Raw genomic sequence first — 57671 nt, forward strand, 5'->3', positions numbered from 1 at the left:
CGCCGACAACCGCCGCACCGGCTCGTTCCTCCTGATAGACCCGGCCGACGGCACCACCCTCACCGCCGGCATGGCGGGCGAGGCCTTCGGGACCGCAGGCAACGACGCACCCGACGAGGAGGACTGGGTCTGATGCCCAGCGAGGCGTTCTCGGGCATGGACAAGGAAGGCGGCCGCATCGGCAGCGGCACCCGTGGCAGCGGCCAGGGTGGTCTGAACCGATGTGCAGGCGGACAGGGGCGCTGAACCCCTGTCACCGGGCCGTTCCTCCCCGACCGCCCGGCTTGCCCGGCATCCGAGATGCCGTCAGCACCACGTTCCGACCTTCCCTCCATGAACAGGACGACTCCCATGGCACCGAACTCGGCGATCCCGCATACCCGCAAACGCCTCGGCTCCGGCCGGATCAGACGGTCCGCCGCAGCCGCCGCGGCGGGCCTGACCGCCGTCGGCCTGCTCTCCGCCTGCGGCTACGGTTCCAAGAGCGCCGACAAGACGGACGCCGCCCCGGCCGCTGCCGCCGCCTCGGGTGCGAAGCTCTCCGCCGACACCGTGAAGATCGGCTACTTCCCGAACCTGACCCACGGCACCGCACTGGTCGGTCTCAAGGACGGCATCTTCCAGAAGGAACTGGGCGCCACCCGGATCAAGACCCAGACCTTCAACGCGGGTCCGGCCGAGATCGAGGCACTCAACGCCGGTTCGATCGACATCGGCTGGATCGGCCCCTCCCCCGCGATCAACGGCTACACCAAGTCCGACGGACACTCCCTGAAGATCATCGGCGGCTCCGCCTCCGGCGGCGTCAAGCTGGTGGTCAACCCCGACAGGATCAAGAGCCCGGACGACCTCAGGGGCAAGAAGATCGCCACCCCGCAGCTCGGCAACACCCAGGACGTCGCACTCCTCAACTACCTCGCGGGCAAGGGCTACAAGATCGACCCGCAGACCGGCGCCGGCGACGTCTCCGTGGTCCGCACCGACAACAAGGTCACCCCCGACGCCTACAAGTCCGGCTCCATCGACGCCGCCTGGGTGCCCGAGCCGACCGCCTCCAAGCTGGTCACCCTCGGCGCCAGGGAACTCCTCGACGAGAAGTCCCTGTGGCCCGACGGCAAGTTCGTGATCACCAACATCATCGTCTCGCAGAAGTTCCTCAACCAGCACCCCGACGTGGTCGAGGCCGTCCTGCGCGGCTCGGTGAACACCAACGCCTTCATCAAGACCGACCCCGAGCGGGCCAAGGCCGACGCCAACGCACAGCTCAAGGCCGACACCGGCAGCGCACTCGACCCGGCGATCCTCGACCCTGCGTGGAAGGACATCGACTTCCTCGACGACCCGCTGGCCGGAACCCTCCAGGCCGAAGCCGACCACGCCGTCACCGCCGGACTGCTCAAGAAGCCCAGCCTGGCCGGGATCTACGACCTGACCCTGCTCGACAAGGTACTCGAGGAGAAGGGCCTGCCCGCCGTGGCGGACGCCGGGCTCAGCGCCAAGTAACCCTCCCCGCAAGGTCCTTCAGCTCCGTGGTCCGCGCCCCCGCTCCGTTCCCGTCGATGCCCAGTCACAGGACGGAGCGGGGCCGGACCCCGGCTCCAGCTCCCCGCCACCCCGCCAGACCACTCACGCAGGAGGTGCCCGGATGTCCCCGGCACTGACCACCTCACAGGCCGCCACCGGCGTCGAGGTCCCCGGCGACCGACCCGCCGTCCGGCTCTCGAACGTGCACAAGTCCTTCGGCCGACCCGGCGCCGTCACCCCGGTGCTGGACGACATCTCGCTCGATGTCGCGCCCGGCGAGTTCGTCACCCTGCTCGGCGCCTCGGGCTGCGGCAAGTCCACCCTGCTCAACCTCGTCGCCGGACTCGACAAGCCCACCGCGGGAACCATCGAGGTGCCCGGCCCACGCCCCGCGCTGATGTTCCAGGAACACGCGCTCTTCCCCTGGCTGACGGCGGGCCGCAACATCGAACTCGCCCTCCGCCTGGCCGGCGTCCCACGCGCCGAACGCCGCCCCGAGGCCGAGCGCCTGCTCGAACTGGTCCGTCTCGGCGGCTCCTACGACAAGCGCGTGCACGAGCTCTCCGGCGGCATGCGCCAACGCGTCGCGATGGCCCGCGCCCTCGCCCAGGGCAGCCAGGTCCTGCTGATGGACGAGCCGTTCGCCGCCCTCGACGCCATCACCCGCGACGTCCTGCACGACGAGATCACCCGGATCTGGGCCGAACGGCAACTGGCCGTCCTATTCGTCACCCACAACGTCCGCGAGGCCGTCCGACTCGCCCAGCGCGTCGTCCTGCTCTCCTCCCGCCCCGGCCGGATCGCCCGCGAGTGGCGCATCGACCTGCCCCAGCCGCGCCGCATCGAATCCTCCGGCGTCGCCGACCTGTCCATCGAGATCACCGAAGAACTGCGTGGGGAGATCCGCCGCCATGGCAAGCACTGACACCGCCCCCGGGTCGGTCCAGGACGCACCCGTCGAGGCCACACCCGTCGAGGAAGCCTCCGACCAGCACGTGCAGGCCGGGGCCGACCTGTCCAAGGGCGCTCCGGTCACCACCGAGGACGTCGGTGCGGGTCTCGACGCGCTGGACAGCGTCGTCGTCCAGCACACCCCGTTCACCCAGACCCTGCGGGAGAAGGTCCTCCCCCCGACGATCGCCGTCCTGCTGGTGCTCGGCGCCTGGCAGCTGGCCTTCGAGCTCAAGCTCGCCGACACCTACAAGCTGCCCAGCCCCGGCATGGTCTGGCAGAGCCTGACCGACCTGTGGACCCAGGGCACGCTGTTCTCCATCATCTGGACCAGCGTCTGGCGCGGCGTCTCCGGCTTCGTCGCCGCCGTGGTGATCGGCACGCCGATCGGACTGCTGGTCGCCCGGATCAAGTCCGTCCGGGCCGCGATCGGGCCGATCCTCTCCGGCCTCCAGTCGCTGCCCTCGGTCGCCTGGGTGCCCGCCGCCGTCATCTGGCTCGGCATCAACAGCTCGGCGATGTACGCCGTCATCCTGCTCGGCGCCGTCCCGTCCATCGCCAACGGCCTGATCGGCGGCATCGACCAGATCCCGCCGCTCTTCCTGCGCGCAGGCCGCACCATGGGCGCCACCGGACTCGCCGGCGCCCGCCACGTCCTGCTGCCGGCCGCCCTCCCCGGCTACCTGGCCGGCCTCAAGCAGGGCTGGGCCTTCTCCTGGCGCTCCCTGATGGCCGCCGAACTCATCGCCTCCTCCCCCGACCTGGGCCTCGGCCTCGGCCGCTACCTGGAGAACCAGCGGGAGTTCAACGACATGTCCGGCGTCCTGCTCGGCATCATCCTGATCCTCTTCGTCGGCATCGCGATCGACCTGCTGATCTTCTCCCCGCTGGAGCGCCGCGTGCTGCGCAGCCGCGGCCTGCTGGTCACCAACCGCTGACCCCGGCCGCCACCGCACCACCGCACCACCGCACCACCGCTCCACCGCTCCACCGACCTCACCGAAGGGCCGCACATGTTCATGAGCAGGCCGTCCGCCCCGCCCGCCTCCCGCCTCGCCCCAGGCCGAGGCACGGGCGCGGACTGCCGCGCTCTGCCCGAGCAGCCCGCCCTGCTGCTGATCGCCCACGGAAGCCGCGACCCCCGCCACGCCGCCACCGTGGACGCCCTGGTCCACCGGCTCCGCGCGATGCGCCCCGGGTCGGACGTGGCCACCGCCTACCTGGACCACTGCGCCCCGCGGATCCCCCAGGTCGTCGGCCGTCTCGACGGCGCCCCTGCAGTGGCCGTCCCGCTGCTGCTCAACCGGGCCTTCCACGCCAAGAGCGACATCCCCGCCGCCCTGCGCGAGGCCGGCGGGGAGCTGCCGCTCGCGGACGTCCTCGGACCCTCGCCGCTGCTGCTGGACGCTCTCGACCGCCGCCTCGCCGAGGCCGGTCCCGACGTGCACTCCGCCGCCGTCCGCGCCCGAACCGGGGTGGTGCTGGCGGCGGCCGGCTCCTCCGACCCCGCCGCCGACGCCGCCACCCGGGCGCTCGCCGCCGACTGGCAGCGAACCCGTGGCTGGGCCGCCGTCGAGGTCGCCTACGCCTCGGCGGCCGGGCCCCGCGTGCCCGACGCGATCGCGGCGCTGCGTGCCCGTGGCGCCCGCCAAGTGGCCGTCGCCCCCTACATGTTGGCGCCCGGCCTGCTCCCCGACCGGATCGCCGACGCCGCCACCGGGGCCGATCTCCTCGCCCCCGTTCTCGGTGCCGCCCCTGAGATCGCCCGTCTCCTCCTCCAGCGCTACGACCGAGCCCGTACCCTCACCGCGGCAGTCGCCCTGAGCGCCTGAGCGGTCGGAGGCTCCGAGCGCCTACCTGGTGTCAGCAGCCGTCAACTGCTCCCGAGCCCACGGATCCTGGCATTTCGTCAGAGCATCACGGCGGGCAGCCGCGAAGCGCTCCCCGCTCGCATCGTCGAGCGGGGACTGCACCCACCGCCAGGCACCCACCGCGCAGACCTGCTGGTACGGGTCGCCCTCCTCGACCGCCCGCAGCAGGCTCTCCTGCACGCGCCGCCGTCCCACCGCCGCGACCAGCACGGCGGCGAGCCACCGCGGCGAGCTCGGATCGTCATCGGCCACCAGTGCCCGTACCACCAGCCGGTAGTGCTGCTCGACCGGTGCCCGCTTTCCGGTCAGCTCCCGTACGGCCAACTGCCGCTTGTGGCCGATGCGGTGGTACTGCGGGTAGTGCGGCTGCCGCTCACCGAGCGCCGCGACCCGGGGGTCGTCCGGGTCCGTCCACTCCAGTCCGAGCGCCCGCACCAGTTCGTCGAGGCGGGCCTCCTGTCTGGCCAGCCGAGTGCCGAGTTCCATCCGTTCCCCTCCACCGAAGTTCCGGACCACGTCTTGTGCGGGGCGCCACCGAGGAGCGTTCACCCACTTCGGGCCTCGGACCGACCGGTCTCAGCCCCTGGAAAGCCCGATCCCCCCGCACGGCCGGCGCGCGGGGGGATCATGGCGTGTGGCGTGCCGTCAGTCGCTCTTGCGGCGCTGGCGGCCGGTGCCGTAGTTGGAGCCGCTCTTGGCGCCGGAGCCCGGCTTGGCGCGGCCGGAGGACTTGCCGATGAAGCCGGCAGCCGTCCGGCGGCCGGCGCCGCCGCCCTCGCCGGAGCCCGAACCGGGGGCGCCGAAACGCTGCTTGGGGCGGGGACGCTTGGCATTGCCGTTGGCGTCCACATCGGCGGGCAGGCCCGAGCGCTTGGGCGCCCGACGGCGGGCGGGGGCCGCGGTGCCGTCCGCCGGGGCGGCGGGGGCGGACTGCCCGGGGACCGCGATCGGGAGAACGGCGACGCCGCTGGGCGTACGGGCACCGGTGATCCGGCTCAGCTCGGAGTCGGCGGGGCGGACCTTGGTGACGGTCGGCTGGATACCCGCCGTGGACATCAGCCGGTTGACCTCACGACGCTGCTCGGGCAGCACCAGGGTGACCACGGTGCCGGACTCGCCGGCGCGCGCGGTGCGGCCGCCGCGGTGCAGGTAGTCCTTGTGATCGATCGGCGGATCGACGTTGACGACCAGGTCGAGGCCGTCGATGTGGATACCTCGGGCGGCGACGTTGGTGGCGATCAGCGCGGTGACCTGACCGTCGCGGAACTGGTCCAGGGTGCGGTTGCGCTGCGGCTGGGACTTACCGCCGTGCAGGGCGGCAGCCTGGACGCCGTGGGCGCGCAGCTGCTTGGCCAGGCGATCGGCGCCGTGCTTGGTGTGCACGAACATGATCACGCGGCCCTCACGGGCGGCGATCCGCGCGGTGGCCTCGGCCTTGTCGGCCGGGTCCAGCTGGATCAGGTGGTGGTCCATGGTGGTGACCGCACCGGCCGAGGGGTCCACCGAATGGGTGACCGGGTCGGTCAGGAAGCGGCGCACCAGGCGGTCGATGTTGCGGTCCAGGGTGGCGGAGAACATCATCCGCTGCCCGCCCTCGGCGACCTGTTCGAGCAGCTTGGTGACCTGCGGCAGGAAGCCCATGTCGGCCATCTGGTCGGCCTCGTCGAGGACGGTGATCCGGACCTCGTCGAGCTGGACGTCCTGACGGTTGATCAGGTCGTCGAGCCGGCCGGGGGTGGCGACCAGGACCTCGGTGCCGCGGCGCACCGCGTTGGACTGCCGGTTGATCGACATACCGCCGACGACGGTGGTGATCCGCAGGTTGACGGCGCTCGCGTACGGGGTGAGCGCGTCGGTGACCTGCTGGGCCAGCTCGCGGGTGGGCACCAGGACGAGCGCCAGCGGGCGGCGGGCCGAGGCGCGCTGTCCGGCCGTACGGGCCAGCAGCGGCAGGCCGAAGGCGAGGGTCTTGCCGGAGCCGGTACGGCCCCGGCCGAGCACGTCGCGCCCGGCGATGGAGTCGGGGAGGGTGGCGGCCTGGATCGGGAAGGGCTCGGTGACGCCTTCCCGGGCGAGCGCGGAGAGCAGCGCCTTGGGCATCTCCAGCTCGGCGAAGCTCTCGGCGGCCGGGCGGGCCGGGGTGCCCTCGACCACGGTGAAGTCCTCGGCTGCCTGCGGCGCGGCGGCCGTACGGGCGCGCGGGGCGCGGCGCGGTCCCGACGAGCTGCGGGCGCGGTCCTTGCCGCCGGAGCGGTCGGCCGGGGTGCGGTCACCGCTGCGGGTGCGGTCCGCCGTGCGGGAGCGGTCGGTGGCGCGCGGGCGGTCCGTGGAACGGTTGCGCGGCGGGCGGGCAGGGGTGGTCATGGATTCTCCATCCTGGTCGGCCGACGGCCGCGGGTACCCGCGTGATGATCGCAGAGGATCACGGGTGCCGTGGCGACGGTCCAAAGGGGCACCCCCAGCCGGAGGCTGGGGGAAGGTCGGCCGTCAGGGTGGAGTAGTCGCCGCCCCGGCCGTTCGGCGGCATGGGCGAGGGCCCGCGCCGTGTGGCGCGGGCCCTCGCTTCGCGACAAGCTGTCGGCGTGAGCCGAAAGTCAGCCGTTGATGACGCGGATGTTCTCGGCCTGCGGGCCCTTCTGGCCCTGCGTGACGTCGAACTCGACGTGCTGACCCTCGAGCAGCTCACGGAAGCCCTGGGCGGCGATGTTCGAGTAGTGGGCGAAGACGTCCGGGCCGCCACCCTCCTGCTCGATGAAGCCGAAGCCCTTTTCGCTGTTGAACCACTTCACGGTGCCGGTAGCCATAACCGTCTCCATCTTTCTGGGGCATCGGGACCTACACCTCGTAGGCCCCATGTAGCCGCGATCCCCATCCGGAGACAAAACACCGGACAAAACAAATGCGCCTGTTGGGTTGGTAACCAGCAGGCGCACACATACGTTCATGGGAACCAAAACTGCAACTGCCTCGACTGTAGCACGGGAGGGCAGTCAAATGATCGGAAAAGTTTCCCTCGCCACAGTGCGGCCCCACCGGGTTTACCTGCACGGATAAGGGGGCAAGCGGTGCGATCACCGCCTGCCCCCTCCCCTGCACTACGGGCTACCGCTCACCGTCAACGACGGCCTGCGGGCTCCCGGTCGTCCTCGTACGGGACCGCGGCCTGCGGGGCCGGGGCGCCGTGCCCGGACATCGCACCGTGGCCCGGCCACCATGCGGCGCGGCCGAGCAGCGCGGTGAGCGCCGGGGTGAAGAAGAGCGCCATCACGAAGGCCGCCACGGCGATGCCGAAGGCGATCGAGAAGCCGATCTCACTGAACAGGACGTTGCCCGCCAGCATGAAGGTGGCGAAGGACGCCGCCAGGATGAAGCCGGCCGCACCGACGGTCGGCCCGCCGTGGCGGATCGCCTCGGCCGCCGCCTCACGCGGCGAGCGCCCCTCGGCGGCCTCCTCGCGAAGTCGGGCGACCATCAGGATGTTGTAGTCGGTACCGATCGCCACCACGAAGAGGTAGATGAAGATCGGCAGCATGAACATCAGGCCCGGCTGGCTCTCGAAGTGCTGGAAGACCAGGCTGGTGGCACCGAGCGTGGCGCCGAAGCCGAGACCCACCGAGGCCATCAGGTACCAGGGGGCGACGATGCTGCGCAGCAGCAGGCCGAGGATCAGCATGATCAGCAGCCCGGCGATCGGGAAGACCAGCTTGTAGTCGTGCGCCATCGCCGTGTTGATGTCCTTGTACACGGAGGTGATGCCGCCGACGTACGCCTTGGTGTCGGCCGGGGCGTCAGCGTGGGCGGTGGTCCGGAGCTTGCCCATGGTGTCGATGGCCGCGTTGCTGGCGGGGTCGTCCTTGAGGAGGACGGTGAAGTCCGCCGTGGTGCCGTCCTTGCTCAGCTGCGGCTTCGGCTGGACCTGGGCGACACCCGGGACCTCGGCGAGCTTGCCCGCGTAGGTCGTCAGTGCGCCCGCGTCGAGCTTGGCACCGTCGGTGGTGCTGGTGAGGTAGATGTGGCTCGGGTCCGCCGCGCCCGCCGAGAAGGCGTCCATCAGCTTGGTCTGGACGACCATGGACTCCTTGTCCTTCGGCATCGAGCTGCCGGCCAGGTCGAAGGTGCCCTTGTAGCCGAGGGCGGCCAGGGTGAGGGCGAGCAGGATGCCACCGGAGACGGCGGCCACCATGGCCGGGCGGCGCTGGACCATCTTGCCGAGGGCCTTGAAGCGGGCGCCCGCGGGCTCCTGCATCCACTTCTTGCCGGGCCAGAACAGCCCCTTGGCGGGAATCACCGAGAGCACGGCGGGCACCAGGGTGACGGAGGCTATCGCGGTGGTGACGACCGCGATGGCCAGCGCCGGGCCGAGTGCCTTGAACATGCCGAGGCTGGAGAGCACCAGCACCGCGAAGGCGGCGGTCACGGCACCGGCGGCGGAGGTGATCGCCTCGCCGACCCGGCCGACCGCGTTGGCCACGGCCGTCTTCCGGTCCTCACCGGCCCGCAGCCGCTCGCGGTAGCGGAACATCAGGAAGAGGAAGTAGTCGGTGCCGACACCGAGCAGCACCACGATCAGGATCGCCGACATGGTGTTGTCGGCCTTCAGCCCGAAGAGCTTGGTGGCGTAGTTGATGAGGCCGTTGGCCGTCGGCGAGACCACCACCATGATCAGCAGCAGCGGCGCCAGCGCGATCAGGATGCTGCGGAAGATGATCGCGAGGATCAGCAGGATCAGGACGAAGCTGCCCATCCCGATCAGGAGGTTGGCAAGACCCGAGGAGTCCTTCGCGTCGAGGTTCGCCGCCGCCGGGCCACCGACCCGGTACTTCAGTGCCGAACCGTCGGTGAGCTTGGCGCCCTCCTCGCGCAGCGCCTTGGCGGCATCGGCGGCCTCGGGCTTCTGCATCACGGTCTTGTCGATCGCGACCATGGACAGCGCGTACTTGCCGTCCTTGGAGATGCTCTGCGGGCCGACCGGGATGACCTTCTCGACATCCTTGATGTGCTTGTCGGCGAGGCCCTGGACCACCTTGTTCATAGTGGTCTGGTCGGCCGCGTCCAGCTTGCCGCCGTCGGAGCGCTCGAAGAGCAGCATGGCGCCGGGGGTGAAGTTGGCCGGGAAGGCCTTCTCCTGCAACTGGGAGGCCTGGATGGACTCGTAGTGCTTGGGCAGGAAGGCGCTCTCGTCGTTCTGCGCGGTGACGGTCGGCGCGGTCATGGCGATCGCGATCATGCCGACCACCCAGGCGGCGATCACCCACCACGCCCGCCTGACGACGAATTGTCCAATTCGGTGGAACATGCTCGTAGTGCCTCCTGGGCATGGTTCACCGCAGCCCTTGGGGGACGGGACACCGGGCGACGGTAGGACCGGGGCAGAGCATGGCTCTAGCCGGTCGGCAGGTAAGTATCTGTGAACATCCTACGAGACCTTACTTGCCGCCCGGCAAGTGGGTTCCGCTGGATCGTGCCCCCTGGGGGCCTCGAACCGGCCCCGCTCCATCCTCGCCCGAGGACCCCCTCCGGCACCTCGTGCTCCGGGTGGAGATGCCTCCCCCTCAGGGTGGACCCGCCCCCTCCCTGAAGAAGGAGAACCACTCCTTAAGGAGTAGGGATATCCCCTCAGCGCCCTCGGACCCACCAACTCGCGGCTCGCCACCTGCGGCTTTCCCGGGGCCCTGCAGTGCGGTCCTGAGCGGGCGACGACATTGCCCCGAAGGCGTCTGGGTCATGATTCACTCCGTGACCACCTTCGACGAAGCACGCGCCCGGGCCCTGCTCACCGCCGCCTGCGCGGCGGCCCGGCTGCCCGCACCGCTGGACGCCCGACTGCTGGCCCTCGGCGAGAACGCCGTCTTCGACCTCCAGGACCCGGCCGTGGTGGCCAAGGTCGGGCGCGGCCCCGAACTCGCCGAGCGCAGCCACCGCGAACTGGCCGTCGCCGAATGGCTCGCCGGGCAGGGCGTGCAGGTGGTCCGGCCGTACCTGCCCGAGCCCACCCTCGCGAACGGACACCCCGTCACCTTCTGGCACCGGCTCGCCCCCGCGGTCCGTCCGGCCAGGCCCGCCGATCTGGCACCACTGCTGCACGCCCTGCACCGGCTGCCCGCACCGCCCTTCGCACTCGGCCGCCGCGATCTGCTCGCCCCGGTCGAGCGCTGGCTGGCGAGTGCCGAAGGTCACATCGACCCGGCCGACGTCGCCTTCCTGCGCGACCGCAAGGCCGAGTTCGCCGCCGCGATCGAGCAGCTCGACCCGCAGCTGCCGCCCGGCGTGATCCACGGCGACGCCCTGCCGCGCAACGTCCACCTCACGGCCGAGGGCCCCGTCCTGCTCGATCTGGAGAACGTCTCCATTGACCTGCGCGAACACGATCTGGTGGTGCTCGCCCTCAGCCACGACCGCTACGGCGTGCCCGCCGAGGAGTACCTCGCCTTCACCACCGCCTACGGCTGGGACGTCCGCGACTGGTCCGGCTTCCCCGTGCTCCGCGGTGCCCGGGAAACCGCCAGCGCCGCCTGGGTCGCCCAGCAGGTTCCCGGCAATCCGGCAGCCCTCGCCGAGTTCCGCCGCCGCGTACACTCGCTTTGGGGCGGGCAGTACGCAGTGCGCTGGTTTCCCTTCTGACTCAAGGGTCGTCCTCGTACGCACCTACGGAACCGCACCCCCGCTTCGGGCGTCGTACCGACTGCCGCCCGCAAACTTCCGGGCCGCCAGTACGACGTCAGGAGCCGTTGCCCATGCGGATACCCAACCCCCGGTCACGTCTCACGCACACCCTCGGTTACGGCTTGGCGGCGCTGCTCGCGCCCGCGCTGGTCGCCGGCTGCGGGCCCACCGAGACCCACGCCACAGCCCCGGCCGCCACTTCGGCCGCGCCCCACACCTCTGCGGCGCCCTCGTCCGGTACAGCGGCTGCCACACCCGCCGCCGCCCCGGGCACACCCTCGACCGGCGCGACCTCCTCGACGCCGAGCCCCACCGCGAGCAACACGTCGAGCACCGACCCGGGTCCGACCCCGAGCTCGACGCCGAGCCCGAGCCCGAGTTCCGCACCGGCCGCGAGCTCGACGCCCGCGCCGCCGCCGGCGTCGGGCACCCCGACCTCGATCGTCCGCGGCACCGCCTCCGGCGGCCGCACGGTCGCGCTCACCTTCGACGACGGCCCCGGGCCCGCGACCGACCAGATACTCGACCTGCTCGCCAAGTACGACGCGCACGCCACGTTCTGCCAGATCGGCCCGCAGGCCACCGCCAGGCCCGCCACCGTCAAGCGCATCCTGGCCGAGGGGCACCGGCTCTGCGACCACACCGTCGACCACCCGCAGCCGATGCGCACCCTGCCGCACGACCGGCAGGTGTTCGAGATCACCGCCGCGAAGGACATGATCACCAAGGCGGGCGGCACGGGCACCAAGGTCTCCTGGTTCCGCGCACCCGGCGGGGACTTCAGCTCCGAGAACGAGCTGATCGCCGCCCAGAACGGTATGCGCCCGCTGGGCTGGTCCGTCGACCCCCGCGACTGGGCCCGCCCCGGAGCCGCCGCGATCGTCGCCAACGTGGAGCACAACCTCAAGCCCGGCGGCGTGGTCCTGATGCACGACGGCGGCGGCGACCGCAGCCAGACCGTCGCAGCCCTGCGCCAACTGCTCCCCTGGCTGACCGCCCAGGGCTACACCTTCGACTTCCCCGCCTGCTGACAACATCCCGGGGCCGAGAAACGGCACCCACCTCGCACCATGCAACTCCCAGGGGCCCGAGGAACCGCGCCCACATCGGCCATGCAACTCCCAGGGGCCCGAGGAACTGCACCCACAGCGACCATGCGCTGTCCAGGGGCACGGGGAACTGCGCGAGAAACCCCGCACGCTCGTAGGGGGTTGTTCGCGCAGTTCCCCGCGCCGCCTCTGGGAAGTTGCATGGCTGATGGCCGAGTGAGCCTGCGGCTCCGGAAGGGTTGAGCGCGCAGTTCCCCGCGCCCGCTGGGGAGTTGCATGGCTGGCGGCCGACGGGGCGCCTAGCGCAGCGGCCAGCGCGGGTCGATCACCGCCTCCGCGTCCTTGCCCCTGCGGAGCCAGTCCTGGAGGCCCTCGGCCCAGTCGCGGTGCCAGTCGATCTGGCGTTCGTGCAGCTGCTCAGGCGTCAGGTCGCCGACCTGGGCGGGGTAGCGCTCGCCGAGGGCGACCGCGACGCGGATCGCGGCCAGGGCGTCGCTGCCCGCCTCGTGGGCGTCGGCCAGCTCGACCCCGTACACCTCGCAGACGTGCTGGAGGGTGCGCGAGCCCCGGCGGTAGCGGTCCACCGAACGGTCGATCACCAGGGCGTCCACCACCGGGCCGACGCTGCCGCCCAGCCGCTCGGCCAGGCCCGGACGGCCGTGGCGGCGCAGCTCGGCGTCGAGCAGCGAGAGGTCGAAGGGCGCGTTGAAGGCGACCACCGGACGCCCGAGCGCCAGGCGCTCGCAGAGCGCGGTGGCTATCTCCTCGATCGCCTCCGCCGCCGGGCGGCCGTGGGCGCGGACCTGCTCGTCGGTGATGCCGTGGATCGCGGCGGCCTCGGCCGGGATCGGCACGCCGGGGTCGACCAGCCAGCCGAAGGACCGCTCGGCCCGGCCGCCGAGGGTGTCCACCAGGGCGGCGGTGACGATCCGTGAGTGTGCCGGATCGGTGCCCGTGGTCTCCAGGTCGAAGCCGACCAGTGGCTCCTTCCACCAGCTCATCTGGGGTGTCCTTCCGTCCGTTCGCCGTGATGTGCACCCCATCATCGCGGGTGCCTGTGACAGCCAGGACACGACGCAGCCCCGGTACTGTCGTACCGGGGCCGGGTCAGGTGTCGCACACGCGATCAGCGGTGCCCCTGAGGGAGTCGTTCCACAGAAACGATTCTTCGTGCCTGGCCTGGTCAGACAGAAGTGAAGAGTCCGCGTCCGAGCCAGTCCGAGCTGTCCTGCACTCCGGGCAGCGCGAAGAAGTAGCCGCCGCCGGTGGGCGAGATGTAGTCGACCAGCGGCTCGTCGATCAGACGGGTCTGGGTGGCCTCGAACTGGCGGACCACGTCCTGCTGGTAGCAGCAGAAGGCCAGGCCCATGTCGAGGTTGCCGACGCTGTCGATGCCCCGGTCGTAGTTGAAGCCGCGGCGCAGGATCCGCGATTCCTCGCTCTGGTCGGTGCGCGGGTTGGCGAGCCGGATGTGGGCGGTCATCGGGATGACCGTGCCCTTGGGGTCCTTGGCGTAGTCCGGCGTGTCGGTCTCCTTGGCACCGTCCAGCGGAGCGCCGGTGTCCTTGCGGCGGCCGAACATCTTCTCCTGCTCGGCGAGCGAGACCCGGTCCCAGAACTCGACCAGCATCCGGATGATCCTGATGACCTGGTAGCTGCCGCCGACCGCCCAGGCGGGTTCGCCCATGCCGTCGGTGACCCAGACCAGCTTGTCCATCGCCCGGGAGGAGGTGGTGTCCGGGTTGGCGATGCCGTCCTTGAAACCGAGCAGGTTGCGCTGGGCACCGTCGGGTCGGCCGGGGCTCTGGAACCCGTCGATCCGCCACTTGATCTGCATCGCACCCCGGGTGTGCCGGGCGATGTCGCGCAGTGCGTGCAGCACGGTGTCCTGGCTGTCCGCGCAGATCTGCAGCGAGAGGTCCCCGTGCAGCTCGGCGGCCTGAAGGTTGTCGTTGGGGAAGGTCTTCATCGGGTTCAGCTTGACGGGCTTGGCCTTGGCCAGACCGAAGCGGCCGTCGAAGAGCGAGGCGCCGACGCCGACGGTGACGGTCAGGTTGTCGGTCGGCAGCACCGGGCCGAGGATCCCGCTGTCCGAGGGCGGCGCGCCGACGCCGAGGTTCGACGGGGTGCCGCCTGCGGTGAGGAGGCGGATCCGGTCGGTCAGGGTGTGGAACAGGTCCTCCAGCGCCTTGCGGTCCTGGGCGACGACGTCGCAGGAGACGAAGATCGCGTAACCGGGGGCGGGGGTGGTGATGCCGGCCTGGTGGGACCCGTGGAAGGAGACGGTCCCGGTCTTGCCCCGGTTCTGGCTGTCGGCGGTGGCCGGGGCGGCGCCGAGGGCGAGCGCACCCCCGGCGACCGCGGCTGCCCCGGCGCCCGCGCCGAGCGCGGCCTTGACGAAGCTGCGGCGGTCCGAGCCGCCCCCGAAGCCGAAGGGGCAGGAGCCGGTGGCGGAGGTCTGGTCGGGCATCAGGCGGCCTTCCGGATTTCGAGCAGGGTGGGGACGTTGGCGAGATCTTCGAGCAGCTGCCCTGCGGCACCGTTGAGCTGACGCCGGGCGGTGGAGTCGAGCTGTTCCACCGGGGTCCAGCTGCCGTCCGGGCGGTGTGCGGCGGTGAGCAGCCCGTTGATTCGGATCATGCCGGCGTTGACCTTGGCCAGCTGCTCGGGTGCGCGCGACTGGAGGAGCGGCTGAAGGACGGTCAGCAGTTCCTGGGTGCCCGCCACATTGGCCTGGGCGGTCGCCAGGCTGGTGCCACTGCCCTGGTCGGTGTCGCCGGTGAGCTCGAACTGGAGGGCGTTCTCCAGGATCTCGTGGGTGCGCAGGGGAAGGTCGGTCGGGTCGAAGTCCTGGGTGGGGAAGGCCTTGCCGAGACCGTCCACATCGGTGACCAGCTGGTCGACGAGGGGGGTCAGGTCGGCGGCGCCCTGGTTGTGCCAGAGGCCGTACTCCAGGCGGAGGAAGCCGGAGAAGTCCTTGTCCTGCGCCTTGTCGGCCAGTCCGTCGGGGCGGCCGTCGATCTTCTTGTCGAAGTCCGCGAAGGTGCCGTAGGCGGCGCCCAGCGAGGCGTACTGGGTGTGCGCGGTGAGCCAGTCGGCGCGGGCGGCGTCCAGGTTGCCCGCGTGGATGTCCGACTGGAGCTGCTGGGTCTGCGTCAGCAGGGTGGCCAGGCCCTTGGTGACGTACGCCTTGTACTGCGTCAGCGGACCGGCGAGGTCGTCCTCGGAGACCGGGACGACGGCCTTGACGTCGGAGCCCCCGGTGACGTGCACGGCGGCCGAGGTGACGGCCTGTCCGCCGGTCGGGACGCAGCGCCAGGCGTAGTCGCCGGAGCCGATGGTGGCGGTCAGCGCGCGGGTGGTACCGGGGGCCAGGCCCTCGATCTCGCCGTAGACGGCGCCGTTGGCCGGGTCGACCAGGTAGACCTCGGAGGTCTTGGTGCCGGTGTTGTGCATCTGGAAGACCTGCTGGCCGGGCTGCGGGGTGGTGAAGCCCTTGCCGCAGTCCTCCTCGGAGACGGCGACGGTCGCGCTGTCGGCGGGCTTGCCGCCGCTGACGGCGATCACCGCGCCGGCGACCACGGCGGGGACGGCGACCAGTGCGGCCGGGAGCAGCCAGCGCGGCCGGCCGGTCCTGGCGGGAGCCTCTTCGGCAGCGGCGGCCGGGGTCTGTCCGGTGACCGGCCCGGCAGCGGGCTCGGGCTCGGCAGCCTTGGGCTCGGCCGGCTTGGGCTCGGCGGTCGCCCGGACGCCCTGGACGAAGAGCGTCATCACGATCGCCAGATAGGCGACGTAGGCCAGCACCTGGAGCACGGTCATGGTGACGGTCAGGTTGAACACGCCCTGCACCAGGGTGGCGTACCAGGAGCTGGCGTCGAGGTGCTTGCTGAGGTCGAAGGCGTACGAGGTGCCGCCGGGCAGCACGCCCGACTCCTGAAGGTCGCGCAGGCCGTAGCTGAGGACGCCGGCCGCGATGACTATCAGTACGGCGCCGGTCCAGGTGAAGAACTTGGTGAGGTTGATCTTCAGCACCCGGCGGTACAGCGCCCAGCACAGGCCGGTGGCGAGCAGCAGGCCGACGGCCGCGCCGGCCAGCGGACCGGTCGACTCCTGGGCGGTCTGGATGGTGCTCCACAGGAAGAGCGAGGTCTCCAGGCCCTCCCGGCCGACGGCCAGGAAGCTGGTGAGGACCAGTGTCCCGGCGCCCATGGCGAGTGCGGCGGTGACCTTCTCGCGGATCTCGGAGGAGAGGTTGCGCGCGGACTTGCGCATCCAGAAGACCATCGCGGTGACGAAGCCGACGGCGATCAGGCTGAGCGTGCCGCCGAAGGCCTCCTGGGTGGAGCCGGAGAGCTTGGCGGCGGTGAAGGTGAGCACCGAGCCGAAGCTGAGCGCGAGCGCCACGGCGGCCGCCACACCGGTCCAGACCTGGGGCAGCCGGGCCTTCTGGTCGGAGCGCACCAGGGTGGCGACCAGGATGGAAACGATCAGCCCGGCTTCCAGGCCCTCACGCAGGCCTATCAGAAAGCTGGGAAACGCGTCGTCCCACATGTCGAGGGCTCTCCTCCCCGGGGCCAGCCCGGCCGTGCCTGTTTTTCAGAAGCGACGCCCCGGACAGGAACTGTCCAGGGCGCGGCCACTTAGCTTAGGCGTGCCTTAGTAATGGGGGAGTCAAGCCGACAGATCGGAATGGCAAAACCTGAGACGGGGCGTGCTCCCGCCCCGGGATGGACGGAGCCTCAGGAGACGGGGCGTGAGTCGGCCCACACCCCTTCGAACTCCTCGCGGTAGATCTCCAGCAGCCCGGCCTCCTGCCCGCCCGGGGCCTGCCCGGCGCCGCCGCGCAGCACCAGTGCCGGCGACTCGATGCCCCGGGAGCGCCGCAGATAGGGCTGGACCACCCCGAGACCCTCCGAGCGCCGCCGCCCACCGGCCGAGGCCACCGACCGGGGGCCCTCCACCAGGTACGCGGTGAACCGGGGAGTCTCGTCGAACACTCGGATCTCGAAGCCGCCCTGGTCGCGCAGCCGGGCCCGGACCCGGCGCACATGCATGATGTTCATCTCGATCGAGCGGGCCAACTCGCCTCGCCCGAGCCCGAGTTCACGCTCGCGTCGGCGCACCGCACTGCTGGCCGGGTTGAGGAAGAGCAGCCGCACCCGGCAGCCCTCGGCCGCGAGCCGGATCAGCCGCTTGCCGGTGTAGTTCTGGCAGAGCATCCCGAGCCCGATGCCGACGGCGTCCAGCCGCCGGGCGCCCTCCAGCAGGTCCTCGACCGGCAGGTCGCGCTGGAGCCTGACGCGGTCGGCGTGCACCGCGACCACGTCGGCGTAGCGCCCGGCGATCAGCTGCTCGACCACATCGGCAGGCACCCCGCCCGTGCCGCCGTCCAGCAGTGCCAGCAGCCGGGCGGCGGCCCGCTCGGTCTGGGCCAGCACGGTCTGCGAGAGACTGCGGTTGCGCGAGACGACGTGCCGGGCGACCTCCAGCTCGTCCAGCGCCATCTCGACCTCGCGGCGGTCGAGCACGTACGGCTCGAAGCACGGCCAGTGCTGCACCATCAGCTCGCGCAGCTGGGGGAGCGTCAGGAAGACCAGCGGGTCGTCGTCGGCCGGGTCCAGCAGGTAGCCCTTGCGGCGGCTGACCTCACGGACGGCACCGGCCCGGTAGACCCACTCCTCGCCGGCCGGTCCGGCGGCGGCGGTGACCCAGTCCTCGCCGTGGGCGGGCGCGTACACGGGGCGCAGCACCTCGCCGACCAGGGCGCGCAGCCGCTGCTCGACCAGGTTGAGCCAGACGTACGCGCGGCCGGCGAGGCGGACGCGCTGGTGGGCCAGCTCCCACTGGTCGCCGGACCAGGCCAGGGGCTGGCCGTCGGGCGGGCCCGACTGGGTGGGGATGGCGATCCGGCCGGGCGGGGACGAGTGCATGACCACCGTCGGCGCCTCGCTCCGCCCGGGGCCCTCGGGACCGCCCCGGCCGTCTGCGGGGACCACCATGCGCTACCTCACCTCTCGGTCCGGACCCACCTGGAACGACGGACCATCTGCTGACACAGTCTCAACCCTGGCGGTCCTGGCAGGGCCTGTCTCCGCATGGGGCCCGGAGCGCACCGGACGATCAAGGGTACTGCCCGGGCCGCACGGGACGCAGCCCGTTGACCGGACAACGATCCTTCCGGGAAGCGGCGGTGACATGCCGCGGGCGGCTCGAAATCGACCGATGGACACCCGTTCGGGCGAACAACGGACGAATGAGCACGGTTGGGGGGCGGCCATTGGAGAGGATGCCCCGTGTGCCGTACATCACGGTGCGCTCGGGTCGTACATGGCGGGGCGTCCTGCCGGGCAAGGCCCGATCGGGCACCAGTTCTCGTCATCACAAGGTGAGTTGAGGCATATGCAGGTCTGGCCAGGGCAGCCGTACCCGCTCGGCGCCACGTACGACGGGGCCGGCACCAACTTCGCGGTGTTCTCCGAGAGCGCCGACCGGATCGAACTCTGCCTGCTCGGCGAGGACGGCTCGGAGACCGCCGTCGAGCTGCGCGAGACGGACGCCTTCGTCCGGCACGCCTACCTCCCGGGCGTCGAGCCCGGCCAGCGCTACGGCTTCCGGGTCCACGGCCCGCACAACCCGGGGCTCGGCCAGCGGCACAACAGCGCCAAACTGCTGCTGGACCCGTACGCCAAAGCGATGAGCGGCCATATCGACTGGGACGAGTCGGTCTACGGCTACCACTTCGGCGCCCCCGAGCGCCGCAACGACCTGGACTCCGCCCCGCACACCATGCACTCGGTGGTGATCAACCCGTACTTCGACTGGGGCACCGACCGGCCGCCGCGCACCGACTACCACCGCACGGTGCTCTACGAGGCCCATGTGAAGGGGCTGACCAGGCTCCACCCGGGCATCCCCGAGGAGATCCGGGGCACCTACGCGGGGCTGGCCCACCCGGCGGTGATCGAGCACCTGGCCAAACTGGGGGTGACGGCGATCGAGCTGATGCCGGTGCACCAGTTCGTCCGCGACCACCGGCTCCGGGACCTGGGGCTGTCCAACTACTGGGGCTACAACACCATCGGCTACTTCGCCCCGCACTCCTCCTACTCCTCCGGCGGCGACCGGGGCCAGCAGGTCCAGGAGTTCAAGTCGATGGTCAAGGCCCTGCACGCGGCCGGGATCGAGGTGATCCTGGACGTCGTCTACAACCACACCGCCGAGGGCAGTCACCTGGGCCCCACCCTCTCCTTCCGTGGCCTGGACAACGCCTCCTACTACCGCCTCGCCAAGGACCGCCGCTTCTACGAGGACACCACGGGCACCGGCAACAGCCTGCTGATGCGCAGCCCGCACGTCCTTCAGATGATCATGGACTCGCTGCGCTACTGGGTCACCGAGATGCATGTGGACGGCTTCCGCTTCGACCTGGCAGCCACCCTGGCACGGCAGTTCCACGAGGTGGACCGGCTGTCCTCCTTCTTCGACCTCGTCCAGCAGGACCCGGTCGTCTCCCAGGCCAAGCTGATCGCCGAGCCCTGGGACCTCGGCGAGGGCGGCTACCAGGTCGGCAACTTCCCACCGCTGTGGACGGAGTGGAACGGCATGTACCGTGACACCGTCCGCGACCTGTGGCGCGGCGAGACGGCCACACTGGCCGAGTTCGCCTCCCGGCTGACCGGATCCTCCGACCTCTACCAGGACGACGGCCGCCGCCCCATCGCCTCCATCAACTTCGTCACCTGCCACGACGGTTTCACCCTGCGCGACCTCGTCTCCTACAACGAGAAGCACAACGAGGCCAACCACGAGGAGAACCGGGACGGCGAATCCTTCAACCGCTCCTGGAACTGCGGAACGGAGGGCGAGACGGACAACCGGGCCGTCCTCGATCTGAGAGAACGCCAGAAGCGCAACTTCATCGCCACCCTGATGCTCTCCCAGGGCGTCCCGCTGCTGGCCCACGGCGACGAACTCGGCCGCACCCAGGGCGGCAACAACAACGCGTACTGCCAGGACAACGAACTCACCTGGGTGCACTGGCCCGAGGACGGCGACGGGCCCGGGGCGCGGCTGCTGGAGTTCACCCAGGGCATGATCTGGCTGCGGCGCGACCACCCGGTCTTCCGGCGCCGCCGTTTCTTCCACGGCCGGCCGGTCTCGGGCACGCACGACGACCTCACCGACATCGCCTGGTTCACCCCCGCCGGGGAGGAGATGACCGGACGGGACTGGTCCACCAGCCACGTCAAGTCACTGACGGTCTTCCTGAACGGCTACGCCATCTCCGAGCCGGACCGGCGCGGCGGCAAGATCGTCGACGACTCCTTCCTGCTGATGTTCAACGCCCACTTCGAACCACTGGAGTTCACCGTGCCCGCCGACCACGGCGAAGCCTGGCAGGTCGTGGTGGACACCACGCTGCCCGTCCTGCCCGCGCCGGGGTCGGGCCCCCGGGTCAAGGCGGGCGACAGCGTCTGGCTCACCGACCGGGCCCTGCTGGTCCTGCAACGGCCCGCGTGAACGCCGTTCGGGGCCCGCTGGCCCATTCGTACCAAGGCGGCCTTAGCGGCCCCGGAGCCCGGGTAGGCATCACCCCATGACATCCGCCGCCGCACCCCGTCCGACGGCCAGTTACCGGCTCCAGCTCCAGCCGGGATTCACCCTGCACGACGCCGAACGCGCGGTGGCCTACCTCGCCGCGCTCGGCGTCTCCCATCTGCACCTCTCGCCGCTGCTCGAAGCCGTCCCCGGCTCCACCCACGGGTACGACACCGTCGATCACGGCCGCGTCAGCGAGCAGCTCGGCGGCGAGCGCGCACTGCGCTCGCTGGCCGCCGAGGCGCACCGGCACCGGCTGCGCCTGATCGCCGACGTGGTGCCCAACCACATGGCCCTGCCGGTTCCCGAGCAGCTCAACCAGCCGCTCTGGCAGGTACTGCGGGACGGCCCCGAATCCCCCTACGCGCACTGGTTCGACATCGACTGGACGGCGCAGTCGGGGCCCGCCGACGCCCCCGAGCGCGGCCGCCTGCTGCTGCCGCTGCTGGGCGAGAGGCTGGGCGCCGTACTGGACCGGTTCGTGATCGACGAGGACGTACTGCGCTACCACGAGCACGTACTGCCGCTGCGGCCCGGTACCGCGCACCTGCCGCTGCCGCAACTGCTGGAGCGCCAGTGGTACCGGCTGGCCTGGTGGCGGCTGGCCAGCAGCGAGCTGAACTACCGGCGGTTCTTCACCGTCAACGAGCTGATCGCCGTCCGGGTCGAGGTACCCGAGGTCTTCGAGGCCACCCACCGCACCCTGCTGCGGCTGCACGCCGAAGGCGTCCTGGACGGCTTCCGGATCGACCACCCCGACGGACTGGCCGACCCGCGCGGCTACCTCACCCGGCTCTCGGAGGCCACCGGCGGCGCCTACACCGTGGTGGAGAAGATCCTCACCGGCCGGGAGCAGCTGCCCGCCGACTGGCCGTGCGCGGGCACCACCGGCTACGACGCGCTGCGCCGGATCGACGGCGTCCTCACCGACCACGCGGGCGCCATGCGCCTGATCGCCGCCTACCGCCGGGACGTCGACAGCCCGCCGGAAGCAGCCGTCGCCGCGCAGGGGCGCTTCGAACTCACCGCTCCCGACGGGGAACTGGCCACCGAACTGGACCGGCTGGTCCGACTCGTCCAGCGGATCTGCGCCGCCGAACCGCCCCTGGCCGACCACGCGCCGCGGACGATCCGGGAGGCGCTGCGCCGGCTGCTGACGGCCTATCCGGTCTACCGGCCCTACGTGCGGCCGGGCGAGAGCGCCCCCGCGCAGGCCGTTGCGGAGGTCGAGGCGGCACTGCCCGACAACTGGTCGGGGCTTGCGGGTCCGGCCGCGCTGCCCGGGGCCGCTCCGACCGCCGCGCTGATCCGCGACCTCGCACTGGGGCGGCTGGGGCGCAGCGCGGCGAAGGACGAGTTCTGCACCCGCCTCGCCCAGACCGCCTCCGCCGTGGCCGCCAAGGGAGTGGAGGACACCGCCTTCTACCGCTGGAACGCACTGCTCAGCCTGAACGAGGTCGGCGGCGAGCCCGGTCTCCCCGGCGTCACACCCGTCGAATTCCACCGCTGGTGCAGGCAGTTGGAGCAGGACTGGCCGTACTCCATGACGGTGCTGTCCACCCATGACACCAAGCGCAGCGCCGACGCCCGCGCGCGGCTGGCGGTGCTGGCCGAGCTGCCCGAGCACTGGGTGGACGAGTGTGTCGCCTGGACGGAGGCGGGCGGCCCCTGTCCGGACCGCAGTACCGCCTGGCTGCTCTGGCAGACCCTGGTCGCCGCCTGGCCGCTGTCCGCCGACCGCCTGGTGGCGGTGCTGCTGAAGTCGGCCCGCGAGGCCAAGGTGCGCACCTCCTGGACAGCCCCCGACGCACGGTTCGAGCAGGCGCTGAGCGACTATGCTCGCGGCGCCCTCGCCAACCCGGGCCTGTGCCCGAGGATCGCCGGTTTCGTCGAGCTGATCTCGCCGTACGCGCGCAGCAACACCCTGGCGGCGGCACTGCTGCACCTGACCATGCCGGGTGTGCCCGATGTGTACCAGGGCAGCGAGGAGCCGCTGTACACCCTGGTCGACCCGGACAACCGGGCGCCGGTGGACCTCTCCGCGCTGGCGGTGCGCCTGACCGACTCACCGACCGACCGGCCTCGCGATCTCGCCCGGGAGAAGCTGCATCTGACCACCACGGCACTGCACCTGCGGCGCAGCCGTCCGCTCGGCCCGTACCGCCCGCTCGCCGCCGAGGGCCAGGCCGCCGTCCATCTGCTGGCCTTCGAGCGCGGGCCCGAGGTGGTCACCGCCGTGACCCGGCTGCCGTACGGGCTCCAGCGGCACGGGGGCTGGCGCGACACCGTGCTGGAGCTGCCCGAAGGGCGGTGGACGGACGAGCTGACGCAGCACCGCATCACGGGCGGTGCGGTGCCGGTGGCCGAGCTGTTCGAGCACCATCCGGTCGCGCTGCTCACCCGATTCTGAGCAGCCGTGTCCGAGCTCTGAAAGGAGCGGTATCGGATGAGCACGTACCGAGTCTGGGCACCCGAGGCCACCCTGGTGGAGGTCGAGATCGACGATGTCCCGTACCCGATGGAGCGCGTCGCCGAGCGGCTCGGCTGGTGGCAGGCCGAGGCGCCGTTCGGCGACTACGGCTTCCGGCTGGACGGCGGTCCCGTGCTGCCCGACCCCCGTTCGCCGCGCCAGCCGTACGGGCCCGACGGACCGAGCCGTCCGGTGGACCATGCCGCCTTCCGCTGGTCGGACGTCCCCTGGTACGGGCGGGCACTGCCCGGCTGCGTGGTGTACGAGCTGAATGTGGGCACCTTCACCCCCTCGGGGACGTTCGAGGCGGCCGCCGAACGGCTCGACCACCTGGTCGAACTCGGGGTGGACTTCGTGGAGTTGATGCCCGTCTGCCCGTTCCCCGGCCGGCACGGCTGGGGGTACGACGGGGTGTCGCCGTGGGCGGTGCACGAACCCTACGGCGGCCCTGACGGGTTGAAGCGCTTCGTGGACACCGCCCACCGCAAGGGGCTGGGCGTCATCCTGGACGTGGTGCACAACCACCTCGGCCCGTCGGGCAACTACCTGCCCGCCTTCGGCCCGTACTTCACCGAGCGGCACCACACCCCGTGGGGGGCGGCGGTCAATCTGGACGCCCCGGGTTCGGACGAGGTACGGGACTACCTGATCGGCAGCGCACTCGCCTGGCTGCGGGACTACCGGATCGACGGCCTGCGGCTGGACGCGGTGCACGCGCTGATCGACGGACGGGCGCTGCACTTCCTGGAGGAACTGTCCGGTGCGGTGGGGGACTTGGCCGAGGCCACCGGGCGGCCGCTGTTCCTGGTCGCCGAGTCCGACCTGAACGACCCGCGCATCACCGACCCGCGCCAGTCCGGCGGCTTCGGCCTGGCCGCGCAGTGGAGCGACGACTTCCACCACGCGCTGCACGCCCTGCTCACCGGCGAGAGCCAGGGCTACTACGCCGACTTCGCCCGGCGCCCGGCCGCCGCTCTCGCCAAGACCCTGACCGGCGGCTACTTCCACGACGGCAGCTGGTCGTCCTTCCGTGGCCGCAGCCACGGCCGCCCCTTCCCGAAGGCCTACGGGCACCGGCTCCTCGGATATCTGCAGACCCACGACCAGGTCGGCAACCGGGCCACCGGGGACCGGATCTCCGCCGCCCTCTCCCCCGGGCGGCTCGCCTGCGGGGCGGCGCTGGTGCTGACCTCACCGTTCACGCCGATGCTCTTCATGGGCGAGGAGTGGGGCGCGTCCACACCCTGGCAGTACTTCACCAGCCACACCGATCCGGCACTCGCCGAGGCCGTCCGGCAGGGCAGGCAACGGGAGTTCACCGATTTCGGCTGGGCGGCGGAGAACGACGCCGGCTCGGAGGCCCCGGAGGCGAGGGGGCCAGAAAGAGTCGTACCCGATCCGCAGGCGCCTGCCACGGTGCTCGGCTCCACCCTGGACTGGACCGAGCCCGGCCGTACCCCGCACCTCGAACTGCTGGACTGGTACCGGCGGTTGATCCGGCTGCGGCGAACGCACCCCGAGCTGACCGACCCTGACCTTTCGGCCGTCCGGGTCGCGTACGACGAGGAGGAGGGCTGGCTGGTGGTGAGCCGGGGGCCGTACCGGGTGGTGGTCAACCTCGGTGGGGTCAGCCCGCGTTCGGTGCCGCTGGACCTCCCGTACGCGGGGACGCTCGCGCTGTTCGGCGACTGCTGGCCCGGGAGCGCGGAGAACTCGCTCTTCCTGGCGCCCGACTCGGTGGCGGTGGTACGGGTCGGCTGACAGCACCCGTCACCGGAGGAAGGCGGCGATGCGCTCACGCAGCGCTGCGGCGTCCAGGCCGTAGGCGGTCAGGTGCTCGTCGACGGAGCCGTAGTGGCGGTGCTCTTCCCGGGGGACGCCCAGGCCGAGGACGCGGTGCGGCCGGTCGGCCAGCGCCTCGTTCACCTGTCCTGCCGACGTACCCGCCAGGTAGGGCTCGACCAGGACCACGTCGGCCCGCTCACCGAGGGCGGCCCGCAGTCCGGCCGCGTCGAAGGGACGGACGGTGGCGGCGTAGAGCACGGTGACGTCCAGGCCCTCGGTGGCGGCGAGCACCGCGTCCAGCATCGGCCCGACGGCCAGCACCACACCGTTCCTGCCCCGGCGGACCGGCAGGAACCTCCCCGGCTCGACGGGCCGAGCCGTGGCGTTGCGGTGGTTGGAGAGCCGGACGTAGACCGGGTTGTCGCCGTCCGCCGCCGCGTGCCGCAGCAGGGTCTCGGCCTCGTCCGGGTGTCCCGGGACATGGACCGTCCACCCGGGCAGGGTGTCGAGCAGTGCGACATCGCCGGGTGCCATATGGGTACGTCCACCGGCCGGCCAGTCGTACGAGCCCGCCGCGCTCACCAGGACCGCGCCGACGCCCTGGTGGCCGAGGTCCAGTTTGACCTGCTCGAAGGGGCGCTCGACCAGGAAGCTGGCGAAGGTGTGGGCGATCGGGCGCATCCCGGCCAGCGCCATGCCGCCGGCGGCACCGATCAGCAGCTGCTCGCGGATACCCACGTTCACCACCCGGTCCGGGTGGCGGCGGGCGGCCGGGGCGAAGGGGTCAGCGCTGATGTCGGCCAGCAGCAGGGCGAGGCGGGGATCGTGGTCGAGCAGGTCGGTGGTGACGTCGACGAAGCGCTCGCGCATGGTTTCCATCGGTGGGATCTCTCTAACGGAAGGGGTTCAGGAGTGCTTGGGCTCGACACGGGCGACCACCGCGTGCGGGCGGCCCGGGTGCGGTGCGGTGTACGCCTCGTACAGCGCCCGGTGGTCACGCCCGTCGACGGTGACGGCGGACCAGCCCTCGGCCTCGAAACGGGAGGCGATCCCGCCGCGCCAACCGTGGGTGGCCGAGGAGTTGTCGATGGCGACGACGTGCAGGCGGTCGAGACCGTACGAGCCCGCGAAGGCGACGGCCTCGTGGTTGCTGCCCTCGTCGAACTCGGCGTCCCCGATCAGCACCCAGACCGCCGGATCGGTCAGCCCCTGGGCGCGCAGGCCCAGCGCGCTGCCGACCGCCAGCGGCAGGCCGTGGCCGAGCGAGCCGGAGGAGATCTCCGCGCCCGGGACGAGCAGCCGGTCCGGGTGGTGACCGAGCGGGGAGTCGTAGGAGCCGAAGCTGGCGAGGATGTCCGGGTCCAGGAAGCCCTTCGCGGCCAGCACCGCGTAGTAGGCCATCGGGCCGTGACCCTTGGAGAGCAGGAAACGGTCCCGGTCCTGGCGCCCGACGGTCTCCGGGGCGAGGCGGAGCACCCGGTCGTAGAGCACCCAGAGGGCGTCCAGGGTAGAGGTCGCGGCGGGCCCGTGCTTCTCGTCGCCGGTCATCCTGGCCATCAGGGCCGGGAGATCGCCGAAGCCGTACGGGAGCGGCTCGGCGGACCGCCCCTCGGTGTCCTGCGGTCCGGCACGGTGGGCGCCGGAGCGCCGTGAAACGGTATCTGCGGTGGTCATGGGAAGAGCGTGCAAGTTGAAGTCGACTTCAAGTCAAGCGCGATAGCCTTCCGCCCCATGGGACTCTCCAGGAACGATCTCCTGACCATCGGCCAACTCGCCGAACGGAGCGGTCTGGCCACCTCCGCACTGCGCTACTACGAGAAGCTCGGGCTGATCCATGCCGAGCGGACCTCCGGCAACCAGCGCCGCTACGCCCGCGCCACGCTGCGCCGGGTCGCCTTCGTCCGGGCCGCCCAGCGGGTCGGGCTCTCACTGGAGGAGGCCCGCACCGCGCTCGACCGACTGCCCGAGGACCGCGCACCCAGCACCGCCGAGTGGAGCGGAGTCGCCCAGTCCTGGCAGTCCAGGATCGACCGGCAGATCGACGAACTGGAGCGACTGAAGGTCAAGTTGACCGGCTGCATCGGCTGCGGCTGCCTCTCGCTCTCGCGCTGCGCCCTCTACAACGCCGAGGACCGCGCCGCCGCCGCCGGACCCGGCGCCCGCTATCTGCTCACCCGCGACCCGTCCAGCGGCCCCGAACCGCACCCGTCCACCGGATGAGGCATCTATGCTGCGTGCGAAGGCTACGCGCGAAGGCACCAAGAGGCACGGGGGAACGACGCCATGACCGATCATCAGAGCATCTCGCTGGACTGGATGTCGCCCGACGGGGACGAGCTGCGCCCGCCCGCCGACCTGCGTCCCGAGATACCCCATCCGGCCCGGATGTACGACTACTACCTCGGCGGGAAGGACAACTTCCCCGCCGACCGGGAGGCCGCCGAGCGGGTCATGGCACTCAGCCCGATGGTCCGGATCAGCGCGCTCGCCAACCGGGCTTTCCTGCAGCGAGCCGTCCGGCACCTCGCCCAGCAGGGGGTGAAGCAGTTCCTGGACATCGGCACCGGCATCCCGACGGTGGGCAACACCCATGAGATCGCCCAGCAGGTGCACCCCGACGCCCGGGTCGCCTACCTGGACAACGACCCGATCGCGCTGGTGCACGGCCGCGCCCTGCTCGCGGGCGCCGGCCACGGCCGCGCCACCGTCGTCCACGCCGACCTGCGCGAGCCCGACGCCATCCTGGACAACCCCGAGCTGCACAAGGTGCTCGACCTCGGGCAGCCGGTGGCCCTGCTGCTCTTCGCGATCCTGCACTTCATCGACGATGCCGACAACCCGTACGGCATCGTCCGGCAGCTGCTCGACGCCCTGCCCTCCGGCAGCTACCTCGCACTCTCGCACGGCACTTCGGACTTCACCCCGGCCGCCGACCAGGGCAAGGGCGCGGCCATCTACCGCAACGCGAGCGCCCAACTGACCACGCGCAGCAGGGAGCAGGTCCTGCGCTTCTTCGACGGCCTGGAGCTCATGGAGCCCGGCCTGGTCACCGCCCCACTGTGGCACCCTGACCAGGAGCCCCGGGAGACGGATGCCACCACCGGGATCTGGGTCGGGGTCGCGCGCAAGCCGTAGGCCCCCGCCGGGCCGAACTCCCCGCACCCCGGGATCGGCCGGACAGTGCCCCAGGCGCCGCTCTGGCAGCATGTCGGCATGGCACACATCGGACTCACCACCCTGCTGGTACGCGACTACGACGAGGCGATCGCCTTCTACGTCGACGCCGTCGGCTTCGAGCTGCGCGAGGACACCCCGCGCGGGGACGGCGGGCGCTGGGTGGTCGTCGCCCCGCGCGGCTCGCGCGAGACCGGCCTGCTGCTCGCCCGCCCCGGCAAGCCCGAGCAGCGGGCCCGGATCGGCGACCAGACCGGCGGCCGGGTCGGCCTCTTCCTGAACACCGAGGACTTCGAGGCCGACCACCGCCGGATGACCGCCGCCGGGGTCACGTTCCTGGAGGAGCCCCGCCACGAGGCGTACGGCTCGGTCGCCGTCTTCGAGGACCTGTACGGCAACCGCTGGGACCTCATCCAGCCCGGGACCGACCGGCAGTAGGGAGCGCGGGTCAGCCGGACCGGGGCACCAGGGCCTCGGTACGTGCGGCGGATTCCAGCTCGGGGACCCGGCCCGACGGCGACTCAGCCGGGCTGGCGCTCCTTCAGCTGCGCCCAGACCTCCCGCACCCGGGGGGCCAGCTCGGACAGCGGCCCGCTGTTGTCGATCACCAGGTCGGCGACGGCGAGCCGGGCCTCACGGGTGGCCTGGGCAGCCATCCGGGCCTTGGCCTCCGCCTCGGACATGCCGCGCAGCCGGACCAGCCGCTCCAGCCGGACCTCGTCGTCGACGTCCACCACGATCACCAGCTCGTACAGCGGCGCCAGGCCGTTCTCGGCGAGCAGCGGCACATCGTGCACGACGATGTCCCCGGGCCCGGCTGCGGACTCCAGCTCGGCGGAGCGGGCCCGGACCAGCGGGTGGACGATGGCGTTGAGCGCCGCCAGCCGGGCGGGGTCGGCGAAGACCACCGCCCCCAGGGCGGCGCGGTCGAGCGAGCCGTCCGGCCGGAGGATCTCCGGGCCGAACTCGGCCGCCACGGCGCGCAGTCCCTCGGTGCCGGGTGCCACCACCTCACGGGCGATCAGGTCGGAGTCCACGATCACCGCGCCCAGTTCGGCGAGTTGCCGTGAGACCTCGCTCTTGCCCGCGCCGATCCCGCCCGTCAGTCCGATCCTCAGCATGCCGCCAGGCTACCGCCGACCCGCGCGGGCCGTCCTGACGCCCCTGGTCCGTCATTCCCCGAGGCTGCCCGGACCGGGCAAGAGGGCCCGCAGACCCCAACGGCGGGTGAACATCGCGCGCCCGACCGGCGAACAGTGCGAAGCGGCGCCCCGGAATTCCCGGGAAAGGCGCAATCGGGCCGCCACCGAACGCCGTTCGACCCGGCTAGGGTGCCCGGCAGGCCCACGCCCCTCCCTCGAACCCCCTTGGAGCACCCTTGTCCAGCCTCTGGCCCGCCGGCTCCCGCCGTGTCCTGGTCGTCGGCATCGACGGCGTCCGCCTCGACCTGCTGCCCGAGCTGCACACCCCGCACCTGGACTCGGTCGCCGCCGCGGGCTTCCTCGCCCCCGTCCAGGTGGACGAGGCCACCCCGACCATGTCGGGTCCGTGCTGGGCGACCATCGCCACCGGGGTCGGCGTGGGCAAGCACGGCGTGCTCGGCAACCACCTCGGCGGCAACCGGCTGGACGTCTTCCCGGACTTCACCACCAGGCTCGCCGCCGTGCACCGCCGACGGACCTTCGCCGTCGGCGGCTGGGAGCCGCTGTTCCTGGCCCGCAGCGGCGGCCCGCTGTTCGCGGCGCCGAGCCGCCTGTCCTACATCGCGCCGCTGGAGGACACACCTGCGGCGTGGGAGGTGTGCGACGAGCGGGTGACCGCCGAGGCGGTGCACGTCCTGGGCGGCGAGGACCGGCCGCAGGCATCCTTCGTCTACCTCGGCGCGGTGGACGAGACCGCGCACTTCCTGGGCTGCGGCGAGGAGTACCGCCGCTCGATCGAGACCGCGGACGCCCGCCTCGGCCGACTGCTGGCGGCAGTCGCGGATCAGCCGGACGAGGAGTGGACGGTCATCGTGGTGACCGACCACGGGCATGTCGACCAGGGCGGCCACGGTGGCCGGAGCGAGCTGGAACGCACCGCCTGGATCGCCGCCAGCGGCCCCGGCATCACCCCCGGCGCACCGGTCGCACCCCTGCACCACACCGATGTCGCCGCACACGTCTACGCCGCACTGGAGATCGTCCCCGACCCGCACTGGACCCTGGACGGCCGCCCGTTCACCCAGGCCACAGCGCCCGTTCCGGTCAGCTGACACTCAGCTTTCACTCATCTGACTCCCTGTCACGAACCTGTGACGAAGGTGTGCCGAAAATCGGGTACTGCCTTTACCGGGCCGGACGTATGGTCGGCCCATGGCACGTAGACAGTCGAATGGGCTCCGCAAGAACATACGCCTCAGCGCCACCTTCATCGGCGCTTGCGTGGTCGGCGGTGTCCTGGCCGCAGGGCTGGTCCTCCCTGCGGTCGGCGCCGCCGGCCTGGGCGCACAGTCTGCCGTACAGAACTTCGACAGTCTGCCGGACGACTTCAAGACCCCGCCGCTCTCCCAGGCGTCCACGATCTACGACGCCGCCGGCGGAACGATCGCGACCGTCTACGACCGGGACCGCACCGTCGTACCGAGCGACCAGATAACGCCGATGGTGAAGACCGCGCTGGTCGACATCGAGGACAACCGCTTCTACCAGCACGGCGCGATCGACCTCAAGGGCGTCCTGCGCGCGTTGAGCACCAACGCCAACGCCGGGGGCACCGCGCAGGGCGGCTCCACCCTCACTCAGCAGTACGTGAAGAACGTCTTCGTCGACGAGGCGGGGGACGACCAGGCGAAGGTGCTGGAGGCCCAACGGGCGACCCTCGACCGCAAGATCAAGGAACTCAAGTACGCGATCAGGGTCGAGGAGACGCTCAGCAAGGACCAGATCCTCACCAACTACCTGAACATCACCTTCTTCGGTGAGCGGGCGTACGGCATCGAGGCCGCCTCCGAGCGCTACTTCAGCGCGCACGCCAAGGACTTGACCCTGCCACAGGCCGCGCTGCTGGCCGGTCTGGTCCAGTCGCCCTCCGGTGACGATCCGATCGCCCACCCGACCCAGGCCAAGCAGCGCCGCGACACCGTGCTGCGCAAGATGGCCGAGCTGGGCCACATCACCGAGAAGCAGGCCCAGGACGCCATCGCCAGCCAGCTCGACCTGACCATCACCCGGCCCCACCAGGGTTGCATCACCGCGCAGTTGGGCGAGGGCTTCTTCTGCGACTACGTGCACCGCGAGATGCTCTCCGACCCGGCGTTCGGGAAGACTCCCACCGACCGCCAGGCCCTGTGGAACCGCGGCGGCCTGCAGATCCGCACCACGCTCGACCCGACGGCCCAGAAGGCGGTGCAGAACGCGGTCAGCCAGCACACGTACGCCTCCGACAAGCCGGCCGCCGTGATGACCGTCGTCCAGCCCGGCACCGGCAGGATCCTCGCCATGGGCCAGAGCCGCCCTTACGGTCTGGACACCAACCAGACCCAGATCAACCTGAACGTTCCCAAGAACATGGGCGGTGGTCTCGGTTTCCCGACCGGCTCGACCTTCAAGCCGATCGTCGCAGCGGCCGCGCTGGAGGACAGCATCCCGCCGAGCCGGTCCTACACCACCGGCTACAGCATGCCGTGGCCCGCGATGACGGACTGCTCGGGCGGACGGTACCCGGAGGGCGGCGAGGTGCACAACGACGCCACCAGCCTGGCCGGGACCTTCACGATGCCGCAGGCGATGGCCAAGTCGGTCAACACCTACTTCGCCAGCCTGGAGGCCGAGACCGGCCTGTGCAACGTCGCCCAGATGGCCAACAAGCTCGGTATCACCCAGCAGGCCGGCGGTGAGAAGCTCGGCGTGGTCCCGTCGATGACGCTCGGCACCAACGACCTGACGCCGCTCGAGATGTCCGAGGCGTACGCTGCGTTCGCCGCGCACGGCATGTACTGCTCGCCGAGCGCGATCACCTCGGTCACCGGGCCGGACGGCAGGAGCCTCGCCGTGCCGCAGTCCACCTGCAGCCAGGCCATGTCGGCCACCACCGCCGACTACGTCACCGCCATGCTCAAGGGCGTGGTCCAGGACGGTACCGGCACCCAGGCCGGTCTGACGGACCGGGAGAACGCGGGCAAGACCGGCACCACCAACGACGGCAAGCAGGTCTGGTTCGTCGGCTACACCCCCGAGATGGCCGGTGCGACCGTGGTCGGCGACACCGTCAGCCCCAAGCCGCTGGAGGGTCAGCAGATGGGCGGCGACGTCATCGAGAACGCCTTCGGTGGCACGGTGGCGGGCCCGATCTGGCGCGACGCCATGAACGACGCCCTCGCCGGTGTCCCGGCCGGCAGCTTCACCCAGGTCCAGCTGCCCCAGCCGGGCCCCGACCCCGGCAACACCTCCGGCCCGACCAACACGCCCGGCCCCACCGACACCACGAGTCCCACCGACACGAGCACTCCCACGGACCCCGCGCAACCGCAGGGACAGGGGTAGTAGGACCGGCCCAGACCTCAGCGACAGCCAAGCTGGAGTCGCCGAGGTGCAGCATGACTTGGGTGAGTCCCGCACTTGCCCCGGCGGTCGGGAGGATCGTCGCCGCCGACGGACTGGCCGGGGCGAACTGGGGCAGCGCGCGCGACAGCGCCTTCCAGCGGGCGATCGGCAATGCCCAGCGGCGCTTCAACCGCTGTGCGCGATGCACCAGTTACGTCTGCGCGCGCTGCTGGAGCCCGGAGCAGGGCCTGTGCCACAACTGCGCCCCCGACACCGCCGCCGAGGCGGTGGCCGCCCAACGGCGCGGCCTCAACGGCATGGCCTCCGAGCAGGATTACGCGCAGGGCCGGCAGGCCGGCCGGTCCTACGACGTCACCACACCACGCCAACTGGTCTGCCCGCAGTGCCAGGCCGAGACCCACGGCACCCCGTTCTGCCCCGGCTGCGGCCACCGGCTGGCCGCCCAGGTGCGGTGCACCTCCTGCAACAGCCCGCTGCCGGACGCCGCAGCCTTCCGTCCGGGCTGCGGCACCCGGCGCTGACCCGGCCTTCCAGGCACTGTCCAGGGGCGCGGGGCCCTGGACAGTGCCTCAGGCGAGATCGAGCTGCTCGCCGGCCGCGAGCCGGCGGAACTCCGCGCCCGTACCCGGCCCGCCCTCGCCCAGCAGGCGCCCGTGCACCATCTGGCCTGCCTCGCTGAGCACCGCCTCGTGTACGGCCAGCGCCTGACGGGGCCCGACCTCGCGGATGTAGTCGATCAGCTCGGAGACCTTGGCCCAGGGACCCGCGATCGGCATCAGCAGCGTCTCCACCTGCCGCGGCGGCACGGTGAGGGCGTCGCCGGGGTGGAAGACCCGGCCGTCCAGCAGGAAACCGATGTTGTGCACCAGCGGGATCTCGGGGTGGATCACGGCGTGCCACTCGCCGTGCACGCTCACCCCGAGCCCGGCGATCTCGAACGCATCGCCCTCCCCCACCGCCGTGACCCGGGTGCCGAGCCCCGCCAGCTGGCCGGCCACCGAGCGGTTGGCCCAGATCCGCAGGCCGGGATTGGCCTCGGCGGCGGCGCGCAGCCGGTCCTCCACGAAGTGGTCGAAGTGCTCGTGGGTGATCAGCACGGCGTCCGCGCCCTCGACGGCCTCCGGCTCGGTGAACACCCCGGGGTCGATGACGACGGTGGCACCCTCGTGCTCGATACGTACGCAGGCATGTCCGAACTTGGTGAGTCGCATAGCCGAAAGTGTACAGCAGAGCTGTACAGTTCTGCTGTACAGACACCGGGTAGGCTGATCCCATGGAGCCCCTGGACCCCGCGAACCCCGCAGACCTGCCCCCGGTCGACCCCCTGGAACTTGCCGCCGAGCTGCGCCTGGCCATCGGCACCCTGGTCCGCCGGCTCCGGGCGGACGACGAGCTGCCGCAGAACCAGGCCGCCGTCCTCGGCCTGCTGGTCCGCGAAGGGCCTCGCACCACCAGCGAGTTGGCGGAACTGCAACGCGTACGCCACCAGTCCATGGCCCGTACCGTCGCACTGCTCACCGAGACCGGTCTGATCGAACAGCGGCGGCACGCCACCGACGGACGCAAGGTGCTGCTCGCCGCCACCGAGGCGGGCACAACCGCCCTCTACGCCCAGCGGGCCCGCCGCGAGGGCCGGATCGCGGCCGCGCTCGTCGAGCGGCTGACCCCGGACGAGCAGCGCCTGCTCCAGGAGAGCGTCGCACTGCTCCACAGACTGGCCTGACCGCCGGGCGGCCCCGCGCACGCCGGCCAACCACGCAAGCCCGCGGCACCGGTCCCCGCGCCCCCGGCGAGGGGCCGCGCTACCACCGCGCGGGCGAGTCGCCATGCCTTCCGGGTGCCGGCCGCGTTGAGCAGGGCGATCCGTACCGTCCCGAGGGGAAGCCAGTCGTGAGCACTGCCCGCAAGGCCCTGACCGCCCGGAACGTCCTGCTCGCCGCCGCCGCGCTGTGCGGTCTGATGTTCGCCTCGGCGGGCAGCGCCTCCGCCTGCAACGCGCTGGACGCCGTCGGCGGACTCGCCCCGGGCTTCGGCAACTCCTGCGTCAGCCGCTGACCCCGGCGGGCTCCGGCTCCTGATCCACCCGTTGGCCCGGCACCGCAGCGCCCTGCACGGCAGCGCCCGCCACCACGGCACCCTGCACCGCCTCGTCCACCGGGTCGGCGGCCGGAACCGACGGCAGCACCATGTGCTCCTTGAGCCCGATCCGCCGGTGCAGCCGCCGCAGCGGGGCCGGGGCCCACCAGTTGAACTCGCCGAACAGCGTCATCGCGGCCGGTACCAGCAGGCATCTGACCAGCGTGGCATCGACCGCCACGGCCACCGCCAGCGCAATGCCCATCTCCTTCACCATGAGCATCTGCCCGGCCGCGAACCCGGCGAAGACGATCACCATCAACAGGGCCGCCGAGGTGATGATCCGGCCGCTGCGCTGGAGTCCGAGCTCCACCGAGCGGGAGCAGCTGTGGCCCTGGTCCCGGAGTTCCTTGATCCGGGCGAGCAGGAAGACCTCGTAGTCCATCGAAAGGCCGAAGGCGAAGGCGAAGACCAGGACCGGTATGAAGGTCTCCAGACCACCCGTCGGGCTGAATCCGAGCAGCCCGCTGAGATACCCGTGCTGGAAGACCAGCGTCAGCGCACCGAGCGAGGCGCCGAGTGAGAGCACGTTCATCAGCAGCGCCTTGACCGGCATCACCACCGAGCCGGTCATCAGGAAGAGCAGCAGCAGAGTCCCGGCCGCCACCAGACCGAGTGCCCAGGGCCCCCGGGTGGCGATCTCGTGCTGGAAGTCGACCACCGAGGCGGCGTCCCCGGTGACGTAGGTGGTCAGCCCCTCCCGGTGGGCCCGCAGTTCCTCGACCACGCTCTTCGCCCCGGCACCCTGCGGGTCGCCGTGCACCAGGACCTCGACGGTGCTCACCCGGTCGGTGACCGGTTCGACCGCCCGGACCCCGCTGACCCCGGGCAGTTTGGCCACGGTGTCCTCCGCGTACGCCTGCGCGGTGCCCCGGTCCGCCTCGACCACCACCGTGACCGGGGCTGGCGCCAGCTGCGGGAAGCGCTGCCGGATGGTCTCCTCGACCTGCCGCCCGGCGGAGGAGCTCGGCAGCACCGCCGCTCCCGAGTTGCGCCACTGCGAGCTCAGGAAGGGCGCCCCGGCGGCCAGCAGCAGTACGGTACAGATCAGCACCACGGGCACCGCCCGCCGGTGCACCCGGCGCACCGTACGGCTGAAGAAGCCCTCGTCCGGAACGGGTGCGGTGGGTGCTTTGACCCGGTGGCCGACGAAACCGAGCAGCGCGGGGACGAGCGTCAGCGCGGCGGCCACGGAGATCACCACCACGCTGACTCCCGCAGCCGCGACGGCGCGGAAGACCGGGCTGGTGAAGACGAAGAGTCCGGACAGCGCGACGGCGACCGTCAGCCCGGAGAAGGCGACCGTACGGCCTGCGCTGGCAGCGGTGCGCTCGACGGCGTGCGCGATCACCGCGCCCTTGCCGCGCTCCTCACGGAAACGGTTGACCATCAGCAGCGCGTAGTCGATCGACAGGCCCAGACCCAGCACGGTGGCGATCGGCAGCACGCTGGTGTCGATGTCCATGACCTGGCTGAACCCGAACATGGCCAGCAGCGCCCCGCCTACCGAGGCGACAGCACCGATCACCGGCAGCCCGGCCGCCGCCAGTCCGCCGAAGACCAGGACCATGACGATCAGGGTCAGCGGCAGGGTGACCATCTCGCCGAAACGGGTGTCACTGGCGGTCTGGTCCTTGACCTCCCGCTGGAGCACCAGATCGCCGCCGACCGTGGTGTGCACGCCGTCCGCGCGCACAGCGCCCAGCTGCTGGGTGACGGCCTTGAGCTGTGCGTCGGTGGAACCGTCCGCCATCCGTACGGTGATCAGGCTCGCGCGGCCGTCGGTGGCGGTGAGCGCGGCACCGGAGCCGTAGGTGTCCGCCGCCGAGGCCACCCCGGGCAGTCGGGCGATGCGCTCGGTGGCGGCGGTGACCGCGCCGCGTACGGCGGGGTCGGTCACGGGAGCGCCGTCCACCACGGCCGTGACGGTGCCCCTGGCGGAATCGGCGGCGGAGACGACGGTCGTGCCCCGGTCCGACTCCGAGCCGCCCGCCGAGGTGCCGGCCACCGTTCCCTCGAAGACCCGTCCGCCGATCAGCACCCCGAGAGCCAGGACCAGCACCCAGAAGCCGAGCACCCAGCGCCGGTGCCGATGGCAGAACCGGCCGAGCGCCGCAAGCCGCCCGTCGACCCTGGCTGCGGCGGGCGCGGCGGGACCGGTAGCGGCCCCGTCTGCGGGACGTTCATCGGCTACTGCGGGCGAGTGGCGCATATACGAGGGGCCTTTCAGGCAGTTCCCTCAAAGCTAGACGGAAGGGCCAAAACGTCCTATAGGCGGATGATGAGCTTCATCTCACACGGCTGCGCCTTCCCAGGCAGGGCCTCGCCGCGCACCATGTTTCGCCTCGGCGTTTCGCCTCGGACACGGCCTCGCAAACGACAGACCCCCCATCCGGAGCCCGGATGGGGGGTCTGTCAGTTACCAGCGCCGGTCAGCGCCGAGCGTGAGCTCAGCTCTGGCCGCCGGCCAGCTTCTCGCGCAGAGCGGCGAGCGCCTCGTCCGAGGCAAGCGCGCCGGAGCCCTCGTCGCTGGAGGAGGAGTACGAGCCACCGGCAGCGGCGGCGACGGCCTCGCCGGCCTCCGCAGCAGCCTCGGCGTCCGCCTCGCGGCTCTTGATGACCTGGGCCTGGTGCTGCTCGAAGCGGGACTGCGCCTCGGCGTACTGGCGCTCCCACTCCTCACGCTGCTTCTCGTAGCCGGGCAGCCAGTCGTTCGCCTCGGGGTCGAAGCCCTCCGGGTAGATGTAGTTGCCCTGGTCGTCGTACGAGGCAGCCATGCCGTACAGGGTCGGGTCGAACTCGACCGAGGCCGGGTCGGCACCGAAGGACTCGTTGGCCTGCTTCAGCGAGAGGCTGATGCGACGACGCTCGAGGTCGATGTCGATGACCTTGACGAAGATCTCGTCGCCGACCTGGACGACCTGCTCCGGGATCTCGACGTGGCGCTCGGCCAGCTCGGAGATGTGGACCAGACCCTCGATGCCCTCGTCCACGCGGACGAACGCACCGAACGGAACCAGCTTGGTGACCTTACCCGGAACGACCTGGCCGATCTGGTGGGTACGGGCGAACTGCTGCCACGGGTCCTCCTGGGTCGCCTTCAGCGACAGGGAGACGCGCTCGCGGTCCATGTCAACGTCGAGAACCTCGACGGTGACCTCCTGGCCGACCTCGACAACCTCGGACGGGTGGTCGATGTGCTTCCAGGACAGCTCGGAGACGTGAACCAGGCCGTCGACGCCACCCAGGTCCACGAAGGCACCGAAGTTGACGATCGAGGAGACGACGCCGGAGCGCACCTGGCCCTTCTGCAGGGTGGTGAGGAAGGTCTGACGGACCTCGCTCTGGGTCTGCTCCAGCCAGGCACGGCGGGACAGGACCACGTTGTTGCGGTTCTTGTCCAGCTCGATGATCTTGGCCTCGAGCTCCTTGCCCACGTAGGGCTGGAGGTCGCGGACGCGGCGCATCTCGACCAGCGAGGCCGGGAGGAAGCCACGGAGGCCGATGTCGAGGATGAGACCACCCTTGACGACCTCGATGACGGTACCGGTGACGATGCCGTCCTCTTCCTTGATCTTCTCGATCGTGCCCCAGGCACGCTCGTACTGAGCGCGCTTCTTGGACAGGATGAGACGACCCTCCTTGTCCTCCTTCTGGAGAACAAGGGCCTCAATGTTGTCACCGACGGAGACGACCTCGTGCGGGTCAACGTCGTGCTTGATCGAGAGCTCGCGGGAGGGGATGACACCCTCGGTCTTGTAACCGATGTCGAGGAGAACCTCGTCACGGTCGACCTTCACGATCACGCCCTCGACGATGTCGCCATCGTTGAAGTACTTGATGGTCTCGTCGATCGCCGCGAGGAAAGCTTCCGCGTCGCCGATGTCGTTGACCGCAACCTGCGGGGTGGTGCTGACAGAGGTGTCGGTGGGGCTCGTCATTAGGAAAAGGGCTCCGGTACGGACATGAAGTCGTAGGTAATGCCACGCGGAGGGCCCGTATCGCTCCCACCGAAAGCCGGACAGCCAAGAGCACGGCCCACCGCCCGAAAACTCTTCAGGTGATGTCCGTCTTGCGACCGTGGGGTCTTCGACAGATGCGAGCGCGACCTGCTCCGTCCGAGGCGCGCAGGCCCGCAGCGCAACTTGTAGCATACGGGGACAGCCGGGCACGGTCAACGCCGAAGACGGCGAGACGGTAGAGGCCGGGACGGATCGGGCCATATCCTCCGTCTGCGCACCCTGCGCCCATGATCACCGTAGTACCTTGTAGTGATCACCAGCGCGGGACGGCAGCCGCAGGAGGGCCCGTCCGGTCCCCGGATGCCACCGCCCGATCCGACCCGTTCGACCGGGCCGACTCACGGCAGTAGCGCTTCCGCAGCCACCACCCTACGCGACGGGTTTCACACTTTGGCCACCACCCCCGACCTTCCCGACCCGACCGACCTCCAGGCCCTCCTCGCCCTCCCGGACTCCGCGTCCGAGGACGACGACAGCGAGGCCCTCCGCCGCGAGGCCGCACCGGCCGAGAGCAGCCGGGCCAGCCGCCACTGGTGGGACCGCAACGCGGACGAGTACCAGGACGAGCACGGCGCCTTCCTCGGCGACGCCCGCTTCACCTGGTGCCCGGAGGGACTGGACGAGGCGGACGCCCACCTGCTCGGCTCCCCCGGCTCGCTCGGCGGCCTCAAGGTGCTGGAGCTCGGCGCGGGCGCGGCCCAGTGCTCCCGCTGGCTCGCCGCCCAGGGCGCGCAGCCGGTCGCCCTCGACATCTCCTACCGGCAGCTCCAGCACTCCCGGAGGATCGACCTGGAGCGCGGGGCCGATCCGGTCGCCGTGGTGCAGGCCGACGCGGCCGTCCTCCCCTTCGCCGACGGCGCCTTCGACCTGGCCTGCTCGGCGTACGGGGCGGTGCCGTTCAGCGCGGACACCGCGGCGCTGATGCGGGAGGTGCACCGGGTGCTGCGGCCCGGCGCGCGCTGGGTGTTCTCGGTGACCCACCCGATCCGCTGGGCCTTCCCCGACGAACCCGGCGAAGAGGGCCTGACCGCCACCGCCTCGTACTTCGACCGCACGCCCTACGTCGAGCAGGACGAGCAGGGCCGGGCCACCTACGTCGAGCACCACCGCACCCTCGGCGACCGGATCCGCGAACTGACCGCCGCAGGCTTCAGACTGCTGGACCTGGTCGAGCCCGAGTGGCCGGAAGGACACGAGCAGGAGTGGGGCGGCTGGAGCCCCCTCCGCGGCCGCCTCTTCCCCGGAACGGCGATCTTCGTCACCGAACGGGACTGACCAGCGCGGCTTCCCGTGGGGCGCGAAGGGTTGGTTTTCAGGGGCGCGGGGAACTGCGCGAAACGGAAGGCAACGGTGCCGCACTGACCTCCGGTGGGTAAGGTGCACCGCCTCACCGGAAGGTCGCGAGGTGCAAGTGGCCCACCGGGCCCGGCTGAACGCGGTCACCTTCCGATTTCGCGCAGTTCCCCGCGCCCTTAGTGGTGCACCACCTGCACCATGAAGCCGCGCTGTTCCCCGCGCCCCTGAAAACCACTCCTCGTGCCCCATGGGAAGCCCGCGCCGTTCCCCGCGCCCCTGAAAACCACTCCTCGTGCCCCATGGGAAGCCCGCGCCGTTCCCCGCGCCCCTGAAGAGCCACCCCCCCCCCGCGCCCCCAGCTTCGCGCCGCAGTTGTCCGATCAGGGAGGATGCCGGGGTGAACCCCGCCTGGCTTGAGCTCCCCGTCCGTGCTGCCGTGCCGCCGTTGCACGAGGCCCTGGAGGCACACGGGGTCGCCGTCCTGGCCGCGCCGCCCGGCACCGGCAAGACCACGCTGGTGCCGCTCGCACTGGCGGGACTGGTCGAGGGACTGCCCGGGCCGGCGCGGCGGGTGCTGGTGGCCGAGCCTCGCCGGCTGGCCGTCCGGGCGGCAGCACGACGAATGGCCTGGCTGCTCGGCGAGCCCGTGGGCCGCCGTATCGGGTACACCGTCCGGGGCGAGCGGCGCGTCGGGCCCGACACCGTGGTCGAGGTGGTCACCACGGGTGTGCTGCTGCAACGGCTCCAGCGCGACCCCGAGTTGGGCGGCGTGGACGCCGTCGTGCTGGACGAGTGCCACGAGCGGCACCTCGACGCCGACACCGCGCTCGCCTTCCTCCTGGATGTTCGCGCCACACTGCGCCCCGAGCTCCGGCTGCTGTGCGCCTCGGCGACCTCCGACACCGCCGCATGGGCCCGACTGCTCGGCGGCGAGGACGGGCCGGCCCCGGTGGTCGAAGCACACGGTGTCTCGTACCCCGTCGAGGTCGTCTGGGCGCCCCCGGCGCGCGCCGTACGCCCCCCGATCGGGACGCGCACCGACCCCGCACTGCTGGAGCACGTCGCCGCGACCGTGCGCCGGGCCCTCGGCGAGCGGACGGGCGACCTGCTCTGCTTCCTGCCCGGGGTCGGCGAGATCGCCAGGGTGGCGGGGATGCTCACGGTCGAGGCCGAGGTGCTGCAACTGCACGGGCAGGCGCCGCAGTCCGTCCAGGATGCGGCACTGACGGTCGGTGAACGCCGCCGGGTCATCCTGGCCACCTCGGTCGCCGAGTCCTCGCTGACCGTGCCCGGGGTACGGATCGTGGTGGACTCCGGGCTGGCCCGCGAGCCGCGTACCGACCACGCGCGCGGCCTGGCCGGGCTGGTGACCGTGCGGGCATCGCTGGCGGCAGGCCGACAGCGCGCCGGACGAGCGGGGCGTGAGGCGCCCGGTGCGGTCTACCGCTGCTGGGCGGAGGTCGAGGACGCGCGGGCGCCGAGCTTCCCGACCCCCGAGATCGCCCTCGCCGATCTGGCCGGGTTCGCACTCCAGGCCGCGTGCTGGGGCGATCCGGACGCACACGGCCTCGCGCTGCCCGATCCCCCGCCGGGCGGGGCGATGGCCGCTGCCCGGCACACGCTGACCGCGCTCGGTGCGGTGGACGAGACCGGACGGGCCACCGAACGCGGCCAGAAGATCGCCCGGACGGGACTGCACCCCCGTCTCGGCCGGGCGCTGCTGGACGGCACCGGCCTGGTCGGCGCGCGCCGCGCGGCCGAGCTGGTGGCCCTGCTCTCCGAGGAACCCCCTCGTGCCCTCGGCGACGACCTGCTCGCCGTCTGGCGCACGGTCCGCGGCGCCCGCGACCCCTACGCCACCCGCTGGCAGCAGGAAGTCCGCCGCCTCCACAACGCCACCCCGGGAACAGACCCCCGGCCCACCGGTGGCGTGGACCGCTCGAACGCACCGCGCAGTGCGGCCGGACCGTCCGATGCCGTCGCCGCCGGTCTGGTGGTCGCCCTCGCCCATCCGGAGCGGATCGCTCGGGCGCGAGGTGCCGACGGCCCGTACCTGATGGCCTCCGGGACGGCTGCGGAGACCGGTCCCGGCTCGGCGCTCGGTGGGGCCGCGTGGCTGGCAGTGGCCGTCGCGGACCGACCGGCGGGCTCGCCGTCGGCGCGGATCCAGCGGGCGGTGGCGCTGGACGAGGAGACCGCCCGGCTGGCCGGGGCCTCATTGCTGACGGAGCGCGCGGAGGTGCGCTGGACGGTACCACCGGGCGCGCGGCGCGGGGATGTCGCGGCGCGCCGGGTCGAGGAGCTGGGGGCGATCGAGCTCGCCGCCGTACCGCTGGCGAAGCCGGACCGCGCGCTGCTGCGGGAGGCCCTGCTCGACGGGCTGGCCAGGGAGGGCGTCGGCACGGTGCTGAGCTGGCCGGAGGGGGCGGTGGCGCTGCGGCAGCGGCTCGCGTTCCTGCACCGGGTGCTCGGCTCGCCCTGGCCGGACGTCAGTGACGAGGCGCTGCTCCGCGCCGACTGGCTGGAGCCCGAGCTGTCCCGGGCCCGGCGGCGTGGCGACCTGGAACGGATCGACACGGCTGCCGCGTTGCAGCGGCTGCTGCCCTGGGCCGGCGGTGAGGCCGGGCGCCTGGACGAGCTGGCGCCGGAGCGGATCACCGTGCCGAGCGGCTCGCGGATCAGGGTCGACTACGCGGACGAACGCCCGGTGCTGGCGGTGAAGTTGCAGGAGCTGTTCGGCTGGCAGGCCGCGCCCGCGCTGGCGGGTGGCCGGGTGCCGCTGACGGTCCACCTGCTCTCGCCCGCCGGGCGGCCGGCCGCCGTCACCGGCGATCTGGCCTCGTTCTGGCGCGAGGGCTACCGCGCCGTACGGGCCGAGCTGCGCGGCCGCTACCCGCGCCACCCCTGGCCCGAGGACCCCACCACGGCCGAGCCGACCCGCCGCACCAACACCCGCAAGTAACCCACCGACAGCGACCGTCCGAGCCGTGGGGCGCGAGCGATGGTTTTCCAGGGGCGCGGGGAACGGCGCGGGTTTTCCGCGCCCCTGAAAACCAACCCCTTGCGCGACGAGAAGCCGCTCGGCTCGCCGCACCCCAAGGAGGGCGGCGGACTGCTGTGGTCAACTGTCCGCCGCCCCGGGGTGGTTCAGTGTGCGGCTGTCTCCCAGTTGGCGCCGAGGCCGACCGAGACGTCGAGCGGGGCGCGCAGCGGGTAGGCGCCCGCCATCTGCTCGCGGACGATCTTCTCGACCGGAGTGCGCTCGCCCGGGGCCAGCTCCAGGACGATTTCGTCGTGCACCTGGAGCAGCATCCGGGACTTGAGCTTCGCCGTGCGCAGTGCCTCGTCGACCCGGAGCATCGCGATCTTGACGATGTCGGCGGCCGAGCCCTGGATCGGGGCGTTGAGCGCCATCCGCTCCGCCATCTCGCGGCGCTGGCGGTTGTCGCTGGTGAGGTCGGGCAGATAGCGGCGGCGGCCGAGCAGGGTCTCGGTGTAGCCGGTGGCGCGGGCCTCCTCGACGACGCGGCGCAGGTAGTCGCGGACGCCGCCGAACCGCTCGAAGTAGGTGTCCATCAGGCCCTGGGCCTCGGCGGGCTTGACGCCGAGCTGCTGCGAGAGGCCGTACGCGGAGAGCCCGTACGCCAGGCCGTAGGACATCGCCTTGATCTTGCGGCGCATCTCGGCGTCGACCGCGCCCGGGGCTACCTCGAAGACCTGGGAGGCGACGGTGGTGTGCAGGTCCTCGCCAGTGGCGAAGGCTTCGATCAGGGCCTCGTCCTCGGAGAGGTGGGCCATGATGCGCAGCTCGATCTGCGAGTAGTCGGCGGTGAGCAGTGCCTCGTAGCCCTCGCCGACCACGAAGGCGCGGCGGATCTGGCGGCCCTCCTCGGTGCGGACGGGAATGTTCTGCAGGTTCGGGTCCTGCGAGGAGAGGCGTCCGGTGGCGGCGACCATCTGGTTGAAGGTGGTGTGGATCCGGCCCTGCGGGGAGACCGTCTTGAGCAGGCCCTCGACGGTGGTGCGCAGCTTGGCCTGGTCGCGGTGGCGGAGCAGGATGACCGGCAGCTCGTTGGTGGTCTGGGTGGCGAGCCAGGTCAGCGCGTCGGCGTCGGTGGTGTAGCCGGTCTTGATCTTCTTGGTCTTGGGCAGGCCGAGCTCGCCGAAGAGGATCTCCTGGAGCTGCTTGGGCGAGCCGAGGTTGAAGGGGTGCCCGGCGGCGGCGTGCGCCTCGTCGACGCAGCGCTGGATCTCGGCGGCGAACTGCGACTCGATGGTGGTGAGCCAGGCGCGGTCGGCGGCGATGCCGGTGCGCTCCATCCGGGCGAGCAGCTCGGCGATGGGCAGTTCCATCTCGTGCATCAGCTTGTCGGCGCCGACCTGGGTGAGCCGGGTCTCGAAGTAGGCGGCGAGGTCGAGGACGGCGCGGGCCTGGGTCATCAGGGCCTGGGCGCCGGCGGTCGGGTCGTGCTCGGGCGCGTCGAAGGAGAGTTGGCCGCTCTCGGCGACGGCGGCGGGGGCGAGCGAACGGGCGAGGTACTCCTCGGCGAGGACGTCGAGGGTGAAGGTGCGGCGGCCCGGCTTGTCGAGGTAGGCGGCGAGGGCGGTATCTGCGGTGACACCCGCGATCTGCCAGCCCTGCTCGGCGAAGGCGCGCATGACCTGCTTGGCGATGTGCAGCGCCTTGGGGTGCTCGGCGTCCGCCAGCCAGGCGGCGAAGGCGCGTTCGTCGGCCTCGGCCAGCTGGGCCGGGTCGAACCAGGCCGCGTCCTCGCCACAGGCCAGGGCGATCTCCTGGACGCGGCCGGTGCCGAGCGCCCATTCGTAGACGGCGGCGACGGCGATCAGGCCCTTGCTGTGCGCCTCGAGCCAGCCGGCCAGTGCACCGGCCTCGGTGAGCACCTCGCCCTCGACGGCGACACCGGGGGCTGCTGCCGGCTCGGCGGCCTCCTCGGCGCCGCCCGGGTCGACGCCGTAGACGCGCTCGCGGAAGTTGGGGTTGCGGAACTCCAGCGCCTCCAGGATCTCGCCGACGGCGCCCTTGTCGAACGGCTCACGGGCCAGGTCGGCCACGCCGAGTGGCAGCTCGACGTCACGGACCAGCTCGGTGAGCACCCGGTTGCGCCTGACGGAGTCGAGGTGCTCGCGCAGCTTCTCGCCGATCTTGCCCTTGACCTCGTCGGCGCGGGCGACCAACTCCTCGAAGGAGCCGAACTGGTTGACCCACTTCGCGGCCGTCTTCTCGCCGACGCCGGGGATACCGGGCAGGTTGTCGGACGGGTCGCCGCGCAGCGCGGCAAGGTCCGGGTACTGGCTGGGAGTTACGCCGTACTTCTCGGCGACCTTCTCGGGGGTGTAGCGGGTGAGCTCGGAGACGCCCTTGGTCGGGTAGAGCACGGTGACGTGCTCGTTGACCAGTTGGAGCGAGTCGCGGTCGCCGGTGACGATCAGCACCTCGAAGCCCTCGGCCGCGGCGGCGGTGGCGAGGGTGGCGATGATGTCGTCCGCCTCGAAGTTCTCGACGGACATCCGGGAGATCTTCATCGCGTCGAGCAGCTCGTGGATCAGGCCGATCTGGCTCTTGAACTCGTCGGGCGTCTTGGCGCGGTTGGCCTTGTAGTCGGGGAACTCCTCTGAGCGGAAGGTCTTCCTGGAGAGGTCGAAGGCGACGGCGAGGTGGGTGGGCTGCTCGTCCCGCACCGTGTTGGCGAGCATCGAGGCGAAGCCGTACACCGCGTTGGTGGACTGGCCGGTGGAGGTACTGAAGTTCTCCACGGGCAGGGCGAACCACGCCCGGTAGGCCATCGAATGCCCGTCGAGCAGCATCAGCCGGGGCCGCTGACCCGAACCGGCGCCACCCGACGCACTCTTCCCTGCACTCTGCGTAGCCACGTCAACGTCCGTTCCTGCCGATTCCACTACTCGCCCACCGATCCTATGGCCCGCCGCCGACAACGCCCGCGAGTACGCGCACGGCGGCCTCCGTCGGCGGGCGGACCGGTCGTACGATCACAAGCAGCACGACGCACGACACCAAGTACGAGCAGCACGACGATGTGACCCTCGAACGGTAGGAGCACCATGACCGACGCGGCCCCGGTTCTCAAAGTCCCGCAGGACGTTCTCGACCACTTCGCAAAACTGGGCGTCGACGCGTCCACCTTCACCGGCGGCCACCTCGGCGACCGGCTCGGCATCCGGGTCGTGGAGGCGTCCGGGGACCGGGTGGTCGGCACCATGCCGGTCGAGGGCAACCAGCAGCCGTACGGTCTGCTGCACGGCGGCGCCTCGGCGGCGCTGGCGGAGACGCTCGGCTCGATCGGGGCGATGCTGCACGCCGGACCCGGCCGGTACGCGGTGGGCGTGGACCTGAACGCCACCCACCACCGCTCGGCCACCTCGGGCCTGGTGACGGGCGTGGCGACGGCCGTCTTCAAGGGCCGCACTGCGGCGACGTACGAGATCGCGATCACCGACGACACCGGGAAGCGGATCACCAGCTGCCGGCTCACCTGCATGCTGCGCGACCTGTAGCGCGCACGCCCCTCCGAGGCAGGCCGTCAGGGGCGCGGGGCTCCGCTTGGTCAACCGCGTGCGAGAGTCGGGAGGCGACTTGGGCCAGCCGGGCCCGGTGGGCCACTTGCACCTCGTGAACTCCCGGTGGGGCAGTGCAAGTTACTCACCAGAGGATCGGTGCGGCCTGGAATCCTCCGTTTCGCGCACGCAGTTGATCGAGCAGAGCCCCGCGCCCCTGCAAGGTTCACCCTTGCCCCTCAAAGGCTCCCGGGTCGAGGAAGCCCAACTCCCCTTGCTCGCCTGCCTCGTGTGGCGCTGGAGCCCCGCAGGTCCTTGACCGTCTCTTTGTTTGAGGCCCGTACCCGGTGGGCAGTCCTTCGCCAGACGAGGGGGCTTCGGCATGTCCGGCACTGGGCACGGCAACGGTCGATCGTTGAACGATCTGGTTGAGGCGACGACACATCAACCAGGTGCGACTGCTTGCCCGTCGGCGGCAGGGCGCGGCCTCCGCCGGCCCGATCAGGCAGCCAACTCCCCTCCGCGCGACGCGGACGACAGCTCCCCTGATGCAACACTGCGTAATCAGTGCGCAATCCAGGCGCCCGGCCGGATTCCGGCGGGCCGATACGCCAGAGGTCGATCCGGAAACCTCCATTCGGCCTGCTCCGACTCCGGTTTTCGGACGTCGGTGCCTGCTCAGGCCGCCCAGGACGTGGACGTCCCAGTTCCGAACTGCCTTGTGGCCGACCGGGTTTCAGGTCACTCGACCCGGCGCCGCCGCGCCGCGGCCCACGACTCGCAATCCCCGATCGAGCGGAATTGATCGGAATGCGAGACCGCTTCGACAGGCTCCGATAACAAGAGAATCACAGCCTGTCCGCCCCCCTGCCCGAGTCGTCGAACGCGCTCTAGAGTCACGGCCAGTCACCGCGCCGACGGATTGAGCCCGGCCCCAGCGCGCGACCCGGCGCCCCGCCATGTCCGGCCGGGCGCCCCCCGCAGAAAGGGAACTTTCGTGCGTAATCGTTCAATGATTGTCCTGAGCATCGCAGTCGTGGGAGCGCTCACCGTCTCGGCCTGTGGCTCACGTGACAGCAAGAAGGGCGGCTCGGACGGCTCCGGAGCGGGCACCACCGTCGTCATCGGCGTCGACGCCCCGCTCACCGGCGACCTCTCCGCCATCGGCATCGGCATCAAGAACTCCGTGGACCTGGCCGTCAGGACGGCCAACGCCACCAACGAAGTCCCCGGCGTCAAGTTCGAGATCAAGGCCCTGGACGACACCGCCAAGCCCGCCCCCGGCCAGCAGAACGCCACCCAGCTGGTCGCCGACAAGAACGTCCTCGGCGTCGTCGGACCGCTCAACTCCAGTGTGGCGCAGTCGATGCAACAGATCTTCAACGACGCCAACCTGGTCGAGATATCCCCCGCCAACACCGGCGTCGCCCTGACCCAGGGTGAGAAGTGGGCGAGCGGCACCAAGGTCCGTCCGTTCAAGACCTATTTCCGCACCGCCACCACCGACGCCGTCCAAGGCCCCTTCGCCGCCCAGTACCTGTACAACGACGCCAAGAAGACCAAGGTCTTCCTGATCGACGACCAGAAGACCTACGGGGCCGGCCTCGCCTCCACCTTCAAGGGCGAGTTCACCAAACTCGGCGGCACCGTCATCGGAGAGGAGCACATCAACCCCGACGACCGCGACTTCAGCGCGATTGCCACCAAGGTCAAGAACTCCGGCGCCGAGGCCATCTACTACGGCGGTGAGTACCCCGCCGCAGGCCCCCTCTCGCTCCAGGTCAAGGACGCCGGTGCCAACATCCCGGTGATGGGCGGCGACGGCATGCAGAGCGCCGACTTCATCAAGCTCAACCCCAAGAGCCAGGGCGACCTGGCCACCGCCGTCGGCCTCTCGGTCGAGAAGCTGCCCTCCGCCGCCAAGTTCATCGCCGACTACGCCGCCGCCGGCTACAAGGACCCCTACGAGACCTACGGCGGCTACTCCTACGACAGCGCCTGGGCCATCATCCAGGGCATCAAGGCCGTCGCCGCCGCCAACAACGGCAAGCTCCCCGGCGACGCCCGCGCCAAGGTCGTCGACGCCGTCCAGAAGGTCGGTTTCGCGGGCGTCTCCGGCACCGTCTCCTTCGACGAGTTCGGCGACACCACCAACAAGCAGCTCACCGTCTACAAGGTCCAGGACGGCAAGTGGGCGGTGGAGAAGTCCGGCACCTTCACCGGCTGACCCCCGGGCTCAGGCCCCGAACCACCAGCGCGGGGGCCAGGGCCCGTTGCAGAGGTCCCGCCGGGCGCGCGGCCCCTGCAGCAGCAGGCCTGTGACGCGCCCCCGCGCACCCACATCCACCCGTACCCCGCGTACCCCGTACAACGGAGGCCGAGCGGTGAACGAACTACCGCAGCAGCTGGCCAACGGCCTGATCCTGGGAGCCCTCTACGGGCTCGTCGCGATCGGCTACACGATGGTCTACGGCATCGTCCAGCTCATCAACTTCGCCCACGGCGAGATCTTCATGGTGGGCGGCTTCGGGGCCCTCACCGCCTACCTCGCCCTGCCCGGCGGTACCACCCTCTGGCTCGCCGTCCCGCTCATGCTGGCCGCCGGAATCACCGTCTCCACCCTGGTCGCCGTCGGCGCCGAACGCTTCGCCTACCGGCCGCTGCGGGGCGCACCCCGGCTCGCCCCGCTGATCACCGCGATCGGCCTGTCGATCGTGCTCCAGCAACTCGTCTTCTCCTTCTACCCCGACGCCAAGAAGGCCAAGGTCTTCCCCAAGATCCCCGGCGACGCCTTCCAGGTCCTCGGCATGACCATCCAGCGCAGCGACCTCTTCCTGATCGTCGCCGCCCCCGTCTGCATGATCATCCTCGGCTGGTTCGTCAACCGCACCCGCTCCGGGCGCGCCATGCAGGCCACCAGCCAGGACCCGGACACCGCAAAGCTGATGGGCATCGACACCGACCGGATCATCGTGCTCGCCTTCGCCATCGGCGCCGCCTTCGCCGCCGTCGCCGCCGTCGCCTACGGACTGCGCACCGGCCAGGTCGACTTCCGGATGGGCTTCATCCTCGGACTGAAGGCCTTCACCGCCGCCGTCCTCGGCGGCATCGGCAACATCTACGGCGCCATGGTCGGCGGCCTCGTCCTCGGCCTCGCCGAAGGGCTCGCCACCGCCTACATCCAGCACCTGCCCGGGATGCACCTCTTCGGCGGCGGCGCCTGGAAGGACGTCTGGGCCTTCGTACTCCTCATCGTCGTACTGCTCGCCCGGCCCCAGGGCCTGCTCGGCGAGCGCGTCGCGGACAGGGCGTGACCACCGTGAGAAGCACCGAGACCACCCCGGTCGTGCCCATCCCTAGCGGCCCGGCCCGCATCCTCACCGCCGCCGGAGCCACCGGCACCGCCGCCTCCGCCTTCCTCGCCTGGACCTGGACCTCCGGCTTCCCCGGCGACCTCACCGTCTACGGCTACCCCGGCGGCCTCCAGTGGCTCACCCTCGCCGGCGCCCTGATCACCCTCCTCCTCACCCTCGCCTCCTACCACCTGCCGGGACTGCGCTGGACCAGCCCCAGCGGCGGCAACAACGGCATCCTGTACGCCGCCCTCGGCGCCGCCGCCACCACCTGGTTCACCCTGATCGCCATCTCCGCCGAACTCGGGGGCCTGGCCAACCTGGAGCCCGGCGGCTGGGCCGCCGGCGCCACCTCGCTCATCACCCTCCTCGGCGCCCTCGGCCTGCCGCTGGACCGTCATCCGCGCGGCGCCGGACAGGGCATCACCCGCTACCTGGGCCTGCGCCTGGCCAAGGTCGAGCGCCCGCTCCCGCCTGTGCGCGAACTCCCCTCCCCGATCGAGGTCCTGCTCATCGTCGTGGCCTTCGCCACCGGGCTGTACGCGATCACCTTCGGCCTCGACACCGACTACGGCGAACTGTTCACCGCCTATCTGCTGCTGGCCGGATTCACCGTGGCCGCACTCACCAAGTCCGGCCTCGTCACCCGGCTGCGCGCGCTGGCCGTCAAGCACCGAACGGTCACCACCGGCGCCGCCTTCGCCGCAGCCGCCGCCTTCCCCTTCACCCAGAGCAGCGACCAGTACACCTCGGTCGCCACCAACATCCTGATCTTCGCCACCGTCGCCCTCGGCCTGAACATCGTGGTCGGCCTCGCCGGACTGCTCGACCTCGGCTACGTCGCCTTTCTCGGTGTGGGCGCCTACGCCGCCGCCCTGGTCTCCGGCTCGCCCGCCTCCCCGATCCACGTCCACTTCCCCTTCTGGGCGGCGATGTTGACGGGCGCAGCGGTGTCCATCGTGTTCGGTGTACTGATCGGCGCCCCCACCCTGCGGCTGCGCGGCGACTACCTCGCCATCGTCACCCTGGGCTTCGGCGAGATCTTCCGCATCACCATGAACAACCTCAACGGCACCACCGGGCCCAAGGTCACCAACGGCGCCAACGGCATCCCCCGCATCCCCGACCTGGTGAGCCCCGGCTTCACCATCCGCGGCCTGCACATCCCCGCCTTCGACTTCGGCCGGAAGCACAGCATCGGCGGCCTCGAACTCGGCCGCTTCTCCAACTACTACCTGCTGATGCTGCTGGTCACCGCCTTCGTCGTGCTGGTCTTCGCCCGGGTCGGCAACTCCCGGATCGGCCGCGCCTGGATCGCCATCCGCGAGGACGAGACCGCCGCCGAGGCCATGGGCATCAACGGCTTCCGCCTCAAACTCCTCGCCTTCGCCCTCGGTGCCTGCATGGCAGGCCTCGCAGGCACCGTCCAGGCCCACGTCAGCTACACCGTCACCCCCGACCAGTACACCTTCGCCGAAGCCCTGCCGCCCAACTCCGCCTTCCTGCTCGCCGCCGTCATCCTCGGCGGCATGGGCACCATCAGCGGCCCACTGGTCGGCGCCACCCTCCTGTTCCTCATCCCGAAGAAACTGGAGTTCCTCTCCGACTACCAGCTGCTCGCCTTCGGCCTCGCGCTGATCGTCCTGATGCGGGTCCGCCCGGAGGGCCTGATCCCCAACCGGCGCCGGCAGCTCGAATTCCACGAGGCGGACATCCCCGACCAGGCCGCCTCCCCGGAGACCGCCCTCACCAAGGCAGGGGCGTGAACAGCCGGATGACCACCACCACCCTGCTGGACGTCCGGGGCGTCACCATGCGCTTCGGCGGCCTCACCGCCGTCAACCAGGTCGACCTCACCGTCGGCCAGGGCGAGATCATCGGCCTCATCGGCCCCAACGGCGCCGGCAAGACCACCTTCTTCAACTGCCTCACCGGCCTCTACGTCCCGACCGAAGGCACCGTCAGCTACCGGGGCACCATCCTGCCGCCCAAGCCCCACCTGGTCACCCGGGCCGGGATCGCCCGCACCTTCCAGAACATCCGCCTGTTCGCCAATATGACCGTGCTGGAGAACGTCCTGGTCGGGCGGCACACCCGCACCAGGGAGGGCCTCCTCTCCGCCGTCCTGCGCGGCCCCGGCTACCGCCGCGCCGAGGCCGAGAGCCGCGAAAAGGCCATGGAACTCCTGGAGTTCACCGGCCTCGCGGCCAAGGCCGACCACCTCTCCCGCAACCTCCCCTACGGCGAGCAGCGCAAGCTGGAGATCGCCCGGGCCCTGGCCAGCGACCCGGGACTGCTGCTGCTGGACGAACCCACCGCCGGAATGAACCCCCAGGAGACCCGCGCCGCAGAGGAGTTGGTCTTCGCCATCCGGGACAGGGGCATCTCCGTCCTGGTCATCGAGCACGACATGCGGTTCATCTTCAACCTCTGCGACCGCACCGCCGTCCTCGTCCAGGGCCAGAAGATCGTCGAGGGCGACCGGGAGACCGTCCAGAGCGACGAACGCGTCATCACCGCCTACCTCGGCGCCCCGTTCGACGGCACCGGCAGCACCGCCTCGGAGGCAGAGAAGTGACAGCCCTGCTCGAAGTCCAGGACCTCCGCGTCGCCTACGGGAAGATCGAGGCCGTCAAGGGCATCAGCTTCACCGTCGACCGGGGCGAGGTCACCACCCTGATCGGCACCAACGGCGCCGGCAAGACCACCACCCTGCGCACCATCTCCGGCCTACTCAGACCGACCGGCGGAGGAATCACCTTCGACGGGCAGGACCTTGGCAGCGTCCCCGCCCACAGAATCGTTTCTCTCGGCCTCGCCCACTCCCCCGAGGGACGCCACATCTTCCCCCGGATGACCATCGAGGAGAACCTCCTCCTCGGCGCCTTCCTCCGCCGCGACCCGGCAGGCATCGCCGAGGACGTCGAACGTGCCTGCACCCTCTTCCCCGTCCTCGGCGAACGACGCCGACAGGCCGCAGGCACCCTCTCCGGCGGCGAACAGCAGATGCTCGCCATGGGACGGGCCCTGATGTCCCGGCCCAAACTGCTGATGCTGGACGAGCCCTCGATGGGGCTCTCCCCGCTGATGATGCAGAAGATCATGGCCACCATCGTCGAACTCAAGTCCACCGGCACCACCATCCTGCTGGTCGAGCAGAACGCACAGGCCGCGCTCTCCCTCTCCGACCGCAGCTACGTCATGGAGACCGGCCGGATCGTCCTCACCGGAACGGGCGCCGACCTCCTCCACAACGAGTCCGTCCGCAAGGCCTACCTCGGCGAGGAGTGAACGCCGAAGGCCCGGCCGCTGCGGAGCGGCCGGGCCTTCGTCACACCTGTCTCAGCCCTCGGACTGGGCCTCCTCGGCCTTCTTCCTGTCCTGGGCGATGCCCTCCTCGATGACGGCCTCGGCCACCGCCGCCATCGTCATCCGGCGGTCCATCGACGTCTTCTGGATCCAGCGGAACGCAGCCGGCTCGTTCAGCCCGAACTTCGTCTGCAGCACGCTCTTCGCCCGGTCCACCAGCTTGCGGGTCTCCAACCGCTGGGTCAGGTCCGCGATCTCGCCCTCGAGCGCCCGCAGCTCCGTGTACCGGGAGACCGCCATCTCGATCGCCGGGACGAGATCACTCTTGCTGAACGGCTTCACGATGTACGCCATCGCCCCGGCGTCCCGGGCCCGGTCGACCAGCTCGCGCTGCGAGAACGCGGTCAGCATCAGCACCGGCGCCAGGTGCGCCTCGTGGATCCGCTCGGCCGCCGACAGCCCGTCCAGGATCGGCATCTTCACATCGAGGATCGCCAGATCCGGCCTCAGCTCCTCGACCAGCCGAACCGCCGTCTCCCCGTCCCCGGCCTCGCCTACGACGGTGTAGCCCTCCTCCTCCAACATCTCCTTGAGGTCGAGACGGATCAACGTCTCGTCCTCGGCGATCACAATTCGGGTGATCTGGGGCGAGTCGGTCTCAAGCGCCTGGGGCTGCTCGTCGGCGGTGCTCACGTGGCTCCTCGTTCGGGCGGGGTACTGCATGCACGAGCCTACCTAGACACGGTATGTTGGTCTTACGCAGGGCGGGCAACCGCCTTCGAAATGTAGGCCCCGATAGCCCAATCGGCAGCAGGCAATGGTCTCAAACACCATACAGTGTGGGTTCGAATCCCACTCGGGGCACAACACCTTCAATTCGAAGGCACTGTTCGACCAGCGGAGATCTTCATCACTTCGAGTGCATATCTTCGTTTTCTCGCACACTGAGACGGTCACCCGTCGGACCTCGCCAGCATGTACGACCAGGCGACGCGCGAACACGCCGTAGCACTGCACCGATCCGGCCCGACCTTCAGCGAAGTGAGCCGCTCGACGGGCGTCTCCCGCTTCGCGATCCGCGAGTGGACCTCTCGCATCACACCGAGCTCGCGCATGACCGCCATCGTCCTCACGTCGTGGCGGCAGCGCATCGTGGATGCACATCCCTGGGAGTTGCTCCGCGGGCTGATCCACTCCGACGGCTGTCGGATCACCAACTGGGCCACCAGGGCCGTGGGCGGCGTGCTGAAGCGCTACGAGTACCCGAGGTACTTCTTCACCGACACGTCCACCGATATCGTCCGCATCCTCACCGGCGCCCTGGAAGCCGTCGGCGTGGAGTGGAAGGCGGTCAACCGGCCCAGCGGGGCCGTCAACGTCTCCATCGCCCGCCGTGCCTCCGTCGCGCTGATGGACGCGCACATCGGGCCCAAGCACTGACGACGGCGCAGCCGGCTCTCCCAGGAGCGGCTGCGCCGTTTCAAGCGCCCGGGTCAGTTGTCGAGTTCGCCGACGTGGTGGACGCGGACGAGGTTGGTGGAGCCGGCCAGGCCGGGGGGTGACCCTGCGGTGATGACGACGATGTCGCCGCGCTGGCAGCGGCCGAGGCTGAGCAGCTGGGCGTCGACCTGGGCGACCATTTCGTCGGTGGTCTGGACGAAGGGGCCGAGGAAGGTCTCCACGCCCCAGGTGAGGGCGAGTTGGCTGCGGACGGCCGGTTCGTAGGTGAAGGCGAGGACGGGGATGGGCGAGCGGTAGCGGGTGAGCCGACGGGCGGTGTCGCCGCTCTGGGTGAAGGCGATGAGGTACTTGGCGCCGAGGAAGTCGCCGATCTCGGCGGCGGCGCGGGCGACGGCTCCGCCCTGGGTGCGGGGCTTGCTGCGTTCGGTCAGTGGTGGGAGCCCGGCGGTGAGGATGTCGTCCTCGACGGCTTCGATGATGCGGGCCATGGTCTTGACGGTCTCGACGGGGTACTTGCCGACGGAGGTCTCACCGGAGAGCATGACCGCGTCGGTGCCGTCCACCACGGCGTTGGCGACGTCGGAGGCTTCGGCGCGGGTGGGCCGGGAGGCGTGGATCATCGAGTCGAGCATCTGGGTGGCGACGATGACCGGCTTGGCGTTGCGCTTGGCGAGCTTGATGGCGCGCTTCTGGACGATCGGTACCTGTTCCAGCGGCATTTCGACGCCGAGGTCGCCGCGGGCGACCATGATGCCGTCGAAGGCGTCGACGATGGCTTCGAGGTTCTCGACGGCCTGCGGCTTCTCGATCTTGGCGATGACGGGGAGGTAGCGGCCCTCCTCGGCCATGATGCGGTGGACGTCCTCGATGTCGCGGCCGCTGCGGACGAAGGAGAGGGCGATGATGTCGGCGCCGGTCCGCAGGGCCCAGCGCAGGTCGGCGACGTCCTTGTCGCTGAGTGCGGGCACGGAGACGGCGACCTGAGGCAGGTTGAGGCCCTTGTGGTCGGAGACGAGGCCGCCTTCGATGACGATGCAGTGGACGCGCGGGCCGTCGACGTGGGTGACTTCGAGGCAGACCCGGCCGTCGTCCACCAGGATGCGTTCGCCGCGTGAGACGTCGGCGGCGAGGCCCTTGTAGGTGGTGCCGCAGATCTCGCGGTCGCCGATCACCCCGTCCTCGACCGAGATGGTGAACTCGTCGCCGCGTTCAAGGAGTACGGGTCCGTCGGCGAAGGTGTCGAGTCGGATCTTCGGGCCTTGGAGGTCGACGAGGACGCCGATGCTGCGTCCCGACTCGTCGGAGGCTTTGCGGACCCGCCGGTAGCGTTCTTCGTGCTCCAGCTGGGTGCCGTGGCTGAGGTTGAACCGGGCGACATCCATGCCGGCTTCGACCAGGGTCTTGATCTGGTCGTAGGAGTCGGCAGCGGGCCCGAGGGTACAGACGATTTTTGCTCGGCGCATGACTTAAGAGCGTAGGCATTACCGGCGCGTAACAACGACGTTCCGGCGGACTGCCCCATGGACGTTGGTGAACGATTCGGTTAACTCTCGAAGAGAGCTGACGCGATGTGACATCCACTCTGTCATACCCGAGTTGACGCATCTGGCCCTAGCTGCCGATGCCGTTCCGCGAAGGTCTGTTCACCTCCGGTTCACCGAGCGGTCGGGCAGCGATCCGGCGGCGGCGGGAACCTCGGGGGGCCGGGGGATCCGGAACGGCCGGGCCTGGGGGAAGGGTTGGCGATGAGACGTGCCGGGGGCGTGCTGGCGGCCGTGCTGCTGGTGGGGGTGGCCTTCGCGATCTGCTACCACCCCGACCGGACCGTCACGGTGCGGGCCCTGATCGGTTCGGAGAAGGCCGAGTTCTTCAACGACCCGGCTGTGACGGCCGAGTTGGACAAGCGCGGCTTCAAGGTCGTGCCGGACACCACCGGTTCGTGGTCGATGACCAGTACGAATCTGGACGGCTACGGCCTTGCCTTCCCGGCCAGCCTGCCACCGGCCGAGGAGATCCGGAAGCAGCACAACATCTCCACCGAGCCGGTGCGGCCCTTCTACTCGCCGCTGGTGGTCGTGGCGCACGCCCCGGTGGCACGGGGACGTTCGACGGGGGACCTGGTGGTGCTCTATCCGGATACCACCGTTTCGAGTGACCACACGGCGATCGGTTTGACCCCGGACGGGGACAGGCTGGCCCAACTGCTCCGGGACGACGAGAAGCTGCGCTCCCTGGAGGCCCGCTTCGGTTTCCGCCCGCAGGCCGACCCGGGCGCCTTCACCGCCGCGCTGGACGGCCGCCCGAGTACGGCGGTCTTCGTCCGGGAAGCTGTCGTACGGGATGGCGGATGCCTCGCGGTCGAACTCGGGGTTCTCCACACTGGTGGCGGTGGCCTCGGCCTTCTCGGGGGCTTCTGCCGCGCCGACCGATGCGGATGTGGCCCAGGCTTCGCCGTCGTTGCAGCGCTTCTTCGCGGGGCAGCGGCTGACGTCGGGTCCTCGGACTGGCTGGCGCAGGCGTACCGGAACCAGCTGCGTCGGCCGTCCCGGACGGTGTACGTGCCGGACACCTCGGGGTCGACGGCGGGTTCCCGGCTGGATGCGCTAAAGGGGGCGCTGTCGCGGCTGACGGGTACGGACGACACCCGGGCGGTGCGGCGGTTCAGGGACCGGGAGGAGGTGACGCTGATCTCGTTCGCCTCGACGGTGAAGTCGGTGCGGGTGCATGCGGTGCCGCCGTCCGCGCCCGAGGCGGAGCCGGCGTCGATCAGGGCGGATGTGCAGGGGTGCTGACGGCGGAGGTGGACCGGTTGCTCAAGACCGACCGGCAATAGGGAGCGCGGGTCGAGGAGGTGGAGCGGCTCACTGGGTAGGCCCCGCGTCACGTGGGAGTGTGCAACTTCTCACTTGTTGGACATGTCGGGGGGGCTGT

The 57671-nt window shown here is 71.0% G+C and carries 43 protein-coding genes, 1 tRNA gene and 1 pseudogene; 28 read left to right on the plus strand and 17 right to left on the minus strand.

Features of this window, described 5'->3' with window-relative positions:
* The first annotated feature begins 351 nt into the window (after nt 1–351).
* The 4 genes from P3T39_RS20180 to P3T39_RS20195 all read left to right on the plus strand — a co-directional run bounded on the left by P3T39_RS20180 (nt 352) and on the right by P3T39_RS20195 (nt 4307).
* The gene (locus P3T39_RS20180) at nt 352–1503 is read left to right on the plus strand and encodes an aliphatic sulfonate ABC transporter substrate-binding protein (RefSeq protein ID WP_280699715.1); all 1152 of its coding nucleotides are present in this window, start codon (nt 352–354) and stop codon (nt 1501–1503) included.
* Nucleotides 1504–1645: 142 nt separating this feature from the next.
* Nucleotides 1646–2449 (plus strand): ABC transporter ATP-binding protein, encoded by an 804-nt coding sequence (locus P3T39_RS20185; protein WP_280699717.1) that lies wholly within the window; start codon nt 1646–1648, stop codon nt 2447–2449.
* Nucleotides 2436–3413: an ABC transporter permease gene (locus P3T39_RS20190; RefSeq protein WP_280699719.1), complete on the plus strand. Its 978-nt coding sequence runs from the start codon at nt 2436–2438 to the stop codon at nt 3411–3413. The genes P3T39_RS20185 and P3T39_RS20190 overlap by 14 nt, the downstream gene beginning before the upstream one ends.
* A 153-nt stretch (nt 3414–3566) precedes the next feature.
* Nucleotides 3567–4307, plus strand: a complete 741-nt coding sequence (locus P3T39_RS20195) for a sirohydrochlorin chelatase (protein ID WP_280700004.1) — start codon at nt 3567–3569, stop codon at nt 4305–4307.
* Nucleotides 4308–4328: 21 nt separating this feature from the next.
* Here the strand turns inward: P3T39_RS20195 and P3T39_RS20200 are convergent, their stop codons facing one another.
* The 4 genes from P3T39_RS20200 to P3T39_RS20215 form a co-directional block, all read right to left on the minus strand.
* Nucleotides 4329–4832 carry a hypothetical protein gene (locus P3T39_RS20200; protein ID WP_280699721.1) on the minus strand — a complete coding sequence of 168 codons (504 nt, stop codon included), beginning with the start codon at nt 4830–4832 and terminating at the stop codon, nt 4329–4331.
* Nucleotides 4833–4991: 159 nt separating this feature from the next.
* On the minus strand, nt 4992–6710 hold the full coding sequence (locus P3T39_RS20205) for a DEAD/DEAH box helicase (RefSeq protein ID WP_280699723.1): 1719 nt from the start codon (nt 6708–6710) through the stop codon (nt 4992–4994).
* Between the two features lie 230 nt (nt 6711–6940).
* Nucleotides 6941–7150, minus strand: coding sequence for a cold-shock protein (locus tag P3T39_RS20210; protein ID WP_280699725.1), 210 nt, complete (start codon nt 7148–7150; stop codon nt 6941–6943).
* 311 nt (nt 7151–7461) lie between these two features.
* Nucleotides 7462–9642 (minus strand): MMPL family transporter, encoded by a 2181-nt coding sequence (locus P3T39_RS20215; RefSeq protein WP_280699729.1) that lies wholly within the window; start codon nt 9640–9642, stop codon nt 7462–7464.
* Between the two features lie 440 nt (nt 9643–10082).
* Between P3T39_RS20215 and P3T39_RS20220 the strand changes: the two genes are divergently transcribed.
* Both P3T39_RS20220 and P3T39_RS20225 read left to right on the plus strand, forming a co-directional pair.
* Nucleotides 10083–10967, plus strand: coding sequence for an aminoglycoside phosphotransferase family protein (locus P3T39_RS20220; protein ID WP_280699731.1), 885 nt, complete (start codon nt 10083–10085; stop codon nt 10965–10967).
* Nucleotides 10968–11080: 113 nt separating this feature from the next.
* Nucleotides 11081–12040, plus strand: a complete 960-nt coding sequence (locus P3T39_RS20225) for a polysaccharide deacetylase family protein (RefSeq protein ID WP_280699733.1) — start codon at nt 11081–11083, stop codon at nt 12038–12040.
* Between the two features lie 317 nt (nt 12041–12357).
* Here P3T39_RS20225 and P3T39_RS20230 read toward each other — a convergent pair whose 3' ends face one another.
* The 4 genes from P3T39_RS20230 to P3T39_RS20245 form a co-directional block, all read right to left on the minus strand.
* On the minus strand, nt 12358–13059 hold the full coding sequence (locus P3T39_RS20230; protein ID WP_280699735.1) for a 3'-5' exonuclease: 702 nt from the start codon (nt 13057–13059) through the stop codon (nt 12358–12360).
* Nucleotides 13060–13241: 182 nt separating this feature from the next.
* The gene (gene efeB, locus P3T39_RS20235; RefSeq protein ID WP_280699738.1) at nt 13242–14528 is read right to left on the minus strand and encodes an iron uptake transporter deferrochelatase/peroxidase subunit; all 1287 of its coding nucleotides are present in this window, start codon (nt 14526–14528) and stop codon (nt 13242–13244) included.
* Nucleotides 14528–16609 (minus strand): iron uptake transporter permease EfeU, encoded by a 2082-nt coding sequence (gene efeU / locus P3T39_RS20240; RefSeq protein ID WP_280699740.1) that lies wholly within the window; start codon nt 16607–16609, stop codon nt 14528–14530. The genes efeB and efeU overlap by 1 nt, the downstream gene beginning before the upstream one ends.
* Before the next feature lie 188 nt (nt 16610–16797).
* Complete coding sequence (locus P3T39_RS20245) at nt 16798–18057, minus strand: SAV2148 family HEPN domain-containing protein (protein WP_280699742.1); 1260 nt, start codon at nt 18055–18057, stop codon at nt 16798–16800.
* A 400-nt stretch (nt 18058–18457) separates the two neighbouring features.
* On the opposite strand from P3T39_RS20245, the gene glgX reads away from it, so the two are divergent.
* The 3 genes from glgX (at nt 18458) to treZ (ending at nt 24887) form a co-directional block, all read left to right on the plus strand.
* Nucleotides 18458–20578 carry a glycogen debranching protein GlgX gene (gene glgX, locus P3T39_RS20250; protein WP_280699744.1) on the plus strand — a complete coding sequence of 707 codons (2121 nt, stop codon included), beginning with the start codon at nt 18458–18460 and terminating at the stop codon, nt 20576–20578.
* Nucleotides 20579–20654: 76 nt separating this feature from the next.
* On the plus strand, nt 20655–23066 hold the full coding sequence (gene treY / locus P3T39_RS20255) for a malto-oligosyltrehalose synthase (RefSeq protein WP_280699746.1): 2412 nt from the start codon (nt 20655–20657) through the stop codon (nt 23064–23066).
* A 36-nt stretch (nt 23067–23102) separates the two neighbouring features.
* Nucleotides 23103–24887 (plus strand): malto-oligosyltrehalose trehalohydrolase, encoded by a 1785-nt coding sequence (treZ, locus tag P3T39_RS20260; protein WP_280699748.1) that lies wholly within the window; start codon nt 23103–23105, stop codon nt 24885–24887.
* Nucleotides 24888–24896: 9 nt separating this feature from the next.
* Here the strand turns inward: treZ and P3T39_RS20265 are convergent, their stop codons facing one another.
* The gene (locus P3T39_RS20265) at nt 24897–25790 is read right to left on the minus strand and encodes a transketolase C-terminal domain-containing protein (RefSeq protein WP_280699750.1); all 894 of its coding nucleotides are present in this window, start codon (nt 25788–25790) and stop codon (nt 24897–24899) included.
* Nucleotides 25791–25817: 27 nt separating this feature from the next.
* Nucleotides 25818–26468 (minus strand): transketolase, encoded by a 651-nt coding sequence (locus P3T39_RS20270; protein ID WP_280700005.1) that lies wholly within the window; start codon nt 26466–26468, stop codon nt 25818–25820.
* Between the two features lie 174 nt (nt 26469–26642).
* On the opposite strand from P3T39_RS20270, the gene soxR reads away from it, so the two are divergent.
* From soxR to P3T39_RS20285, 3 genes are all read left to right on the plus strand, one after another.
* Nucleotides 26643–27131 carry a redox-sensitive transcriptional activator SoxR gene (gene soxR / locus P3T39_RS20275; RefSeq protein ID WP_280699751.1) on the plus strand — a complete coding sequence of 163 codons (489 nt, stop codon included), beginning with the start codon at nt 26643–26645 and terminating at the stop codon, nt 27129–27131.
* A gap of 63 nt (nt 27132–27194) precedes the next feature.
* Nucleotides 27195–28046: an SAM-dependent methyltransferase gene (locus tag P3T39_RS20280; RefSeq protein WP_280699753.1), complete on the plus strand. Its 852-nt coding sequence runs from the start codon at nt 27195–27197 to the stop codon at nt 28044–28046.
* A 78-nt stretch (nt 28047–28124) separates the two neighbouring features.
* A complete protein-coding gene (locus tag P3T39_RS20285; protein WP_280699755.1) occupies nt 28125–28523 on the plus strand; it encodes a VOC family protein in 399 nt (132 codons plus the stop codon).
* Nucleotides 28524–28606: 83 nt separating this feature from the next.
* On the opposite strand, the gene coaE is transcribed toward P3T39_RS20285, so the two are convergent.
* Nucleotides 28607–29206: a dephospho-CoA kinase gene (gene coaE, locus P3T39_RS20290; RefSeq protein ID WP_280699757.1), complete on the minus strand. Its 600-nt coding sequence runs from the start codon at nt 29204–29206 to the stop codon at nt 28607–28609.
* A 257-nt stretch (nt 29207–29463) separates the two neighbouring features.
* Between coaE and P3T39_RS20295 the strand changes: the two genes are divergently transcribed.
* The 3 genes from P3T39_RS20295 (at nt 29464) to P3T39_RS20305 (ending at nt 33150) form a co-directional block, all read left to right on the plus strand.
* The gene (locus P3T39_RS20295; RefSeq protein WP_348534364.1) at nt 29464–30339 is read left to right on the plus strand and encodes an alkaline phosphatase family protein; all 876 of its coding nucleotides are present in this window, start codon (nt 29464–29466) and stop codon (nt 30337–30339) included.
* A gap of 100 nt (nt 30340–30439) precedes the next feature.
* Nucleotides 30440–32608 (plus strand): transglycosylase domain-containing protein, encoded by a 2169-nt coding sequence (locus tag P3T39_RS20300; RefSeq protein ID WP_280699759.1) that lies wholly within the window; start codon nt 30440–30442, stop codon nt 32606–32608.
* 62 nt (nt 32609–32670) lie between these two features.
* Nucleotides 32671–33150 carry a zinc ribbon domain-containing protein gene (locus P3T39_RS20305; protein ID WP_280699761.1) on the plus strand — a complete coding sequence of 160 codons (480 nt, stop codon included), beginning with the start codon at nt 32671–32673 and terminating at the stop codon, nt 33148–33150.
* Nucleotides 33151–33198: 48 nt separating this feature from the next.
* On the opposite strand, the gene P3T39_RS20310 is transcribed toward P3T39_RS20305, so the two are convergent.
* Nucleotides 33199–33840 (minus strand): MBL fold metallo-hydrolase, encoded by a 642-nt coding sequence (locus P3T39_RS20310; RefSeq protein WP_280699763.1) that lies wholly within the window; start codon nt 33838–33840, stop codon nt 33199–33201.
* A 62-nt stretch (nt 33841–33902) separates the two neighbouring features.
* Here P3T39_RS20310 and P3T39_RS20315 point away from each other — a divergent pair, with 62 nt between their 5' ends.
* Nucleotides 33903–34352 carry a MarR family transcriptional regulator gene (locus tag P3T39_RS20315; protein WP_280699765.1) on the plus strand — a complete coding sequence of 150 codons (450 nt, stop codon included), beginning with the start codon at nt 33903–33905 and terminating at the stop codon, nt 34350–34352.
* 167 nt (nt 34353–34519) lie between these two features.
* Nucleotides 34520–34684, plus strand: a complete 165-nt coding sequence (locus P3T39_RS20320; protein ID WP_280699767.1) for a hypothetical protein — start codon at nt 34520–34522, stop codon at nt 34682–34684.
* Here the strand turns inward: P3T39_RS20320 and P3T39_RS20325 are convergent.
* Nucleotides 34674–36977 (minus strand): MMPL family transporter, encoded by a 2304-nt coding sequence (locus P3T39_RS20325; protein ID WP_280699770.1) that lies wholly within the window; start codon nt 36975–36977, stop codon nt 34674–34676. The genes P3T39_RS20320 and P3T39_RS20325 overlap by 11 nt on opposite strands.
* A 238-nt stretch (nt 36978–37215) precedes the next feature.
* A complete protein-coding gene (gene rpsA, locus P3T39_RS20330) occupies nt 37216–38706 on the minus strand; it encodes a 30S ribosomal protein S1 (protein ID WP_280699773.1) in 1491 nt (496 codons plus the stop codon).
* Between the two features lie 471 nt (nt 38707–39177).
* Here rpsA and P3T39_RS20335 point away from each other — a divergent pair, with 471 nt between their 5' ends.
* A complete protein-coding gene (locus P3T39_RS20335; RefSeq protein WP_348534365.1) occupies nt 39178–40062 on the plus strand; it encodes a class I SAM-dependent methyltransferase in 885 nt (294 codons plus the stop codon).
* A gap of 418 nt (nt 40063–40480) precedes the next feature.
* Nucleotides 40481–43045, plus strand: a complete 2565-nt coding sequence (gene hrpB, locus P3T39_RS20340) for an ATP-dependent helicase HrpB (protein ID WP_280699777.1) — start codon at nt 40481–40483, stop codon at nt 43043–43045.
* A 185-nt stretch (nt 43046–43230) separates the two neighbouring features.
* On the opposite strand, the gene polA is transcribed toward hrpB, so the two are convergent.
* The gene (polA, locus tag P3T39_RS20345; protein WP_280700006.1) at nt 43231–45909 is read right to left on the minus strand and encodes a DNA polymerase I; all 2679 of its coding nucleotides are present in this window, start codon (nt 45907–45909) and stop codon (nt 43231–43233) included.
* Between the two features lie 255 nt (nt 45910–46164).
* Between polA and P3T39_RS20350 the strand changes: the two genes are divergently transcribed.
* The 6 genes from P3T39_RS20350 (at nt 46165) to P3T39_RS20375 (ending at nt 53261) form a co-directional block, all read left to right on the plus strand.
* Nucleotides 46165–46617: a hotdog fold thioesterase gene (locus P3T39_RS20350; protein ID WP_280699780.1), complete on the plus strand. Its 453-nt coding sequence runs from the start codon at nt 46165–46167 to the stop codon at nt 46615–46617.
* Between the two features lie 997 nt (nt 46618–47614).
* Nucleotides 47615–48844: a branched-chain amino acid ABC transporter substrate-binding protein gene (locus P3T39_RS20355; protein WP_280699785.1), complete on the plus strand. Its 1230-nt coding sequence runs from the start codon at nt 47615–47617 to the stop codon at nt 48842–48844.
* Between the two features lie 157 nt (nt 48845–49001).
* Nucleotides 49002–49931 (plus strand): branched-chain amino acid ABC transporter permease, encoded by a 930-nt coding sequence (locus tag P3T39_RS20360; RefSeq protein WP_280699787.1) that lies wholly within the window; start codon nt 49002–49004, stop codon nt 49929–49931.
* 38 nt (nt 49932–49969) lie between these two features.
* Nucleotides 49970–51736 carry a branched-chain amino acid ABC transporter permease gene (locus P3T39_RS20365; RefSeq protein ID WP_280700007.1) on the plus strand — a complete coding sequence of 589 codons (1767 nt, stop codon included), beginning with the start codon at nt 49970–49972 and terminating at the stop codon, nt 51734–51736.
* 8 nt (nt 51737–51744) lie between these two features.
* A complete protein-coding gene (locus P3T39_RS20370) occupies nt 51745–52548 on the plus strand; it encodes an ABC transporter ATP-binding protein (protein ID WP_280699789.1) in 804 nt (267 codons plus the stop codon).
* Nucleotides 52545–53261, plus strand: coding sequence for an ABC transporter ATP-binding protein (locus tag P3T39_RS20375; protein WP_280699791.1), 717 nt, complete (start codon nt 52545–52547; stop codon nt 53259–53261). The genes P3T39_RS20370 and P3T39_RS20375 overlap by 4 nt, the downstream gene beginning before the upstream one ends.
* A 51-nt stretch (nt 53262–53312) precedes the next feature.
* Here the strand turns inward: P3T39_RS20375 and P3T39_RS20380 are convergent, their stop codons facing one another.
* The gene (locus tag P3T39_RS20380) at nt 53313–53972 is read right to left on the minus strand and encodes a response regulator (protein ID WP_280699793.1); all 660 of its coding nucleotides are present in this window, start codon (nt 53970–53972) and stop codon (nt 53313–53315) included.
* Between the two features lie 96 nt (nt 53973–54068).
* Between P3T39_RS20380 and P3T39_RS20385 the strand changes: the two genes are divergently transcribed.
* Together P3T39_RS20385 and P3T39_RS20390 are read left to right on the plus strand one after the other, a co-directional pair.
* Nucleotides 54069–54143 (plus strand) — tRNA-Leu (locus P3T39_RS20385).
* A 111-nt stretch (nt 54144–54254) separates the two neighbouring features.
* Nucleotides 54255–54719 carry a hypothetical protein gene (locus tag P3T39_RS20390; protein WP_280699795.1) on the plus strand — a complete coding sequence of 155 codons (465 nt, stop codon included), beginning with the start codon at nt 54255–54257 and terminating at the stop codon, nt 54717–54719.
* A 53-nt stretch (nt 54720–54772) separates the two neighbouring features.
* On the opposite strand, the gene pyk is transcribed toward P3T39_RS20390, so the two are convergent.
* A complete protein-coding gene (pyk, locus tag P3T39_RS20395) occupies nt 54773–56203 on the minus strand; it encodes a pyruvate kinase (protein WP_280699798.1) in 1431 nt (476 codons plus the stop codon).
* Between the two features lie 853 nt (nt 56204–57056).
* On the opposite strand from pyk, the pseudogene P3T39_RS20400 reads away from it, so the two are divergent.
* Nucleotides 57057–57517, plus strand: a pseudogene (locus P3T39_RS20400) (hypothetical protein); the annotation flags it as partial.
* Nucleotides 57518–57671 lie beyond the last annotated feature (154 nt).

The organism is Kitasatospora sp. GP82, assembly GCF_029892105.1.
Lineage (GTDB): Bacteria > Actinomycetota > Actinomycetes > Streptomycetales > Streptomycetaceae > Kitasatospora.

What these genes read in the sequence shown, in the direction of transcription:
- glgX (WP_280699744.1), top strand. Translation starts at nt 18,458, where the DNA reads ATGCAGGTCTGGCCAGGGCAGCCGTACCCGCTCGGCGCCACGTACGAC.
- P3T39_RS20185 (WP_280699717.1), top strand. Translation starts at nt 1,646, where the DNA reads ATGTCCCCGGCACTGACCACCTCACAGGCCGCCACCGGCGTCGAGGTC.
- P3T39_RS20390 (WP_280699795.1), top strand. Translation starts at nt 54,255, where the DNA reads ATGTACGACCAGGCGACGCGCGAACACGCCGTAGCACTGCACCGATCC.
- efeU (WP_280699740.1), bottom strand. Translation starts at nt 16,609, where the DNA reads ATGTGGGACGACGCGTTTCCCAGCTTTCTGATAGGCCTGCGTGAGGGC.
- P3T39_RS20205 (WP_280699723.1), bottom strand. Translation starts at nt 6,710, where the DNA reads ATGACCACCCCTGCCCGCCCGCCGCGCAACCGTTCCACGGACCGCCCG.
- P3T39_RS20285 (WP_280699755.1), top strand. Translation starts at nt 28,125, where the DNA reads ATGGCACACATCGGACTCACCACCCTGCTGGTACGCGACTACGACGAG.
- P3T39_RS20210 (WP_280699725.1), bottom strand. Translation starts at nt 7,150, where the DNA reads ATGGCTACCGGCACCGTGAAGTGGTTCAACAGCGAAAAGGGCTTCGGC.
- treY (WP_280699746.1), top strand. Translation starts at nt 20,655, where the DNA reads ATGACATCCGCCGCCGCACCCCGTCCGACGGCCAGTTACCGGCTCCAG.
- P3T39_RS20315 (WP_280699765.1), top strand. Translation starts at nt 33,903, where the DNA reads ATGGAGCCCCTGGACCCCGCGAACCCCGCAGACCTGCCCCCGGTCGAC.
- P3T39_RS20180 (WP_280699715.1), top strand. Translation starts at nt 352, where the DNA reads ATGGCACCGAACTCGGCGATCCCGCATACCCGCAAACGCCTCGGCTCC.
- rpsA (WP_280699773.1), bottom strand. Translation starts at nt 38,706, where the DNA reads ATGACGAGCCCCACCGACACCTCTGTCAGCACCACCCCGCAGGTTGCG.
- P3T39_RS20270 (WP_280700005.1), bottom strand. Translation starts at nt 26,468, where the DNA reads ATGGCCAGGATGACCGGCGACGAGAAGCACGGGCCCGCCGCGACCTCT.
- P3T39_RS20310 (WP_280699763.1), bottom strand. Translation starts at nt 33,840, where the DNA reads ATGCGACTCACCAAGTTCGGACATGCCTGCGTACGTATCGAGCACGAG.
- pyk (WP_280699798.1), bottom strand. Translation starts at nt 56,203, where the DNA reads ATGCGCCGAGCAAAAATCGTCTGTACCCTCGGGCCCGCTGCCGACTCC.
- P3T39_RS20200 (WP_280699721.1), bottom strand. Translation starts at nt 4,832, where the DNA reads ATGGAACTCGGCACTCGGCTGGCCAGACAGGAGGCCCGCCTCGACGAA.
- P3T39_RS20225 (WP_280699733.1), top strand. Translation starts at nt 11,081, where the DNA reads ATGCGGATACCCAACCCCCGGTCACGTCTCACGCACACCCTCGGTTAC.
- P3T39_RS20230 (WP_280699735.1), bottom strand. Translation starts at nt 13,059, where the DNA reads ATGAGCTGGTGGAAGGAGCCACTGGTCGGCTTCGACCTGGAGACCACG.
- P3T39_RS20265 (WP_280699750.1), bottom strand. Translation starts at nt 25,790, where the DNA reads ATGGAAACCATGCGCGAGCGCTTCGTCGACGTCACCACCGACCTGCTC.
- P3T39_RS20190 (WP_280699719.1), top strand. Translation starts at nt 2,436, where the DNA reads ATGGCAAGCACTGACACCGCCCCCGGGTCGGTCCAGGACGCACCCGTC.
- P3T39_RS20215 (WP_280699729.1), bottom strand. Translation starts at nt 9,642, where the DNA reads ATGTTCCACCGAATTGGACAATTCGTCGTCAGGCGGGCGTGGTGGGTG.
- P3T39_RS20280 (WP_280699753.1), top strand. Translation starts at nt 27,195, where the DNA reads ATGACCGATCATCAGAGCATCTCGCTGGACTGGATGTCGCCCGACGGG.
- P3T39_RS20325 (WP_280699770.1), bottom strand. Translation starts at nt 36,977, where the DNA reads ATGCGCCACTCGCCCGCAGTAGCCGATGAACGTCCCGCAGACGGGGCC.
- treZ (WP_280699748.1), top strand. Translation starts at nt 23,103, where the DNA reads ATGAGCACGTACCGAGTCTGGGCACCCGAGGCCACCCTGGTGGAGGTC.
- P3T39_RS20300 (WP_280699759.1), top strand. Translation starts at nt 30,440, where the DNA reads ATGGCACGTAGACAGTCGAATGGGCTCCGCAAGAACATACGCCTCAGC.
- polA (WP_280700006.1), bottom strand. Translation starts at nt 45,909, where the DNA reads ATGCTGCTCGACGGGCATTCGATGGCCTACCGGGCGTGGTTCGCCCTG.
- P3T39_RS20350 (WP_280699780.1), top strand. Translation starts at nt 46,165, where the DNA reads ATGACCGACGCGGCCCCGGTTCTCAAAGTCCCGCAGGACGTTCTCGAC.
- P3T39_RS20370 (WP_280699789.1), top strand. Translation starts at nt 51,745, where the DNA reads ATGACCACCACCACCCTGCTGGACGTCCGGGGCGTCACCATGCGCTTC.
- P3T39_RS20245 (WP_280699742.1), bottom strand. Translation starts at nt 18,057, where the DNA reads ATGGTGGTCCCCGCAGACGGCCGGGGCGGTCCCGAGGGCCCCGGGCGG.
- coaE (WP_280699757.1), bottom strand. Translation starts at nt 29,206, where the DNA reads ATGCTGAGGATCGGACTGACGGGCGGGATCGGCGCGGGCAAGAGCGAG.
- efeB (WP_280699738.1), bottom strand. Translation starts at nt 14,528, where the DNA reads ATGCCCGACCAGACCTCCGCCACCGGCTCCTGCCCCTTCGGCTTCGGG.
- soxR (WP_280699751.1), top strand. Translation starts at nt 26,643, where the DNA reads ATGGGACTCTCCAGGAACGATCTCCTGACCATCGGCCAACTCGCCGAA.